At 67.7% G+C, this 55849-nt stretch carries 52 protein-coding genes and 1 tRNA gene (1 of these 53 cut by a window edge); 19 read left to right on the top strand and 34 right to left on the bottom strand.

Translation table 11 applies throughout. From position 1 onward, the window contains the following. From R5H19_RS13530 to R5H19_RS13550, 5 genes are all read right to left on the bottom strand, one after another. Positions 1–1345: DUF4129 domain-containing protein (locus R5H19_RS13530; RefSeq protein WP_318159552.1), on the bottom strand; the 1345-nt coding region annotated here is incomplete at its 3' end. Beyond that, complete coding sequence (locus R5H19_RS13535) at positions 1335–2312, bottom strand: stage II sporulation protein M (RefSeq protein ID WP_318159553.1); 978 nt, start codon at positions 2310–2312, stop codon at positions 1335–1337. The genes R5H19_RS13535 and R5H19_RS13530, both read right to left, overlap by 11 nt. Further along, positions 2309–2989, bottom strand: a complete 681-nt coding sequence (locus R5H19_RS13540; protein WP_318159554.1) for an RDD family protein — start codon at positions 2987–2989, stop codon at positions 2309–2311. The genes R5H19_RS13535 and R5H19_RS13540 overlap by 4 nt, the downstream gene beginning before the upstream one ends. Beyond that, on the bottom strand, positions 2989–3507 hold the full coding sequence (locus tag R5H19_RS13545; RefSeq protein ID WP_318159555.1) for an RDD family protein: 519 nt from the start codon (positions 3505–3507) through the stop codon (positions 2989–2991). Before R5H19_RS13545 ends, R5H19_RS13540 begins: the two co-directional genes overlap by 1 nt. Positions 3508–3594: 87 nt before the next feature. Continuing rightward, the gene (locus R5H19_RS13550) at positions 3595–4062 is read right to left on the bottom strand and encodes an SET domain-containing protein-lysine N-methyltransferase (protein ID WP_318159556.1); all 468 of its coding nucleotides are present in this window, start codon (positions 4060–4062) and stop codon (positions 3595–3597) included. A gap of 215 nt (positions 4063–4277) precedes the next feature. On the opposite strand from R5H19_RS13550, the gene R5H19_RS13555 reads away from it, so the two are divergent. Continuing rightward, entirely contained in the window at positions 4278–4754 is a 477-nt protein-coding gene (locus R5H19_RS13555) for a hypothetical protein (protein WP_318159557.1), read from the top strand. A 30-nt stretch (positions 4755–4784) separates the two neighbouring features. Then, entirely contained in the window at positions 4785–6575 is a 1791-nt protein-coding gene (locus tag R5H19_RS13560; protein ID WP_318159558.1) for an acyl-CoA dehydrogenase C-terminal domain-containing protein, read from the top strand. Positions 6576–6676: 101 nt separating this feature from the next. Here R5H19_RS13560 and R5H19_RS13565 read toward each other — a convergent pair whose 3' ends face one another. The 3 genes from R5H19_RS13565 to R5H19_RS13575 form a co-directional block, all read right to left on the bottom strand. Then, positions 6677–6916, bottom strand: coding sequence for a hypothetical protein (locus R5H19_RS13565; RefSeq protein WP_318159559.1), 240 nt, complete (start codon positions 6914–6916; stop codon positions 6677–6679). 75 nt (positions 6917–6991) lie between these two features. Further along, positions 6992–8893 (bottom strand): alpha/beta fold hydrolase, encoded by a 1902-nt coding sequence (locus tag R5H19_RS13570; RefSeq protein ID WP_318159560.1) that lies wholly within the window; start codon positions 8891–8893, stop codon positions 6992–6994. Positions 8894–8972: 79 nt separating this feature from the next. After that, positions 8973–10412 carry an RNB domain-containing ribonuclease gene (locus R5H19_RS13575; protein ID WP_318159561.1) on the bottom strand — a complete coding sequence of 480 codons (1440 nt, stop codon included), beginning with the start codon at positions 10410–10412 and terminating at the stop codon, positions 8973–8975. 160 nt (positions 10413–10572) lie between these two features. Between R5H19_RS13575 and R5H19_RS13580 the strand changes: the two genes are divergently transcribed. Then, the gene (locus R5H19_RS13580; RefSeq protein ID WP_318159562.1) at positions 10573–11049 is read left to right on the top strand and encodes a GNAT family N-acetyltransferase; all 477 of its coding nucleotides are present in this window, start codon (positions 10573–10575) and stop codon (positions 11047–11049) included. 61 nt (positions 11050–11110) lie between these two features. Here R5H19_RS13580 and R5H19_RS13585 read toward each other — a convergent pair whose 3' ends face one another. Next, complete coding sequence (locus R5H19_RS13585; protein WP_318159563.1) at positions 11111–11890, bottom strand: SapC family protein; 780 nt, start codon at positions 11888–11890, stop codon at positions 11111–11113. Between the two features lie 242 nt (positions 11891–12132). Between R5H19_RS13585 and R5H19_RS13590 the strand changes: the two genes are divergently transcribed. Next, on the top strand, positions 12133–12750 hold the full coding sequence (locus R5H19_RS13590) for an HNH endonuclease (protein ID WP_318159564.1): 618 nt from the start codon (positions 12133–12135) through the stop codon (positions 12748–12750). Between the two features lie 23 nt (positions 12751–12773). Here R5H19_RS13590 and R5H19_RS13595 read toward each other — a convergent pair whose 3' ends face one another. Further along, positions 12774–13208, bottom strand: coding sequence for a low affinity iron permease family protein (locus R5H19_RS13595; protein WP_318159565.1), 435 nt, complete (start codon positions 13206–13208; stop codon positions 12774–12776). 145 nt (positions 13209–13353) lie between these two features. On the opposite strand from R5H19_RS13595, the gene dxs reads away from it, so the two are divergent. From dxs to R5H19_RS13615, 4 genes are all read left to right on the top strand, one after another. Continuing rightward, positions 13354–15243 (top strand): 1-deoxy-D-xylulose-5-phosphate synthase, encoded by a 1890-nt coding sequence (gene dxs / locus R5H19_RS13600; RefSeq protein WP_318159566.1) that lies wholly within the window; start codon positions 13354–13356, stop codon positions 15241–15243. Positions 15244–15502: 259 nt separating this feature from the next. Beyond that, the gene (locus R5H19_RS13605; RefSeq protein WP_318159567.1) at positions 15503–16789 is read left to right on the top strand and encodes a DUF6861 domain-containing protein; all 1287 of its coding nucleotides are present in this window, start codon (positions 15503–15505) and stop codon (positions 16787–16789) included. Then, positions 16789–17118: a hypothetical protein gene (locus R5H19_RS13610; protein WP_318159568.1), complete on the top strand. Its 330-nt coding sequence runs from the start codon at positions 16789–16791 to the stop codon at positions 17116–17118. The genes R5H19_RS13605 and R5H19_RS13610 overlap by 1 nt, the downstream gene beginning before the upstream one ends. Before the next feature lie 342 nt (positions 17119–17460). Further along, entirely contained in the window at positions 17461–17769 is a 309-nt protein-coding gene (locus tag R5H19_RS13615) for a hypothetical protein (protein ID WP_318159569.1), read from the top strand. Here R5H19_RS13615 and prmC read toward each other — a convergent pair whose 3' ends face one another. Further along, the gene (gene prmC / locus R5H19_RS13620; RefSeq protein ID WP_318159570.1) at positions 17770–18594 is read right to left on the bottom strand and encodes a peptide chain release factor N(5)-glutamine methyltransferase; all 825 of its coding nucleotides are present in this window, start codon (positions 18592–18594) and stop codon (positions 17770–17772) included. It abuts the gene before it with no gap. Further along, positions 18587–22738 carry a hypothetical protein gene (locus R5H19_RS13625; protein ID WP_318159571.1) on the bottom strand — a complete coding sequence of 1384 codons (4152 nt, stop codon included), beginning with the start codon at positions 22736–22738 and terminating at the stop codon, positions 18587–18589. The genes prmC and R5H19_RS13625 overlap by 8 nt, the downstream gene beginning before the upstream one ends. A gap of 182 nt (positions 22739–22920) precedes the next feature. Between R5H19_RS13625 and R5H19_RS13630 the strand changes: the two genes are divergently transcribed. After that, positions 22921–23934, top strand: coding sequence for an NADP-dependent oxidoreductase (locus R5H19_RS13630; protein WP_318159572.1), 1014 nt, complete (start codon positions 22921–22923; stop codon positions 23932–23934). Positions 23935–24157: 223 nt separating this feature from the next. Here the strand turns inward: R5H19_RS13630 and R5H19_RS13635 are convergent, their stop codons facing one another. Next, complete coding sequence (locus tag R5H19_RS13635) at positions 24158–25597, bottom strand: IS1182 family transposase (RefSeq protein WP_318157052.1); 1440 nt, start codon at positions 25595–25597, stop codon at positions 24158–24160. Positions 25598–25738: 141 nt separating this feature from the next. Between R5H19_RS13635 and R5H19_RS13640 the strand changes: the two genes are divergently transcribed. Then, on the top strand, positions 25739–26410 hold the full coding sequence (locus R5H19_RS13640; RefSeq protein ID WP_318159573.1) for a serine protease: 672 nt from the start codon (positions 25739–25741) through the stop codon (positions 26408–26410). A gap of 400 nt (positions 26411–26810) precedes the next feature. Here the strand turns inward: R5H19_RS13640 and R5H19_RS13645 are convergent, their stop codons facing one another. Beyond that, entirely contained in the window at positions 26811–27782 is a 972-nt protein-coding gene (locus R5H19_RS13645; RefSeq protein ID WP_318159574.1) for a hypothetical protein, read from the bottom strand. Positions 27783–27967: 185 nt separating this feature from the next. Next, positions 27968–30649, bottom strand: coding sequence for a M1 family metallopeptidase (locus R5H19_RS13650; protein ID WP_318159575.1), 2682 nt, complete (start codon positions 30647–30649; stop codon positions 27968–27970). A gap of 320 nt (positions 30650–30969) precedes the next feature. On the opposite strand from R5H19_RS13650, the gene R5H19_RS13655 reads away from it, so the two are divergent. The 5 genes from R5H19_RS13655 (at position 30970) to R5H19_RS13675 (ending at position 35217) form a co-directional block, all read left to right on the top strand. Further along, entirely contained in the window at positions 30970–31941 is a 972-nt protein-coding gene (locus R5H19_RS13655) for a LysR substrate-binding domain-containing protein (protein ID WP_318159576.1), read from the top strand. 129 nt (positions 31942–32070) lie between these two features. Further along, positions 32071–32490 (top strand): rubrerythrin family protein, encoded by a 420-nt coding sequence (locus tag R5H19_RS13660; protein WP_318159577.1) that lies wholly within the window; start codon positions 32071–32073, stop codon positions 32488–32490. A 67-nt stretch (positions 32491–32557) separates the two neighbouring features. Then, complete coding sequence (locus R5H19_RS13665) at positions 32558–33898, top strand: heterodisulfide reductase-related iron-sulfur binding cluster (protein ID WP_318159578.1); 1341 nt, start codon at positions 32558–32560, stop codon at positions 33896–33898. A 135-nt stretch (positions 33899–34033) separates the two neighbouring features. Further along, complete coding sequence (locus R5H19_RS13670; protein ID WP_318159580.1) at positions 34034–34615, top strand: DUF3501 family protein; 582 nt, start codon at positions 34034–34036, stop codon at positions 34613–34615. A gap of 2 nt (positions 34616–34617) precedes the next feature. Beyond that, positions 34618–35217: a hypothetical protein gene (locus R5H19_RS13675; RefSeq protein WP_318159581.1), complete on the top strand. Its 600-nt coding sequence runs from the start codon at positions 34618–34620 to the stop codon at positions 35215–35217. A gap of 10 nt (positions 35218–35227) precedes the next feature. Here the strand turns inward: R5H19_RS13675 and R5H19_RS13680 are convergent, their stop codons facing one another. Together R5H19_RS13680 and R5H19_RS13685 are read right to left on the bottom strand one after the other, a co-directional pair. Beyond that, on the bottom strand, positions 35228–35746 hold the full coding sequence (locus R5H19_RS13680) for an adenine phosphoribosyltransferase (protein ID WP_318159582.1): 519 nt from the start codon (positions 35744–35746) through the stop codon (positions 35228–35230). Positions 35747–35796: 50 nt separating this feature from the next. Beyond that, positions 35797–36069, bottom strand: a complete 273-nt coding sequence (locus tag R5H19_RS13685) for a DUF2007 domain-containing protein (RefSeq protein WP_318159583.1) — start codon at positions 36067–36069, stop codon at positions 35797–35799. A 107-nt stretch (positions 36070–36176) separates the two neighbouring features. Between R5H19_RS13685 and R5H19_RS13690 the strand changes: the two genes are divergently transcribed. The 4 genes from R5H19_RS13690 to R5H19_RS13705 all read left to right on the top strand — a co-directional run bounded on the left by R5H19_RS13690 (position 36177) and on the right by R5H19_RS13705 (position 41272). Next, positions 36177–37934, top strand: a complete 1758-nt coding sequence (locus R5H19_RS13690; RefSeq protein WP_318159584.1) for a glutamine--tRNA ligase/YqeY domain fusion protein — start codon at positions 36177–36179, stop codon at positions 37932–37934. A gap of 13 nt (positions 37935–37947) precedes the next feature. Further along, positions 37948–38508: a nucleoside deaminase gene (locus tag R5H19_RS13695; protein WP_318159585.1), complete on the top strand. Its 561-nt coding sequence runs from the start codon at positions 37948–37950 to the stop codon at positions 38506–38508. After that, the gene (locus R5H19_RS13700) at positions 38505–39227 is read left to right on the top strand and encodes a VTT domain-containing protein (protein ID WP_318159586.1); all 723 of its coding nucleotides are present in this window, start codon (positions 38505–38507) and stop codon (positions 39225–39227) included. Before R5H19_RS13695 ends, R5H19_RS13700 begins: the two co-directional genes overlap by 4 nt. 146 nt (positions 39228–39373) lie before the next feature. Then, entirely contained in the window at positions 39374–41272 is a 1899-nt protein-coding gene (locus R5H19_RS13705; protein ID WP_318159587.1) for a hybrid sensor histidine kinase/response regulator, read from the top strand. 57 nt (positions 41273–41329) lie between these two features. Here the strand turns inward: R5H19_RS13705 and R5H19_RS13710 are convergent. The 17 genes from R5H19_RS13710 to aspS form a co-directional block, all read right to left on the bottom strand. Next, a tRNA-Lys gene (locus R5H19_RS13710) sits at positions 41330–41405 on the bottom strand. Between the two features lie 71 nt (positions 41406–41476). Further along, the gene (gene queC / locus R5H19_RS13715) at positions 41477–42163 is read right to left on the bottom strand and encodes a 7-cyano-7-deazaguanine synthase QueC (RefSeq protein WP_318159588.1); all 687 of its coding nucleotides are present in this window, start codon (positions 42161–42163) and stop codon (positions 41477–41479) included. A gap of 152 nt (positions 42164–42315) precedes the next feature. After that, on the bottom strand, positions 42316–43008 hold the full coding sequence (gene queE, locus R5H19_RS13720; protein ID WP_318159589.1) for a 7-carboxy-7-deazaguanine synthase QueE: 693 nt from the start codon (positions 43006–43008) through the stop codon (positions 42316–42318). 12 nt (positions 43009–43020) lie between these two features. After that, positions 43021–43887, bottom strand: a complete 867-nt coding sequence (ybgF, locus tag R5H19_RS13725; RefSeq protein ID WP_318159590.1) for a tol-pal system protein YbgF — start codon at positions 43885–43887, stop codon at positions 43021–43023. Further along, the gene (gene pal / locus R5H19_RS13730) at positions 43887–44393 is read right to left on the bottom strand and encodes a peptidoglycan-associated lipoprotein Pal (RefSeq protein ID WP_318159591.1); all 507 of its coding nucleotides are present in this window, start codon (positions 44391–44393) and stop codon (positions 43887–43889) included. The genes ybgF and pal overlap by 1 nt, the downstream gene beginning before the upstream one ends. Before the next feature lie 251 nt (positions 44394–44644). Beyond that, the gene (gene tolB / locus R5H19_RS13735) at positions 44645–45964 is read right to left on the bottom strand and encodes a Tol-Pal system beta propeller repeat protein TolB (protein WP_318159592.1); all 1320 of its coding nucleotides are present in this window, start codon (positions 45962–45964) and stop codon (positions 44645–44647) included. 8 nt (positions 45965–45972) lie between these two features. Then, positions 45973–46917, bottom strand: a complete 945-nt coding sequence (locus R5H19_RS13740; RefSeq protein WP_318159593.1) for a cell envelope integrity protein TolA — start codon at positions 46915–46917, stop codon at positions 45973–45975. Continuing rightward, positions 46904–47368, bottom strand: coding sequence for a protein TolR (gene tolR / locus R5H19_RS13745; RefSeq protein ID WP_318159594.1), 465 nt, complete (start codon positions 47366–47368; stop codon positions 46904–46906). Before tolR ends, R5H19_RS13740 begins: the two co-directional genes overlap by 14 nt. Positions 47369–47381: 13 nt before the next feature. After that, positions 47382–48068, bottom strand: coding sequence for a protein TolQ (tolQ, locus tag R5H19_RS13750; protein WP_318159595.1), 687 nt, complete (start codon positions 48066–48068; stop codon positions 47382–47384). An 18-nt stretch (positions 48069–48086) separates the two neighbouring features. After that, positions 48087–48524, bottom strand: coding sequence for a tol-pal system-associated acyl-CoA thioesterase (gene ybgC, locus R5H19_RS13755; RefSeq protein WP_318159596.1), 438 nt, complete (start codon positions 48522–48524; stop codon positions 48087–48089). Continuing rightward, positions 48517–49566: a Holliday junction branch migration DNA helicase RuvB gene (ruvB, locus tag R5H19_RS13760; RefSeq protein WP_318159597.1), complete on the bottom strand. Its 1050-nt coding sequence runs from the start codon at positions 49564–49566 to the stop codon at positions 48517–48519. Before ruvB ends, ybgC begins: the two co-directional genes overlap by 8 nt. 107 nt (positions 49567–49673) lie before the next feature. Continuing rightward, complete coding sequence (locus R5H19_RS13765; RefSeq protein WP_318160190.1) at positions 49674–51560, bottom strand: potassium transporter Kup; 1887 nt, start codon at positions 51558–51560, stop codon at positions 49674–49676. Between the two features lie 17 nt (positions 51561–51577). Further along, positions 51578–52174: a Holliday junction branch migration protein RuvA gene (gene ruvA / locus R5H19_RS13770; protein WP_318159598.1), complete on the bottom strand. Its 597-nt coding sequence runs from the start codon at positions 52172–52174 to the stop codon at positions 51578–51580. Between the two features lie 37 nt (positions 52175–52211). Continuing rightward, entirely contained in the window at positions 52212–52733 is a 522-nt protein-coding gene (gene ruvC, locus R5H19_RS13775; RefSeq protein WP_318159599.1) for a crossover junction endodeoxyribonuclease RuvC, read from the bottom strand. 33 nt (positions 52734–52766) lie between these two features. After that, complete coding sequence (locus R5H19_RS13780; protein ID WP_318159600.1) at positions 52767–53501, bottom strand: YebC/PmpR family DNA-binding transcriptional regulator; 735 nt, start codon at positions 53499–53501, stop codon at positions 52767–52769. 98 nt (positions 53502–53599) lie between these two features. Then, positions 53600–54232 (bottom strand): alpha/beta hydrolase, encoded by a 633-nt coding sequence (locus tag R5H19_RS13785; RefSeq protein ID WP_318159601.1) that lies wholly within the window; start codon positions 54230–54232, stop codon positions 53600–53602. Positions 54233–54272: 40 nt separating this feature from the next. Next, positions 54273–55849 carry the 3' portion of an aspartate--tRNA ligase gene (gene aspS, locus R5H19_RS13790; protein WP_318159602.1) on the bottom strand. Its footprint extends 196 nt past the window's final position, so 1577 of the gene's 1773 nt are visible here — the last part of the coding sequence; its start codon lies beyond the right edge, outside the window — the gene reads right to left on this strand; it ends in the stop codon at positions 54273–54275.

Raw genomic sequence — 55849 nt, forward strand, 5'->3', positions numbered from 1 at the left:
CCTCGGCCGCCGGCGGCAGCTGCAGCTGGCGCGCGGTCTGTTCCACGCAGCCGCGGTAGAGCAGCGCCAACGCCTCGCGCCGCTGCTGCGCCTGCCACAGCGCGCGCGCCGCGCCGGCGAGATCGGCCGGCAGCGGCGCCTCCTGCGCGATGCGCGCCGGCGTGCCCGACGGCCACGCCGGCGCCGGCTCGTCCGCCTCGCCCGACCAGCGCCCGCGCCAGCGCCAGGCGAACCAGCCCAGCGCCGCCACGGCCGCGGCCAGCAGCAGCCACAGCAGGCCCTTGAACAGCAGCGCCACCACGCGGGCAAACAGCGGGAACGACACCGACGAGCCGACCTGGCCCGACGGCAGCGTGTACTTGAGCCGCCAGCGCCGCTCGCTGCGCTCGCCGCCGAAGCGCGGGTCGCGGTAGGCCTGCGCCGCAGCCTGGGCGAAGCTCGCGTCGGCACCGTCTGCCGGTTGCCCGAATACCTCGGCCGGGGTGATCGCCACCGGTTTCGACGTCGTTGCCGCTGCCGCCTGCGCATGCGCCGCCAACGGCAACGCGCCGGCGCACAGCAGCAGCACGCCGAGCACCCGACCCAGCCCCTGCAGCCGTGCGCGCAGGCGGCGGAACGCCAGGTCGATGTCCCACGCCTCCAGCTGGGTGCGGCGATTCAGGTACAGCGCGAAACCGCAGGCCACGTACAGCGGCTCGATCGCGCTCATCGCCAGGTAGGCCACGCTGGCGCCGGCGAGGATCCATGGCGTGGCGGCGACGTGCACGTCGTCGCGGAAGAAACCGGCCAGCGATTCGGGCCGCCACTCGTGCGGGACCAGCAGCAGGGCGAACAGCCAGAAGCTCAGGAACAGCACCAGCTCGAACTGCAGGCAACCGTAGGTGAGCAGACTGGTTTCGCCGGCAAGGCGCCGGCGCAACACCTTCCAGCGCGCGGCACGTTGCCGGCGCGGCGCCCCTTCGAGCAGGTCCAGCGGCAGGCGCAGCGCACGGTTGCTGTCGATGCGCAGCCAGCTCAGCCCGGCCAGCGTACTGCGCCAGCGCCACCGGCGCTGGCCGCGCAGGGTCTCGCGCCAGCCCGGTGCGCGGTCGAACACTGCGCGCGACAGCACGTACAGCGGCAGGCGGTCGAACAGCGGCTTCAGCCACCACACCAGCACCCAGCCCAGCCACGGCAGCCCCAGCGCCACGCCCAGCGCATTGCACAGCACGAACACCGGCAGCGTGAAGGCGAACCACGCCGACCACACCGCACGCGCGTTCGCGCGCAGCATCGCCGCGCCCAGGTCCAGCGCCTCGCGCGGCGTGCGCGGCCGCAGCACCACGCCGATCCGCTCAAGCTCCATGCGTACCCGCCCTGCCGCCGCGCCACAGCCAGCCCAGTACCAGCAGCCACAGCAGCGCGCCGCTGCCGAACTTCAGCACGTCCGGCAACGCCGCGATCGACGACCAGTACGCTTCGATGAGGGCCGCCACCAGCAGCATCGCGAACGCACCCAGCGCCAGCTGCGCGCCGACCCAGCCGGCGGCGACCAGCGCCGGGCCGCGCCGCTGCCGTCCCGGCGCCAGCAGGGTCAGACCGAGCTGCAGGCCGGCGCCACCGGCGATCACCAGGGCGGTCAGCTCGAATGCCGAATGGCCCACCACGAAGCGCCAGAACGACCCGCCGTAGCCGATCGCGGTGAGATGCCCGGCGACGCCGCCGATCAGCACCCCGTTGGCGCCCAGCACGTAGACCGCGCCGACGCCGAACAGCAGGCCGGAGGCGAAGGTGCGGAACGCGATGCCGACGTTGTTCATCACGTAGTAGCCGAACATCTGCAGGTCAGTGCCGCTGCTGCGACCAAGCTGCGCGTTGGCCGGGTCGTACATCCTCTCGAACTGCGCCAGCTGGGCGCTGCTGAACAGCGTGTGGGCCAGTTCCGGGCGCAGTTGCAGCAGCCCCAGCAGGCACAGCGCCGGCAGGTAGAACAGCGCCGCCGCCAGCACCATGCAGCGCCACTGCGCGCGCACCAGACGCGGGAAACCCGCCACCAGGAACGCCGCCACCCGATGCCAGCGCGGCGCCGGCGGCCGGTACAGCACGCGGTGCCCCTGCTGCACCAGGCGCTGCAGCCGTTCGGTGACTTCGTGGCTGTAGCCGCGCCCGCGCGCCAGCGCCAGGTGCTGGCACAGGCGCCGGTACGACGACGGGAAATCCAGCGCCTGCTCCTGCCGCAGGGTGGGCTTCGGCTGGCGTTCCAGCGCGTTCAGCCACGACTGCAGGCTGTCCCACTCACGGCTGTGCAATGCCACGAAGCGTTCCTGCTTCATGCCCGCCCCAGCAGCCAGTTGGCATATGCGACCAACTGCCGTATCGCCGCGGTGTCGCGCTGCCCGGTCAGCGGCGCGAGCAGGTTGGCCAGTTCCTCCTGCCGCTGCACGGTGAGCTGGCCGGCGCGCTCGGCGAACTCCACCAGCGCCGCCTGCTCGTCGGCCGCCAGCACCAGCGGCAGCGGCTGCGCGGCCAGCGCCGGCACCTGCTGGCCGGGCGGCAGCTCCTGCGCGTGGACCACCATGGTGCCCGCCACGATGTCGCCGAGCCGGCGCGCGTGCGGGTCGATCAGCGTGCTGGCCAGGCCCACGCCGTACACGCCGGGCAGCGCGTCCACCACGCGCAGCAGGTTGCGCACCACCGACGGCAGCCAGGTCACCGGCGTGCCGTCCGCCATGACCACGCGCAGCCCCAGCGCGCGCTTGCCCAGGGTCTGCCCGCCCATCCACACCTCGCACGCCACCGAGTACGCCCACAGCAGCGCGAACATCAGCAGCATGGCCAGCCCGTTGCCACCCTTGCCGAGCAGCCCCAGCGGAATCATCGCCACGAACAGCAGGCCCAGGCGCAGGAACAGGTCGATCATCCACGCCTGCGCACGCGGCAACGCACCGGCCGCACGCAGGCACAGCGAGACGCCTTCGGGCGTCTCGATCTCGCGCACGGTGTCGAGCATCAGGCGTCGACGACGATGGTGTCGGCGATCAGGTCATGCAGGCAACGGCGATCCTTGCCGAAGATCAGCAGCGGATCGACCAGCGAAACCAGCCAGCCCAGGTACGGAATCGCGCCAAGCAGGCTCACCGGCAGCACCCGGATGAAGATGTAGCGCAGCAGGCCCATGCGGCTGCCGTCGGTGCGCACGATGGCAATGTCCAGCGCGCGCTTGCCGATGGTCTGTCCGTGCCGGTGCAGCAGCACGCAGTTGACCACGAAGATCGCCACCAACAGCGCGAAGCCCAGCAGCATCACGCCGATCATCGGCGCGGCCGGCTTGAGCCCCTTGTTGACGTCGCCCACCATGGTGGCACCCCAGAAAAACGGAGCGGCCCAGATCAGGTTGAGCAGGCCATCCAGCAGCGCCGCACCGAGGCGCTTGCCACGCCCGGCCTTGCGGTTTTCCAGATCGTACGCATCCCACGCGGCCACATCGTCGACCACGGCCGCCGGCGCGGCATATGGATTGGTCTCCATCGCTTCCTTCCCCCTGTTGCCGTCCTGTGCTGCCCTCCCCCATGTCGGGCAACGTTGGCGAGTATAGAAGCGAATTTTGACCGCTGACTACCGCTTCGGCTTGAGCAGCGTGCCGCTGCACTTCGGCGAGCCGCACAGGCACTTCCACAGCTTCTTCAGCCGCGCGGTGTGCGGCACGTCGAGCACGATGCCGTAGTCGTAGGTGAGTTCCTCGCCCGGCTTGATGGCGCGGATCGCCTCGATCAGCACGCGGTCACGGCGCGGGTCGCCGCTGGCGCTCTCCTCGACCACCGCGCGGCAGTTCGGCGCACAGCTGTGGTTGATCCAGCGCGCGCTGTTGCCGCCCTGGTTGGCGTCGATGATGTAGTCGTCGTTCAGCGTGAACAGGAAGGTGTGCCCGGTCTCGCCGCCGTCGCCGTACAGATCATCGGCCTGCGCATGGGTCAGCAGCTTGCCCTTGTATTCGATGATTTCCTCGCCTTTGGCGATCGGGGCAGTGGCGAACACGCCGTTGCCGTGGATCGGCGAGCGGCGTGCAACAAAGCGTCGTGACATGCGGTGGAGCCCTGCGGATGAAAGTGGAAGCGGGGATGATGCCCGTTTGCGGATGGCCGCGAAACCTTCGCCGGGCGCCCTGCGCGATCACGTCGGCACGGTCGAACTCCATGATGGTTTCCCCCGTGCTGTCGGCGCCCCTTCGCCACGACTGGCACCAACCCCCTCGATCGCGGTTAGAATCGGTATTCAAACGATCGTTTGGAGAAACCGCGATGCGTCTGTTGCGCTGGATCGTCCCCGTCCTGCTGCTGGGCCTGGCCGCCTGTGGTCCGGCGAAGAAGAGCGTGTACCCGCCGACCCTGAGCATCCAGCAACTGGTGGTGCTGCCGGACGGGCAGTGGCAGCTGACCGTACGCATCCAGAACAACAGCTATGCCGGGATGGACTTCAAGTCGCTGGACGGCCAGTTGCAGGTGGCCGAGCTGGTGCCGGTGCGGCTGCACGCCAGCTTCGACCTCGACATTCCCGAGCTTGCCGGCGACGTGATCCAGCTCAACGTGCTGCCCACCGCGGCGATGACCCAGGCCCTGCAGGCGATCGCCGCCAAGGGCAGCGCCGGCGCGCTGGCCTATCGCGTCAGCGGCAGCGCCAGCGCCAAGCCCGAGCAGGAAGCCAGGCCGCGCTCGTTCGACTTCAACGGCAACGACTGGATCTCGCCGGTGCCGGGCATCCCCGACACGTATCGCTAGACATCCCCGCTTTCCACCGAAGGAATCACCATGACCGCTTACAAGGCTCCCCTCGACGACCTGCGCTTCGCCCTGTTCGACGTCCTCGGCGCCGAGCAGACCCTGACCTCGCTGCAAGGCGGCGAAGGACACAGCCGCGACCTGCTCGACGCGGTACTGGAGGAAGCCGGCCGCCTCAGCGAACAGTTGCTGGCGCCGACCAACGCGCCCGCCGACGCGGAAGGCTGCCACTACGACAAGGCCACCCGGACGGTGACCACGCCGAAGGGTTTCAAGGAGGCGTTCAAGGCCTTCGCCGAAGGCGGCTGGACCGGCCTGACCAACCCCGAAACCTACGGCGGCCAGGCGCTGCCCGGCGTGCTCGGCATCGCCACCACCGAGATCTTCCAGTCCGGCAACCTGGCCTGGAGCCTGTACCCGCTGCTGTCCGAAGGCGCCACCCACGCGCTGGAGCAGCACGGCGAGGAATGGCAGCGCGAGCGCTTCATGAAGCCGATCGTCGCCGGCCGCTGGACCGGCACCATGTGCCTGACCGAGCCGCAGGCCGGCTCCGACCTCGGCCTGCTGAAGACCCGCGCCGAACCGGGCACGGCGGATGCGGACGGCCATCCGGTGTACAAGCTCACCGGCACCAAGATCTTCATCAGCGCCGGCGAGCACGACCTGGCCAAGAACATCGTGCACCTGGTGCTGGCGCGCCTGCCCGACGCCCCGGAAGGCAGCCGCGGCATCTCGATGTTCATCGTGCCCAAGTTCAAGGTCAACGCGGACGGCTCGCTGGGCGCGCGCAACACGGTGGCCGCCGGCGCGATCGAGCACAAGATGGGCATCCACGCCTGCTCCACCTGCGTGATGAACTTCGACGGCGCCGAGGGCTACCTGATCGGCAAGCCGCACAAGGGCCTGATGGCGATGTTCACCATGATGAATGCGGCGCGCCTGTCGGTTGGCGTGCAGGGCCTGGCGCTGGCCGAGCGCGCGTTGCAGAACAGCCTCAACTACGCGCGCGAGCGGCTGCAATCGCGTGCGCTGTCCGGCCCGAAATTCCCGGACAAGCCGGCCGACAACCTGCTGGTGCAGCCGGACGTGCGCCGCATGCTGCTGACCCAGCGCGCGTTCGTCGAAGGTTCGCGCGCGCTGGTGCTGTACACCGCGCTGCAGACCGACATCGAACATCGCGCGATGGACGCAGCCGCCCGGCAGAAGGCCGGCGAGCTGGTCGCGTTCCTGATCCCGATCGCCAAGGGCATGACCACCGAACTGGCGCAGGAGTGCACCAAGGAAGCGCTGCAGATCTACGGCGGCCACGGCTACATCGCCGAGAACGGCATGGAGCAGTTCGTGCGCGACGCCCGCATCATCACCCTGTACGAAGGCACCACCGGGATCCAGGCCGCCGACCTGCTCGGCCGCAAGATCCTCCAGCTGCAGGGCGTGGGCGCGAAACATTTCCTGCAGGAGATCAGCGCGTTCTGCCAGCAGCACAGTGCCGACGCCTCGCTGCGCCACCTGATTGGTCCGCTGGCCGTCGTCACGAAGGAATGGAGCGAGCTCACCGTGAGCCTGGCCCAGCGCGTGCAGGCCAACCCGGAAGAACTCGGCGCCGCGGCGACCGACTACCTGTACTACTCCGGCTACGTCACCCTCGCCTACTTCTGGGCGCGCAGCGTGGCGGCCGCCGAGGCCGGCAACCAGTCCGCCGCGTTCAGGCAGGCCAAGCGCGACACCGCCGCGTTCTACTTCGCCCGCATCCTGCCGCGCACGCTGGCGCACAAGGCGGCGATCGAGGCCGGCGTGGACAGCCTGCCCACGGTCGACTGAGTCGCCGCGGGATCCTGCGTCAAGCAAAAGCCCGGGCCAGTCCCGGGCTTCCCGTCAGGTCGCTCTGCCGCCGAATGTGTCCACCCGGGTCAGGTTCTGCTCTACAACGACAAGGCGCCGGGCGGAGTGCACTGCACGCCGCCCTGCGCGCTAAGGAACTGCCTGATCCATTCCTCGTGCGCTTCGGCCGCCTGCAGCAGCTCCTGCGCCAGGGCGGCCTGCAGCGCGGCCACGTCGGGCGCCGGCGGCGGCACCATCCTGACCACGCGCGACGGCGGCGGCTCCGTCCGGGCCGGTTCGTTCTCGAGCAGGTAGCTGATGTCGTAGGCAAGGTCGTTCATGCCCTGAACCAAGCAACAGTCTTGCCAAACCGGACACCGACCTGCACCAGGCGTCGGCCGCGGTGCGACTCCGCGCTACGGCGCCTGCCGCAGCGACGCCAAGTGCAGCCGCAGGATGCGGCGCAATTCCAGGATCGCCGCCGGGGTTTCCTGCACGCTGTGCCACGACGGGATGGCCAGCTCGGAGTCGGCGCCGTCCAGGTGCGCGCTCGCGTACGGCACCACGCCGTCGCTGCTGTCCTGCAGCGAGCCCTTCTCTTTGTAGACGCCGACGATGGTGTGGTAGTGCACGCGCGGCGAGATCGGCAGGTCGGCGGCGGCGATGATGAACGGGTCGGTGTCGCTGAGGTTGTCGATGCTGTTGGGGATGCGCAGCAACGGGGCGTTGCCGCCTTCGTCGGCGTCGCTCTTGATCAGCTCGGCAATGCCGGCCATTTCCTTCAGCACGCCGACCGGCAAGCGGATCAGATTGCCGAGCCAGCGCGCGATGCGGTGCTGCGCGTACGGCGTGCCGCGATGCGGCGCAGCCAGGAACACCGCGCGGGTCACCTGCGGCATCGGGCTGAACTGCAGGTACGGCGCCAGCCGTTGGCGCAAACGCTGGCGCTTCGCCGCCGGCAGGTTCGCGCGCACCGGCAGCACGCTCCACAGCCGCTCGCCGCTGGACGACACCAGCAGACGCGCGATCACACCGCCCATGCTGTGGCCGATCAGCACCATGTTCCGCGAGGCACGCGCCTGGCCGGACGGGTCGTAGTGTTTCAGCGTGGCGTCCAGCGCCTTGCGGATGTTCGCCAGGTTCACCGCGACCGGCAGGTTGGTCGGGTAGTAGACCTCCCACACCTGGTAGTGGCGGCGCAGTTCCTCGTCGCCCATCACTTCGTTCGCCACGTTGATCCACGCTTCCGGGCTGCTGGCCAGGCCATGCAACATCACCACGGTGAGCCGGTCGGGATCGTACGGCTGCATCAGCAGCACGCGCGGCGTGCGGATGCCGCCTTCGCGGCCCAGCAGCGAGCGGATGGACTGGCTGGCGAAACCCGAACGGGCCAGCCACACGCCGTAGGCAGCAGTGAAGTTCGCACCCAGCGGCACCACCTGGCCACCCACGGTGACGGTGTCGTCGCGGTACGGGGGGCGCACCAGCAGGCGTACCTGCCGCGTCGCCAGCACGTCGTCCAGCGTGCTGCCGTCGAACACCAGCGCGCCGGTCATCGAGACGTAGTCGGGTTCGCGCCATGGCACCGCGGCATCGGCTTTTTCTTCCGGCGCCACCGCCACGAAGTCGGACCCGAAGCCGTCGCGCCGATAGACGTTGCGCAGGCCGTTGAAGCGCAGGTTGGCGGCCGGAATCAGCTCCGCCGGCACGCGGGCATCGCCGGCCAGGCGCACGTCGCTGTGCGGGCGCAGCACGGTCCAGCCGGCCAGGCTGGCCTGCGTCCAGTGCGGATCCAGCCGCGGCAGCTCCAGGAACAGGCGGCTCATCACCCGCTGCACGGCCAGGTTGTAGAACCCCGTCACCTGCACCTGGCGGACTTCGAACGCGCGCTCGGCCGGTGAACGCGCGGTGTAAAACAAATAGGCATAGGCGTAGCGCGCGGATTGCAGGTAGGCGTCCAGCGTCGCATCGTCCATCGCCGCGCCACGCTGCGACCGCGCCGCCCTGAGCGCCCGGCCCAGCCACAGTTCGGCCAGTGCCGAGAGCCGCTGCTCGTCGGTCAACCCCGCCGAGCGGGCGACGGTGCCGGTGCAGGCGACGAATTCGCGCTGGCAGCTGTCGACCGCCAGCGCCACCACGTTGAGCGACTGCACGGTGCGGTCGCTCAGCCGGTTGCTGCCGATCACGTCGGCGCGCCGCTGGTTGACGTAGTCGCTGGTGTCGACGCGGCTCACCCCGACCATCGCGCAGGCGTTGAGGCCGAGCAGCCCGATGACGGCAATGCCGCGCGCGATCCAGATGCAGGTTCCGTTCTTCATCGGCATGCTCCCATCGGCGCCTCGTCCTGTGGCCGGGCGCTGCGGCGATGGCAGCCGTCGCGCCGATGCCATCGCCCCGTCACTGCGCCAGTTCGAAACGCGTCGCGCGCCGCACCGGGTCGGCCTCGACCAGGCGCACCCTGACGTCGGCACCGAGCGGGAGATTCGTGCTGCCGGATACGCCCGCCTCGACCGCCGGGTCGCGCACGATGACCGTACCCCTGCCCGGATCGTCACGGGCGACCTCGACGATCGCGCCGTTGAAGACCTCGCCCACGCGCGGCGCCAGCGCAACGGCTTCGGCCAGGTTCAGCACGGCGCTTTCGTACTGGCCCGCGCGATGGCCGGAAGCCTGCATCGTGGCCGGCAGGCCCGGCAACGCGGCCAGCGCCCACTCGGGCACTGGCTGGCCAGCGCACAGCGCCACGCAGATTTCGCCGGCGTAGCGATCGACCAGCCGGCGCAGCGGCGCGGTGGCATGGGCGTATTGCGCAGCCAGCGCCGAGTGCATCGACTGCGCGGGCAGCGCGCCGTCGAATGCGGCGTAGCCGGCCCCGCGCAACACCGTGGTGCAGGCGGTCAGCATCGCCACATGGAGGTCGTTCGACGGGTCCAGCGAACGGATGAAGCCGGGATAGTCCAGTCCTGGCGGCCAACCGATGCCGAGCACCCGCGCAGTGACGCGCAGGCGATCGATCGCGCGCGGATCGGGCGGCGGCAGCGTGCGCAGCAGGCCCACCCTGGCCTGCACCATCAGGCCCGCCGCAGCCATCCCGACCAGCAGCGAGATCTGCTCGTTCCAGTCCTCGACCGGCAATCGCGCGCGAAACGCCAGCTTCCAGCGGCCATCGACCACGCTGATCTCCTGCTCCGGCAACGGCAGGCTGACGCCGCCGCGGGCGAACTCGCGCTGTCGGCGCAATTCGCCGATCTCGCGCAGGATCGCCCACATCGGCTCGGCCGCGCCCGCGTCGATGCGCTGCTGCACGCCGGCGTAGTCGAGCCGGGCGCGGCTCTTCACCTTGGCCCGCCGCACGTCGACGGCCGTACTTTCGCCGGCACGGTCCAGTTCGATCGTCCACAGCAGCGCCGGCCGCAACTGGTCCGGCAACAGCGAGACCGCGCCTTCGGACAGCACCGTCGGGTGCAGCGGGATCTTCGTGTCCGCACCGTACAGCGTCTCGCCGCGCCGGTGCGCTTCCAGGTCGACCGGGTCGCCGGCGCCGACGAAGGCGGCGACGTCGGCAATCGCGTAGTGCACGCGGTAACCGCCGGCGGTGCGCTCGACGTGCAGCGCCTGGTCGAGATCCATCGAGCCGGCCGGGTCGATGGTGACCAGGGCGAGATCGCTGCGATCCAGCACCGGCCAGCGCGGGTTGGCGGCCGCCTGCGCCGCGGCGGCCTCGACTTCCGGCGGAAACGCCGACGGCAGTTTCAGGTCGTCGCGGATGTCGCGCATGCCCTGCGCCAGCACGGGGTCCCCGGCGGGCCGGATGTGGATGCGGCGGGTAGTCGACATGGGCGGTTTCCCTGCGTGGATGCCGTTTGGCAGGACGGGGCCGATGGAGCGTCCGGCAGCGGTTCCGTTGCGCAAAATATACACGGGCCGGCAGGGACTACCGTCGCCACCATGCAAGGTGTAGAAACGGCAGCGTTACTCCTGCCGCCACTCGCTCCCCATGACCGACCTGTCCCTGCTGATCCGCCTGGCCGAAGAAGAAGACGACGAATTCATCCTCGCGCAGGTGCCGCGCTTCGTGGATTTCACGTTGCCGCCGTGGCGACGGCGCCACGAATGCATCGAGGGCATCCGCAACGACTTGCGACGCCACCTGGAGGACCAGCCGGCGAACAGCTACCTGTTCGTGGCCGAGAACGCGGACGGCGAACGGGCCGGCTTCATCCACCTGCAGCGCACCGCGGACTTCTTCACCGGGCGCAGCAACTGCCACATCTCCGACATCGCGGTGGCGCCGCAGCACGAGGACCGCGGCGTCGGCAAGGCGCTGCTGGCGCATGCCGAGGCGTGGGCGCGCGACCACCAGTGCCAGCTGGTGACGCTGGCGGTGTTTCCCGGCAACGAGCGTGCCCGCGCGTTGTACGAAGCCTCCGGCTACCAGCCCGACCTGTTGCGGCTGGCCAAGCCGGTGCGCTGAGACCGACGACGAAAAAGCCGCCCGAAGGCGGCTTTCTCGTCGTCGACGGATGGCAGTGCAGTCAGTTCGTCACGCCGGCAGCGGCCTCGGCCTGCTCGCGCAGGTCCAGCCGGCGGGCCAGGCGGTCGATGTTGCTCAGCGACAGCAGGTGCGCATAGATCCAGCCGAACACGCCTTCGCGCAGGAATTCCTGGGCGGTCTTCTCGTCCAGCTCGCGCAGCTTGGCCTCGTTGATAACGAACAGGCCGTTGAGGTTGATCGACTTGCCCTGCTGGCCGTCCTTGCCTTCTTTCTGCAGCTGCACGTTGCGCGGCTCCAGCAGGTTGTGCTTGTTCAGCTGCTCCATGAACCACTTGGTGCGCGCCACGTTCTGCTGGAACTCGCCAAGGAAACCCACGGCGTTGGTCAGCAGCTCGCTGTCGGTACCGTCTTCCTTGAACAGCCGCTGGCCTTCGGTCTTGCTGAAACCTTCGTAGCGCTCGTCGAGGAACACGGTGAAGTCGTCGCCTTCCTGCCCGGCCGGCTTTTCGGCCAGCACGAACGGGTAGCGGCGCACGAAGGCGGGAATGTAGGTATCCGGCGCCCACTGGCCGTCGGCGTCGACATACAGGTTTTCGTTCTGGCGCAACCCCAGCAGGGCCACCGGGCCGGCGTCAGCGACGCTGCTGCCGGCAAACACGATCAGCAGGTCGCGTGCGGCGACGCCGAACTCCACGCCGGTCAGCGGCACGGAATGCGCGTTCATGGCGAACTTCACGTTCGGCACGACCTTCATGTGCAGGTCTTTGTGCTCGACACGATTGAGCGGTACCGGTTGCTCGTAGAAAAGAACTTCAGCCACGTTGTCTACCTCTGCCCTCGCCGTGCCGGGTCACCACCAAGCGCCCCTACCAAACCCGGCGTCGGGTCTGCGTTGACTGGCGATCATATCAGCGCCCGTCCGCCACGGCGACTGCCGCGCGCAGGGTGCTGCTGCCCCATTTGCATGCGAATTGCAACGGAATTGTTCTATGCTGGCCCCAGACAAGCATTCCCGCATTGCCTGAACGCTCTTTCGACGCCCCTGGCTGAAGGACGATTTACATGCTGATGGAAGTGCCAAGTCGGGCCGACCTCCACGCGACCCGCGTATTGTCACTGGACGCCGCCGGCCGCATCCTCGACTGGATCAGCTGGCAGGAGGCGGTTTGCCTGTACGTCCGCGACGCTGTCGCCTGGACCCTGGGCGACCCCTGCCTCACCGTGCATGGCGGCCACAACCGCCTGCTCGGCGCGCAGAGCCTGCTGCAGCTGCACCCGATCATCGCCAGCACCGGCCGCTGCCGCGAGCACGCGGTCGATCCGGCGCCGGCGCTGACCAACACCGCGCTGTTCGCCCGCGACCGCCACCTGTGCCTGTACTGCGGCGAGCACTTCACCCGCGCCGAGCTGACCCGCGACCACGTGCTGCCGATCTCCAAGCACGGCACGGACGAGTGGGAGAACGTGGTCAGCGCCTGCCTCGCCTGCAACCTGAAGAAGAGCAACCGCACCCCGCAGGAAGCCAACATGCCGCTGCTGGCGGTGCCGTACCGGCCGAGTTGGGTGGAGCACCTGATCCTGTCCAATCGCAACATCCTGGCCGACCAGATGGAGTTCCTGGTCAGCCGGCTGCCGCGCGACCGGCGCTCGATGTCGATGCCCACGCCCGTGGCCGCCTGAAAGCCTGTTCAAGATTCCCAAATTCAGCCGGCCGAGTCGCCCTTGCCCTCGTCGTCGTGCATGTCCCTGAGCTCCTGCTCGATCGTGGACAGGCTGCCGTAGGCCTGGTGCGCCAGCTTGCAGTAATGCTTGCGGATGCGGTCCAGGTCGTCCTCGTCCAGTTCCTCCAGGTTCAGCAGCGCGTTGTGCGCCTGGCTGGTGCGGATCAGTTCGTCCAGCTTGATCTGCAGCGCCGCGGTATCGCGGTTCTGGCTGCTCTGGATCAGGAACACCATCAGGAAGGTGATGATCGTGGTGGAGGTGTTGATCACCAGTTGCCAGGTGTCGCCATAGCCGAACAGCGGCCCCGTGGCCGCCCAAGCCACCACCAGGGCGACAGCCAGGATGAACGCCATCGGCTTGCCGGCCTGACGCGAGGTGCCTTCGGCAAAGCGGCGGAACAGTCTGCGCGCGGACATGACGAATTTCCTGTATCGGGAGAATCTTGCCCAGCGTCTTCGCGCGAACGTGTGCGCCATGTGGAGACCCCCTGCAGCGGCTCCGCCCCCGTCCGTTCACATGGCCGCCCTTGCCCCGCCCCGCCGCTGGACCAACAATACGCGGATGAACGACCTTTCCCACTACCCCCACCTGGCGTCGATCGAGACGCCGGCCGACCTGCGCCGCGTACCCGATGACGAACTGCCCGCCGTCGCCGACGAGCTGCGCCAATACCTGATCGAGGCAGTGGCCAGTTCCGGCGGCCACTTCGGTGCGGGCCTAGGCGTGGTGGAACTGACCGTGGCGCTGCACCACGAATTCGACACCCCGCACGACCGCCTGGTGTGGGACGTCGGCCACCAGTGCTACCCGCACAAGATCCTCACCGGCCGCCGCGACCGCATCACCACGATCAAGAAAAAAGACGGCCTGGCGCCGTTCCCGCGCCGCGAGGAGAGCGAGTACGACACCTTCGGCGTCGGCCACTCGTCCACCTCGATCTCGGCCGCGCTGGGCATGGCGATCGCCGCCCAGCACAAGGGCGACCACCGCAAGGTGGTCGCGGTGATCGGCGACGGCGCGATGACCGCGGGCATGGCGTTCGAGGCGCTCAACCACGGCGGCGACGTCGAGCCGGACATGCTGGTGGTGTTCAACGACAACGGCATGTCGATCAGCGAGAACGTCGGCGCGATGACCAAGATGATGGCGCGCGCGATGGCCAGCCGCCGCCTCAACCAGCTGCGCGAGCGGGCCAAGCGGGCGATCCCCAAGCAGTCCTTCGCCGGCCGCTGGTTCAAGCGCTGGGAGGAACACGCCAAGGGCATGTTCGTGCCCTCGACGCTGTTCGAGGAGCTGGGCTTCCATTACACCGGCCCGATCGACGGCCACAACATCCCGCAGCTGCTGCAGGCGCTGCGCACGGTGAAGAACCTGCCCGGCCCGCAGCTGCTGCACGTGATCACCACCAAGGGCAAGGGCTACGCCCCGGCCGAGCAGGCACAGATCGAGTACCACGCGGTCGGCCCGTTCGACCCCGAGGCCGGCGTGATCAAGAAGGCCGCGCCGGCCAAGCCCACCTACACCGACGTCTTCGGCGACTGGCTGTGCGACCAGGCCGCCGCCGACGAGCGCCTGCTGGGAATCACCCCGGCGATGCGCGAAGGTTCCGGTCTGGTGCGTTTCTCCAGGGAATACCCCGAGCGCTACTTCGACGTGGCGATCGCCGAGCAGCACGCGGTGACGCTGGCCGCCGGCATGGCCTGCGAAGGCGCCAAGCCGGTGGTGGCGATCTACTCCACCTTCCTGCAGCGCGCCTACGACCAGGCCATCCACGACGTGGCGCTGCAGAACCTCGACGTCACCTTCGCCATCGACCGCGCCGGCGTGGTCGGTCCGGACGGCGCCACCCATTCGGGCAGCTTCGACCTGACCTACCTGCGCTGCCTGCCGAACATGCTCATCATGGCGCCGGCCGACGAGAACGAATGCCGCATGATGCTCTCCACCGGCTTCCGCCATCCCGGTCCGGCCGCCATCCGCTACCCGCGCGGCACCGGCCCCGGCGTGGCCATCCACCACGAACTCGACACCCTGCCGATCGGCAAGGCCGAGCTGCGCCGGCGCGGCCATGGCCTGGCCCTGCTCAGCTTCGGCGCGATGCTGGCGCCCGCCGCGGCGATCGCCGCCGAGTTCGACGCCACCCTGGTCAACATGCGCTTCGTGAAACCGCTGGACGAGGCGCTGATCGTGGAACTGGCGAAGACCCACGACGGCTTCGTCACCCTGGAAGACAACGCGGTTGCCGGCGGTGCCGGCTCCGCCGTGGCCGAGTGCCTGGCCGCGCACGGCATCGTGCTGCCGATCCTGCACCTGGGCCTGCCGGACACCTACCTCGAGCACGGCAGCCGCGAGGAAGTGCTGAGCATGGCCGGCCTCGACCTGCCCGGCATCCGCAATGCCATCCGCGCGCGCTTCCCGCAGGCGGGACTGCTGAGCCAGGCCAACGCCTGAGCCGGCCATTCCGATAGCCGCCACCCGGATCCACCGCAGATCCACAGGGTCCGGGCAGCGGGAACATCGTGCGCCCTCCCATGCAGGTGCAGGCCGTGTGTACTCGTCGACAGATTTTGCCTACGCGCAGGCGGCAAGAGCGCGGAGTAATACACGCCAGCGGCTGACAGCATTTCTGTGAACAGGTACGGAATATTGGCCGGGGTCGCCGGGCTACCTTGCGACCCAGGCACATGAATCGTGCACACAGGGAGTGTCGATGGGCGGGATGCTCGACTCGTGGCAGCAACTGGAACGCTGGGCCGACCGGCACACCATCGGCATCCGTGGCAAGGCCAAGCTGATATCGGCGCGCGCCGACAGCGTGCAGCAGGCGATCAGGCTTTCCGAGGGGCTGGCGGTCTACTGGATCCTTCGCGACTTCCGCGAACTGGACCTTCAAGGTGTCGTGAACGACATCGTCGAAGTGCTGCGCCAGTGCCTCGTCGTCATGCTCACCGCCACCGGCGGCGGCGCCCTGCTCGGCGGCATTGCCGGGGGTATCGGTGGCGTCGGGGCCGGCGCGGTGCCCGGTGTCGTCGTCGGCGCCGGCGCTGGCGCCCAGGTCGGCGAGTGGATACTGATCGCCATGGGCCTGAAGGCGCTGGCCGAGTACGTCGTCAACGACATGCCCGGGATCGCCCGTGACTACTGGGCGGGCATTCATCAGGCCTGGCAGGCCGCCACCGCACCGCCGCTGCCGCAGCAGCCGATCCGCATCGACCAGCTCGCCCTCCACCACGCCGCCGAAAAGATCGCCCGCGCCCACGTCGCCGTGTTCGTCCTGCTGCTGATGGGCATCGTCGCCTACCTCGCCAAAGGCCGCGGCAGCATGCGCGAACTCGCCGAGAGCGTGCGCGGCAGCAAGGTCGGGCCGAGGTTTGCGGAGTGGATGGTGAGGAATGAGGGGAAACTGAAGGCCAGGGAACGCTTTCAACCTCTAAAAACGAAAACGCAAGCTAAAGCAGGCAACGAATATGGTCAGGAAGTGCCAACAACCAGGCCGCGCAGAATTCCGACTGAAACAACGGCACAAAAGATTTCCGGCACAGAGAAAATCCCTTCACGAGGCGAACGTATTGCCGCAGCACGACTTCGACAACAACAGATGCTAGTCGACAATGTTGGCTACAACGTCAGCCCCACTTCGTGGGACCAGTACCCAACCATTGGCCGTAACGGCACGTTTGTTTCAGATCGCAAGGCTCTCACTGATATTCTAGGCGATATGGACGGCAGGTCGGATATCACACTCACACGTGTGCAAGCCATGAAGATGGAAGGCGAACTGGGGCTTGAGCCAGGCTCTCTACAAGACGGATTCAAGATAAGACGGGTAACGGGACTCATGGATATGACACCATTGAGCCCATTGGAGGGTAATGCATACTTTCTAGGGCCGGGCAATCACCTTCCCGGAGGCGGCCCCGAATTGGTCGTACGGTCGATCCCAACTACCGACACTGCAACGATTAAAACCATTCTAAATGTAAAGGTGCGCCCCTGATGAACAAGATGCCAGAAAATGAAGTGGTCGTGCTAGCGCTTGCTGGTAACTCGATAAAAGTAATTTGCACGAAGGCTTTGGCAAAACAGGCATTAGTGGCACTGGGGTTCACCGCCCGAGATGAGCAAATGGATAGGTCTGTCAAAGATGATTCAGAACGAAGACAACTGACGCTCCAATTGATTTCTTTAGATGCACTCTTTTCGGGAGGCCCCGGCTGGAGTCCTGCCGAATTACTAGGCTATTACCGTGAACAGAACATAATCACGGAAGCATATCGAACAATTGTATGGAAAGGGCCCGGCGTCTACATCATTGAAACGCACTGACTCGAAGAAATCAGTCAATAATACAATCAAGAATTCGGAGGGCATGAAGACTCTCTCGTGAATCGCGCGGTTGATCTGCCGTTCGACTTGCGATAACGGCCCGAAAACAGGCACGCCATCACGATGGAAATGCCCCTCACCCAAGCTCTTGGATTGCCCGCGCCGTGGCGCGTGGCCAACGTCAACTTTTCACCCGGCCATGGATGCATCGTGTTCCAGATCGAGAATACGGCCGGTTGGCTTGCCCAGCGTGCGGCGCAGCCGACCAGTTGATCCACGACCGGCAACTACGTCGCTGGCGGTATCTGAACGTCTTTCACTACCAAGCGGAACTGGGCAACTATGGAACTGACTGACGATCTCAAATGGGAACAAATTCTTCGAGCCGCAAAAATCGCCATGGAGGACGGGAACTACATAGTGGAAATATCGGATGGCTGGAGCAAAGTCCAGCAGGTGGCGCATATGGGGAGGGAGCTTTCACCAACCACCAAGCAGCGCATCAAACTCGAACTACCATCGCTTCGCTACTGGAACTCACCGAAAACGCCCCACAATCCGGCAAGCGAAGGATTCATCAGTGACGACGAAAAGGCTGGCATATCATTCCCGAAACTCGAAGCGCCATTCGATTGGAGCCCGTATAAATAGCTAACCCAGCCGCCCGCCACTCACCCGATCGCGCAACTCCAGATCCCGCGCCGTGAACACCTCCGCATAGCCGGCTTCGGTGAGCAGCGCGCGGGCCGCTTCGCCTTGGTTCCAACCGTGCTCGAACAGCAGCCAGGCGTCGGGATGCAGGTGGGCACGGGCGTCGCGCACGATGCGGCGGATGGCGTCGAGGCCGTCGGGGCCGGAGGCGAGTGCCGCGGGCGGCTCGAAGCGCAGGTCGCCTTGCGCGAGGTGCGGGTCGGCGGACTCGATGTATGGGGGGTTGGAGACGATCAGGTCGAAGTGCTGGCCGGCGAGCGGCGCCAGCCAGTCGCCGTGCACGAAGGCCACGTTGCGGAGGTCCAGGCGTTGCGCATTGCGCTGGGCGACGGCGAGGGCGGCGGCGCTGGCGTCGGTGGCGACCACCCGCGCACGTGGCCGCTCGCGCGCGATTGCCAGTGCGATCGCGCCGCTGCCGGTGCCGAGGTCGGCCACGCTGCACGCAGCGACGAGCGGCAGGCGCTGCAGCGCGAGTTCCACCAGCAATTCGGTTTCCGGGCGCGGGATCAGCGTGGCCGGGCTCACTTCCAGATCCAGCGACCAGAAGCCGCGCCGACCGGTGATATAGGCCACCGGCTCGCCCGCGGCGCGGCGTTCGACCAAGGCGGCATAAGCCGTCTGGACGTCCATACCCGGCACGTCGTCGGCGTGGGTGAACAGCCAGCTGCGCGGCTGCTGCAGTACGTGCAGCAGCAGCAGCTCGGCGTCGGCGCGCTCGCCGAGCCGATCGACAGCGGCGGCCAGCATGCTGCGGACATCAGGCATGCGGCGGCTCCGTCGCCGATGGCGGCAGCTGCGGCGGCGTCACGCCCGGCTTCGGCGCGGGCTTGCGCCAGTAGCCGCCGCGCGTCCACGCGTCGAAGGCCCAGCGCAGCCAGTCGATCAGCGACCAGGCCAGCCACAGCGCCCACGCCAGCATGGCCAGCTTGTAGACCCACAGCGAGACGCTGAACACGCCGCCGCCGGGCAACGCATTGGCGCTCTGGTCGGCGAACCAGCGCAGGTTCCACGCATTGGACGCGTTGCCGGCCACGTGCATGTCCGGCAGGCCGAGCAGGCCCTTCGGCACCGCGCCGATCAGCACCACCAGCGCCAGCAGGGTGAGCAGCGCGAGGCCCAGCTGGATCAGGTTGAACTTCGTGCTGCCGAGTTGTTCCGACGGCGTGCTGCGTGCGCGCAGGCCCAGCAGGATCAGCCAGACCACCACCAGCGCGTAGGCGCTCCAGGCGAACGCGGAGAACCCAAGCCCCAGCAGCAGCCAGTGCCGGAAGCGCAGCGGCGTCGGCGCGTAACGCGCCAGCAACCACGCGGCAAACAGCAGCACGACCAGTTGCGACCAGTACAGCACCGCCGGACCGGTGGTCGGGCCCCACGTCCACAATACCCAGCGATCTTGCGGCAGCTGCAGCGCGAGGTCGACGTTCGCCACCGGCGCGTGCAGCGCGAACACTGGCGTGCGCGTGCGCGTGGCGACGCCATGCGGCTCGCGCAGGCGCAGCGTATAGCCGTGTTCGCCCGGCAGCAGCGGCAGGCTCAACTTGCCGTCGCGCACGGCCAGGTTGATCGACTCGCCGTCGCGATTCGCATCCAGCAACTCGGCACCGGCCGGCAGGCCAATCGCATGCTCGCCGCCACGCGTGCTGCGCGCGCGCAGGCTCAGCGTGGTCTCGGTGGCACGTTCACCGGCACGGCTGGTTACCTGCACGCCATCGAACGCCAGGCTGTCGCCGGCGATCGCGACCGGCTCGCTGAAGGCCAGCTGCAGCTTTTCGCCGGGCAGCGGCTGGTACAGCAGCCCCTCGTCGCTGGCGCTGGTCGGCACGCCCTTCGCGTCCACGTGCCACATCGGCGCGGCGTGGATGGCCCACACCTCGGCGCGCTCGCCCAGCGCCGGCGCCGTAAGCGTCAGCGTCGTCGCATGGTCGAGGCGGCTGCTCCAACGCACCGCGCCGCTGTTCGCGTTGAAGGTGATGCTGATGCGGCCATCCTTCACCAGCACGTCGTCGCCGAGTGGATGCTCGCCCGGCAGCAGCGGCAGCGTGACGCTGAAACCGCCGTCCTGCGGCGCGATGCGCTCGACCGTATTCTCGACGGTCCAGTCCACGCCAAGTTGCAGGCTGCGAGTCAGCCGCACGTACGGCGGAAAACTCTGCGCTGGCGGCAAGTCCCTGCCGTCGCCGGCCGTGCGCATGCGCTGCAGGGCGATGCTGTCGCCCAGCGGGCGGCCGTCGTCGACGCCAGTCAGCGACCAGCCCTGGCCGCTGAACGCGATGCGCTGCGGGCGCAGCACGAAGCGCAGGCTGGCGTTGTCGGTCGCACCGATGCGGTAGCGCAGGCTGACCCGATGCACGCCACGCTCCAGCCGCAGCAGCAGCTGGTCGCCGCGGCGGCTCAGCGGAGCATTCGCATGGCCGTCCACGCCGACCTCGAGCAGTTGCAGGGCGTCATCGCCCTGCGGCAGCGGCAGCGCGACCGCGGCGCCGATATGCGCCTCCAATGCGACATCCAGCGTGTCGCCGCTGGCCAGCAGTTGCGCCTGTGCCACGGCGGCGCAGGCTGGCGCGCACTTCGGTGCCTCGGTCAGCCGGTCGCGCAGCTGGTTCAGCAAATCCTGGCTGGGCAGGCTCTGCGCGTGCGCGCCCGCCGGCAGCAGCGTAATCGCCAGCAAGACTGCGCTCACCGCACCGCCGCCGCGCCAGTCGCGCCAGCGGCCGCGCAGCGGCGTCAGCAGCAGCGGCACCAGCGTCGCCAGCAGCAGTGCCAGCAGCCCCACCATGACTACCCGCAGCAGCCGCACCAGCCATGCCGGCGCGATCACCAGCCGCGTGCTCTGCCCCGCGGTGACCGGGCCGGACCAGCCGAGCCGGTAGTCGTTGCCCTGGTTCCAGCTCGGCATGCCGGCGCCGGCCTGGATCACGCTGCGACTGTCGATCTGGTCGCTCATTTTTGATTTCGATCCCCGCGCCACGGGATAACTCGCAAGAGACTCCGCGGCGAGGTCATTGCGACTCCTGACGGATGCCGCGTCTATTGCTGGCAACGATGAAGCAGCCACACTCGATGACACTTCTTCCACTGGCGCAGGCGACGCCGGTGGCGCGGGCCCCAGCGCCACCTGCTGCCTCATCTTCATTTGCGCATTCGCATAGGCCTCTTCCCGTGCAGCCTGCCTGGCGTAACCCGCCGAGACGATCCGGCCCTGGCTACCGCCTTCCAGTTGCGGATGCAACGCGTACTGCAACTGCGCCGCGGCGAACGGCAGCGTCCACAGCACCGCCAGCGCGAAGACCGCCACCGCACCGGCGCGCGCCGCCGCGCGCAGCCGCCCTTCCGGCAAGGCGCGCAGCAGCAGCGCCAGCGCCAGCGTCACGGCCAGCGTCCATAGCGGTGCCGTGTGCTCATGCTGCGCCAGCGCCAGATAGCCGGCCGCCAGCAGCGCCCACGGCCAGCCGAGCAGCCGACCGGCGAGCAGTGCAATCAAGGCCACCACGAACAGGTCAAGCAGGCTCCACTGGCCAACCCACGAATCGGGCGAGCGATCCACGCCGATCGCGCCAAGCAGGCGGTAGCCATGCGGCAGATGCAAGGTGGCGTCGATGCTTTCCAGCGGCAGCTGCCAGCCGGCGCTCGGTATCGCGCCACGATGCGTGGGCAGGCGCAATCCAGCATCCAGGTCGAGCCGCTGCTCGCGCAGTTCGACACCGCTGCGGCCGCTCTTGCCCTTGCTGACCAGCAACGGCTCGCCGTCCTGGCTGGCCCGCTGCAGCTGCCACGGTGCCGCCACGTCGAGGCGCTGGTGATGACGCAGCTCGCCGCTGAGGCGATCGGCCACGCTGAGGCCGCCGCCGTCGAAGTCCAGCCACAGCTGGCGTTGCAGGTGCAATTGGTCGCCCTTGCCGCCCTCGTCGCCGCGCGTGCCCTGCTCGATCGCCAGCCCCACGCTGTCGTCCAGCACGAAGGCCGGCAGCTCGCTCCACTCGCCCGGCACGCCGGCCTGCGCCGCGTCGGTGGGGCTGCCTTCCACGCGGGTGTTGCGCAGGGCGGGAGCATCGTCGTAGCTCCAGGTTTCCTGTCGCGGCCATGGCGCCGCCGGCAGCGTCAACGCCACCTTGCCCAGCGGCGCGACACCACGCGCGGCAAGCGTGACCGTCCACTGGCCCGGTCGCAGCTGCACACGCAGTTGGCCATCATTTTCCAGTCGCGCCGGCAGGTCGCCGGACAGGGCGGTGGCCACGAAACCCTCCGGCAGCACCGGGCCGAGTGACTGCTCGCGCGCACTGCCGGTGACGTTGAACTGCAGCTGCGTTTCCAGCGTGGCCGGCAGGCCGTCGGCGAGGCGGCGATAGACGCGCAACGACAGCGCATCGGCGGCGCGCTGCGCGACGGCGGCCTGGCCCAGGGTGAGCTGATCGCCATTGCGCTCGAGGCGCGTCACCGCCGCACCATCGACGCTCAACGCCACCAGCCCGATGGTCATCGGCATGCGCAAGCGCGCCGGACGCGCTGTCCACGGCAGGCTGCCGCGCAACTGGTAATCGCCCGGTGCAAGCCACAGCATCGGTACACCGTCGCGCTCCAGCACGGCGGCCGGCTGGTTGTTCGCGCTGACCTGCTGCGGCCAGTTGCGCGCGTCGCCGGGCAGCGCCACAAAGCTCGACGCATCCACGCGTACGTCCAGGCTGAAGCGGCCGCCGTCCTTGCCGGCATCGAGGGCCAACCGACCGGGCCACGCGCATTGATGGCTGCCGGCGTGCGGTGCCTGGGTGGCGAGGAACGGGCAGTCGTGCTGCGGCACGTCGTGCAGCACCCAACCCTGCCAATCGCGCAGCGGCGGCGGCACTTCCTGCGCCGGCAACGACGCCGCCAGCAGCCACCACAGACCCAGCAGTCCGAGCATTCGAGCAAGCATGCGTTTCTCCCTGATGTGCCGTGCGGCCGGCACAGTGTAAGTGGAACACGACAGGCACAAGCGGCGCCGGCCCGGTTGCAGCTCCCATCACCGATTCAACGCAGCCGGCGACACAACGGGGTTACGTGCCCACGACGACGGCGCCGTATAGTGGAACGCGCTTTCCCATCACGGTGAACCGCATGACCCAGCTCAATCGTCAGCTGCGCCTCAAGAGCCGCCCCGAAGGCCTGGTCCGGCGCGAGGATTTCGACCTGGTCGAACAGCCCGTGCCCGCGCTGAAGGACGGTGAGGTGCTGGTGCGCGTGCTGTACATCTCGATGGACCCGACCAACCGCGTATGGATGCGCGACATCCCGCAGTACCTGCCGCCGGTGGCGATCGGCGAAGTGATGCGCGCGCTCGGCCTGGGCCGCGTGGTGCAGTCGCGCTCGGCGCAGTACCGCGAGGGCGACCTGGTGCAGGGCGTCACCGGCTGGCAGGACTATCTGGTGCTGCACGAAAGCGCCAAGGGCTACGTGCGCCTGCCCGCCGACCCCGGCATCCCGCTGCCCACCCTGCTCGGCGCCTGCGGCATGAGCGGCGTCACCGCCTACTACGGCCTCACCGAGATCGCCCCGGTGCAACCCGGCGAAACCCTGGTGGTCTCCGCCGCCGCCGGCTCGGTCGGTTCCATCGCCGGCCAGATCGGCAAGATCATGGGCGCCCGCGTCGTCGGCATCGCCGGCGGCACCGACAAATGCCGCTACCTCACCGACCAACTCGGCTTCGACGCCGCCGTCGACTACAAGGCCGCCGACTTCAAGCAGCAACTCAAGGCCGCCACCCCCGACGGCGTCCACGTCAACTTCGAGAACGTCGGCGGCGAAGTCATGCGCGCGGTGCTTTCGCGCATGGTCATCGGCGGCCGCGTCGCGCTATGCGGCCTGATCTCCAGCTACAACAGCACCGAACGCCCCAGCGACGACTTCGGCGTGCTCGTGATGAAGCGCCTGAGCATGCGCGGGTTTCTGGTGCTCGACTACGCCAAGACACGCGAGGCGGTGCAGGCGCTTGGCGGGTGGATTCGCGAGGGGAAGTTGAAGGCGGAGGAGACGGTGGCGGATGGGCTGGAGAACGCGCCCGTCGTGCTCAACCGGTTGTTCGATGGGAGCCATCGGGGGAAGCTGGTGTTGCGGGTGGATGCGCAACCATAAGATGTGACAGTTCTGTAGAGTCCGCTATCGGTCCAGGCTGTGTGAAAACGCGTGCGCGCTGCAAATGATGGCGTAATGGCTGCGCCGAGCGGTTTGCTGGCCGCTTGCAATCACCTACAGACGCCGCCGCGAAGACTTCGCCTCTTGAATTTCGGAGCAACTGATCGAGACCGAAGATCGCCATCGCGCCCCTTGGCGGAGGTATTTCGGGTGCAAAGCGCCTTCAGGCGCACATCGTCTGCATCAGCGGTGCGATGCCCAAGATTTTCATCACGCGTTTGAGGTTGTAGGCGAGCACGTGCAGGCTCATCTCTGTGCTGACGTGGTTGAGCGTACGCATCAGGAAGTGCGTCGACCCCATCCAGGCCTTCAGGGTGCCGAAGGGGTGTTCGACCGTCTGCCGTCGGATGCGCATCTTGTCTGGATCCTGATCCAGACGCTGCTGCATCGCGTCGATTACGGCTTCATGCTCCCAGCGTTTGACGCGTCGTTGCGGCGAAGAGGTGCACTGCGTCTTGAGCGGGCAGGCCTTGCACGCAGAGCTCCAGTAGCAATGCAGCGTCAATCCCTTTTCGACCGTGCTGAAACGCCAGATCAGCGACTGTCCGGCCGGGCAACGGTAAGAGTCGGTCTCGGGCAGATAGACGAAGTCCCGCTTGCCGAACAGGCCCTTGGCCTGGTTGTTGGAGGTCTGCGGACGAGGGACGTAGGCGGTGATGCCGACTTCCTCGCACGCCACGATTTCTTCCCCGCTGAAGTAACCACGATCAGCGACAACCTCAATGTGTTCGGCCTGCATTGCGGTGCGCGCACGCTTTGCCATGGCCGCCAGTTGGCTGCGATCGTTACCGATGTTGGTGACCTGATGGTCGACGATCAGGTGGTGCTGCGCATCGACCGCCGTCTGTACGTTGTAGCCGACGGTGCCGGTACCCTTGCCGCTGGTCGCCATGGATCGTGCATCCGGGTCGGTCAGCGAGATCTGCTGGTCAGGGGCGGCCTCGACTTCTTTGGCTAACGCCTGCATGCGCTGCATCTCCGACTGCAACTTCTCGACCTTTTCGTGAAGTCGCGTCGTGTGCGCTTCGGCGACCGGGGCTGCACCCTGGCGATCCGCGCTGTCCAGTTCCGACAGATATCGCGCCACGCTCTCTTCGATCTGCTCGATCCGGCGCTGCACCTTGGCGCGGGTGTAGTTCCGGTCGCGATTGTTGACCGCCTTGAACTTGCTGCCATCAATGGCTACCAGCGCCTGCGAAAACAGATCCAGCCGCCTACACAACACCACGAACTCGCGGCAGACCCGGCGGATCGCCGCACCATTGTCCCTGCGGAAATCGGCGATCGTCTTGAAGTCCGGCGACAGTCGACCGGTCAACCACATCAGCTCAATGTTCCGCTGCGCCTCGCGCTCCAGACGCCGGCTCGACTGCACGCGATTGAGGTAGCCGTAGATGTAGATCTTCAACAGCGTGGCCGGGTGATAGCCCGGACGACCAGTGGCCTGTGCAATCGCTCGCTCAAACCCCAGCGCGGTCAGATCGAGGTTGTCGACGAAGACGTCCACCACCCTCACGGGGTTGTCTTCCGTCACGTAGTCGTCGAGGCGCTCGGGAAGCAAGGTGCTCTGCGAGCGATCTTCACCTTCAACAAAACGTCCCATCGGCAACTCTCGTCGGCGCGGTGGGACAAGTCTATCGACTCAGAGAGTTTTCACACAGCCTGGAGCCAAAGCGGACATGAAATAGTCGATCCGGAGCTCATCGCTTCGGCGCTGAAAACGATTTTCAAATTGGTCTGATCTATGTTTCCCATCCAGGCGAACATTCTCCACCGAGTCTTCTTCATAAAGGCGGGTAAGTACGGAACGGCCTTCACCATTGATGTCGAAGGCGCCGAATACCTCGTCACAGCGAAGCACCTGTTCGACCAGGCCGCGGACAATCATGAGATTCAGCTATTCCAAAACAACCGGTGGGTGCCGTATAAGCCGAACGCCATCGTCTTCTGTAGGAGTGAGGCGGACATTGCCGTTCTGCGCCTGTATCAGAAGTTGACGCCGCCCGACTTGCCTGTAACGCCCACTGTTGCAGGGCTGATCTTGGGTCAGGACGTATATATCTTGGGGTTCCCCCACAAAATGCACGAAGACGTCGGGCAGCAACTCGGCGGGAATCCATGCCCCCTGATCAAGCGAGGCACCGCCTCAAGTCTTGGCGTCGGTGATCCGCAGGTTCTGTTCGTGGACACGCTGTCGAATGAGGGCTTTTCAGGAGGACCTGTGGTCTTCCTATCGCCGAGTTCGCCTCAAGGTGTTCGAATCGCTGCGGTTATTTCGGGTTTCAAGACGCACCCTGAGCCAGTCATCGGAAGCGATGGCGAGCCAACCGGCGCGTACGTCGAGATGAATACAGGACTGCTTCGGGCCTATGGAATCGCGTACGCCCTGGATCTGATTAGTCGAATGCCGCGATGAGGATCGGGCACGTTTGCCTCGGCGGATATCCGCTTCTGGCCGAACGCGGACATTCGCATGCCGTTGCCGTGCTTTTGATCTGGCTCTTCTGAAAAGTACGCGCAGGATGCGCGTCGCTCTACCAGGGTCCCCTCTGAAGCGGCGGGCGGGCGGAGGATCAGCCCGCAGGGTGGTTCGCATGGATGAGAACCAGTTTGTCGTCAGGGCAGGATGCCCTGTCGACAAACCCCGGAACCCGGCCGCGGACTTTCCGGGCAGGACGCCCGGAAAGCGCGCAAGCGGGGTGGCCTTCTCTTTTGGTTACTTTTCTCTTGGCCACGCAAGAGAAAAGTGACTCGGTCGCCGCAGGCGATCGACCGCTCTGCTCTGCTTTTCGCAAACTGGCAGGTCAACACACTACTCAATCCGAAATCGCCAACACACACTCATCCGCCCCATAACTCCGGCAACAAACCGGAAAGATCGACAACCCGCCCGACACGATGGCCGGCCCGAGCAGTCCTTCCAGGAAACCGCTGAAAAAGCTGCAGCCGGAACGGCCGTCTTCGGTGCACAGCGGGCTGTCGTGGATATGCAGCTGGCCACCCTGCCGATCGACCTCGACCAGCGCACGCAGCGCCGGGACGCCGATGCGCTCGATCGCCTCGTGCAAATCCAGCCTGCCATCCAAGGCGTACTCACGTTCGAACACCCAGCCCCCAGTGCGCTGCCCCGCCAACCCGAGCGACGACTCGCGCGCGCCTTCGGCGACCGAGCGCTGCAGCGCGAGCAGCTGTGGCACGATCCGCGGATAGTCGTATTCCAGTTCCCGTAGCATCTTCTCGACGGCCGCCTCGTCCGGCTCCAACGGAACCAGCTCGACGAACGGTGCCGCCGCCACCGGCGTGGTCGGCGTCGGCACAGGTGCCCGCGGCGTGGGCAGGATGAACTCGAACTCCGGCTCCGGCGGCAGTTCCTGTCGTGGCTCTGGCGCGTCCGGAACGGCGGATGCCACAACAGGCTCGACGACCTTGGCCTGATCGTCCACTTTCGACACGGGAGGCGCCACGACGCGCGCAGGTGCTGCCGAAGGAATAGCCGGCACGGCCTGCTCCACCCGCTTGTTCGACTCCGCGAAATGCGGCTTCGGGTCGCCTTCGACAAAGGGAAAAACCTTGACGCTGATGAAGCGTTCACAGGCGTCCAGCGCCGCCTCGAGCGCCCGCCTTTTGCGTGACGGCCCGCGCACGATCATCGTCAGCAGGATGCCGTGGTGATCCTGCACCAGGCGCTGCCGCAGCAAGGTGAATCCGTTGTCGATGGCGAACCGCCCGACCTCGACCAGCAGGCCCTCCCGGTTTTCCGAGAGGCCCTGGATCTCCAGCTCGATCATCAGGCCCCCCTGTATGCGATGCCGGTGATTTGTGTTGTGCCGTCCATGCTACGACAGCCGCGCCGGCAAAATCCGGATGCGGGAGCGGAATATCCCGCTCCCGCGTGGTCGCCGCGGCGGCGCGGACGACCGGCCAACGGAAAGCCCCGCCGCAGCGGGGCTTTCCGCCTGGCCTGCGGGCCTGCTCAGCGCAGGATCGCGGCCGGGTCCTGCTTCGCCTTCAGCGCGCTGCACAGCTGGATCGATTCGCCGGTCTGCGCCAGACCGCGACCGATGCCGGCGGCGTCCTTCTCGCGGGTCTTGAAGAACGCCTGCAGGCGATCGTACTCGGCGCTGGAGCAGCCGCCGCCCGCGGCCAGCGACGGCAGGCGGCCGCCGGAGAAGCTGCCGGTGCGCTCCAGGATCTGCGCGTAGTGCGCGGTGAACCACGCCCACATCGCGTCACGCTGGGCCTGCGTGTCGCGACCGCCGCGCAGCAGCATGCCCATCTCGCCGACCTTCACCGGCTTGGTCAGCGCGAAGTTGCGCACCTGCTCGGTCAGCGCCGGGTCTTCCACGCTGGCCAGGCCGTCGAGGATGCCGTTGCGCAGGGCCGGGTCGCTGGTCTTCGGCAGTTCGGCGATCAGCGCATCGACCGCGCTCTTGCCGTGCTGCTGCACCGCCACGCCCAGCGCATCGCCGAGCAGGTCGGGATCGGCGGCGGCCAGGTCGAGGCGGCCGTCCGCCTTCGGCTTCAGCGCCGCCTCGCCCTGCTTGAGCAGGGCCGCGCGTACTTCCGGCAGCTTGAAATCGAACGCCAACGCACTGGCCAGGCTGCTGCGCATCAAGGCGTCGTCCTCGGATTCGCCGGCCTTGCGCTGGTAGCCGAGTTGTTCCAGCCGCGGCAGGTACGCGGCCTTCGCCCACGCGGCCAGGCGCGCGCGCTGGGCGTCGGTGACGGCAATGCGCTGGTACAGCCCACCGAGCATGCCCAGCGGCGCGGTGGCCACCTCGCGAATCTTCGAGCCGGTCAGCGGCTGCAGCGCGACCAGCACGTCGCCGGCATCCAGGTCGCCGTGGCGGAAACTGGCGTTGACCGCGTCGGCGTAGGCCAGCTGTTCGGCGTCGGTGAGCTTGTCGACTTGCTTGACCAGGCCGTCCAGGCCGGCCCGGTCGAGGCTGAAGCGGTAGTAGCCGCTGGCGTTCGCGTTCGGCATCACCCAGGTCGGCGTGCTGGCGCCGGGCAGCACCATCGAGCCGGTAGCCTGGTCGAGCATCTCGCAGGCGACCTTGCTGCCACCGGCCACGCCATAGCGCACGCACACCGGCACGCCCCAGACGCGCTGCGGATCGCCGCTGCTGCCGAGCGGCAGGTAACGGCTCTGACTCAGCTGCAGCACGGTCTGGCCGTTTTTCTGTTCCAGTTTCGTCACCACGTACGGCACACCGGACTGGTTGAGGAAACTCTTGAATGCCTGCTTGAACGTGTCGCCCTTGTCGGCTGCGACGGCAATGGAATCGACCAGGTCGTCGGCGGTGGCGTTGCCGTATTTGTGATCCTGGATGTAGGCGCGCATGCCCTTCTGGAAGGTCGGCTCGCCCACGTAGTTCTCGAACATGCCCAGCACGCTGGCGCCCTTCTGGTAGGTGATGCCGTCGAACGCGGTCATGATGTCGCCGTTACCGGTGATCGGCTGACGGATGCTGCGAGCGCTGACCAAGCTGTCGTTGTTCATCGCGCCCTGGCCGCCGCGCACACGGTCGAGGTCGGCGCGGTATTCCGGGTGCACCTGCATGGTCACTTTCTGCTGCATCCAGGTGGCGAACGCCTCGTTGAGCCAGATGTCGTTCCACCACTCGGTGGTCACCGTGTCGCCGGTCCACATGTGCGCCAGTTCATGCGCGTTGACGTTGAACGAGCCCTGCACGTTGCGCGCCGGCGAATCCTTGTCGATCAGCAGCAGCCAGTCGCGGAAGGTGACCAGGCCCGGGTTCTCCATCGCGCCGGCCTCGAAATCCGGCGCGGCCAGCAGGTCCAGCTTGTCGAACGGGTAGCCGAAGCCATAGTAGTTCTCCAGCGCGTGGATGATGCTCGGCGTTTCGCCCAGCACGTGCTTCATGCGCTGCCCTTCGCCCTTGGCGGCGATGCCGCGCAGCTGCAGCGGCTTGGCGCGATACGCGGTCGGCGAGATGTCCGGGCCGGCGACGATGTCCCACGGACCGATCGCGAACGCGACCAGGTAGGTCGGCAGCGGCAGCGTCTGCGCGAACGTCACGGTCTTCCAGCCCTTGCCGGCCGGCGCCTGTTTCACCTGCTGGGTGTTCGCCACCACGTGTTCGTGGTCGGGCACGGTGATGCTGAGGTCGAACGGGGTCTTGAAGCCGGGTTCGTCGAAGCCGGGGAAGGCGAAGCGCGCGCTGATCGGTTCCATCTGCGTCATCGCATACGGCTGGCCCTTCGCGGTGACCTTGTACAGGCCCTGCAGCTGCGCGTTGAGCGGCGCGGTGTACTCGAACTTCAGAGTCAGCTGCTGCGGCTTGAGCGTGCTGCCGAAATCCACCCGCACCACGCCGGCCTTCGGATCCGCGTTGACGTACTTGCCGGCGTGCACCTTGCCGGCCGCGTCGGTGATCGTCACCTTCGACACCTTCAACTCGGCGCCGTCCAGCCACAGGTGGTCGGACGCCTGGGTCAGCTTCACCTTGATGGTGGTGGTGCCGGAGAAATCCTGCTGCGCCGGGTCGACCTTGAACGCCAGCTGGTACGACTGCGGCACGGCCCAACCGGGCAGCCGACCCTGCGGCACCTGGTCGGCGGTGGCGGCGAACGCCGCGCCGCAGCAGGCGGCCAGCGCAGTGAACAGGAGAGGACGGGCGAGTCGGCGCATGAGAACTTTCTCTGGCGTGGGGAAAGCCCCACGCTAGAGCCGGCATGACTTCCGACCCAGTGCCAGAAGGCATGCCCGCCGCGCAGCAGGCACGGCCGGGGCCACCTGCGGAAGGAACCAAAAAAAAACCGGCGACGAAGCAAGCTTCGTCACCGGCCGGGGAAGCCCGCGCGCCTGCGGGGGAGAGGGAGGAGAGCTCCGACGCGCGGGGTGTCACGAGCACAACGTGGGCACAGGATAGGATCCTTGCCTTGCATTGCTCCAATTGATTGTTACCATCCCAACCATAGCGTATGGCTATTGCCAAGCCGGGACGATCCATGAACCTGCGCGATCTCCAGTACCTGGTGGCCCTGGCCGAACACCGGCATTTCGGCCGCGCCGCGGATGCCTGCTTCGTCAGCCAGCCCACCCTGTCCACCCAGATCAAGAAGCTCGAGGAGGAACTGGGCGTGCCGCTGGTCGAGCGCACCCCGCGCAAGGTGCTGCTGACCGAGGTCGGCCGCGACATCGCCATCCGCGCGCGCGACGTGCTCAACGGGGTCGAGCAGATCCGCAGCGTGGCCCGGCGCACGCTGGACCCGGAGTCCGGCACGGTGCGGCTGGGCATCTTCCCCACCCTGGGTCCGTACCTGCTGCCGCATGCGTTGCCGCTGGTGCGCCAGGCGTTCCCCAAGCTGGAACTGCTGCTGGTCGAGGAAAAGACCGAAGCGGTGCTGCGCCTGCTGCGCGAGGGCAAGCTGGACGCCGGCATCCTCGCCCTGCCGCTGCACGAGGACAGCCTGCATACCGAGTTCCTGTTCGAGGAACCCTTTCTGCTGGCGGTGTCGGAAGCGCATCCGCTGGCGCACAAGCAGGGCCAGCTGAAACTGGCCGACCTGTCCAACCAGAACCTGCTGTTGCTGGAGGACGGCCACTGCCTGCGCGACCAGGCGCTGGAGGTGTGCCATCTCGCCGGCGCCGTCGAGCGCAGCGGCTTCCGTGCCACCAGCCTGGAAACGCTGCGGCAGATGGTGGCGGCGAACGTCGGCATCACCCTGCTGCCGGTGACCGCAGTGAAGCCGCCGGTGGCGCCGCTGGAAAGCCTGCACTTGATCGAGTTCAAGGGCCAGCCGCCGAGCCGACGCGTCGCCATGGTCTGGCGCAAGAGCTCGGCGATGGCCGGATTCCTGAAGCGGCTGGCGGCGGTGTTCCGGCAGTTGCCGACCGATCTGCTGAACCCGCACACCGCGGCCACCCCCGCGCTGCCGGCGAAGCCCGTGCGCGCCGCGCGCAAGGCCGCGCCCCGATAGCCGCGGACTATCTGCCCGATCCAGACAATCAATTTCCTCAGCGGCCCATCGCGCGCTAGGCTCGGCCGGTCACGACCGTGAAGGACGCACGCGCATTTCCCTCCCAGCCCAACGCCACGAGGTGATGTCATGAGCAACCTGAAAGGCTCCAAGACCGAGCAGAACCTGAAAGACGCCTTCGCCGGCGAGTCTATGGCCAACCGCCGCTACCTGTATTTCGCCGCCAAGGCCGACGTCGAGGGCTACAACGACGTCTCCGCGGTATTCCGCTCCACTGCCGAAGGCGAGACCGGCCACGCCCACGGCCACCTGGAATACCTCGAAGCGGTGGGCGATCCGGCCACCGGCCTGCCCTTCGGCGGCACCCAGCTGAACCTGAAAAGTGCCATCGCCGGCGAGACCCACGAGTACACCGACATGTACCCGGGCATGGCCAAGGCCGCGCGCGAGGAAGGCTTCACCGAGATCGCCGACTGGTTCGAGACCCTGGCCAAGGCCGAACGTTCGCACGCGAACCGCTTCACCAAGGCGCTGGGCGACATGGCCTGAGCTCGCCCGTCATCCCGGCCAAGGCCGGGATGACGGTTGTTCGCCGTTCGCCACGCGGGAGACGCCGATGGACCCCATCCACGAAACGCGCGAAGGCAACCTCGACGCGCCCACGCGCCATCCGCTGGGCCAGCACGAACCGGCCTTCTGGGACGCCGCCGCGCTGGAAGCGGAGATGGAGCGCGTGTTCAACATCTGCCACGGCTGCCGCCGCTGCGTCAGCCTGTGCCACGCCTTCCCCACCCTGTTCGACCTGGTCGACGCCTCGGCCACGATGGAAATCGACGGCGTCGACAAGGCCGACTACCCGAAGGTCACCGAGCAGTGCTACCTGTGCGACCTGTGCTACCAGACCAAGTGTCCGTACACGCCGCCGCACCCGTGGAACGTGGATTTCCCGCACCTGATGCTGCGCGCCAAGGCGGTGGCGTTCGAGCGTGACGGCGCGCCGCTGTCTTCGAAGGTCCTGTCCAGCACGCGCGCCGTGGGCAAGCTCGCCTCGATCCCGGTGGTGGTGCAGGTGGTGAACGCCGCCAACCGCAACCCGGCCGCGCGCCAGCTGCTGGAAAAGACCCTGGGCGTCGACGCGAAGGCGCGCGTGCCCGAGTACCACGCGCCCACCGCGCGCAAGCGCCTGCGCGACCTCGACGGCAGCGGCGAAGCGGTCCCTGCCGGTCGCACGCGCGGCAAGGTCGCGCTGTTTGCCACCTGCTATTGCGACCACTCCGACCCGGTGGTGGTCGAGGACCTCGCTGCGGTGCTGCAGCACAACGCGATCCCGACCCGGCTGGTCGAACAGGAAAGCTGCTGCGGCATGCCCAAGCTGGAACTGGGCGACCTGAAGACGGTGACGAAGTACAAGGAGCGCAACATCCCGGTGCTGGCAAGGATGGCGCGCGAAGGCTGGGATTTCACTGCGGCAATCCCGTCCTGCGTGCTGATGTTCAAGCAGGAGCTGCCGCTGATGTTTCCCGACGATGCCGACGTGGCGCTGGTGCGCGACCACTTCTTCGACCCGTTCGAATACCTCGCCGAACGGCACAAGGCCGGCCTGCTCAGGACCGACTTCAAGGCTTCACTGGGCAAGGTCGCCTGGCAGGTGCCGTGCCACCAGCGCGTGCAGAAGATCGGCCCGAAGACGCGCGAGATCCTGCAACTGGTACCGGGCACCGAGATCACCACCATCGAGCGCTGTTCCGGCCACGACGGCACGTACGGCGTCAAGCACAAGACCTACGCACTCTCGCGCAAGCTGGCCAAGCCGGTGGAGAATCGCGTCGAGCAGGCCAACCCCGATCACTTCACCAGCGACTGCCCGATGGCCGGCGGCCACATCGCCCACGGCCTCGACGACAAGCCGGCGGCGGAGCATCCGTTGAGCCTGCTGCGCAAGGCCTATGGCATTTGAACGGCCGATGGGGAAATGAACCACCCGCGTAGGGCGGGCACTGCCCGCCGCTCTTCCCCGGCTCATCGGCAGATCGAAAAGCCGGCGGACAGTGCCCACCCTGCGTTGCCTCTTGCCACTCACCTCTGAGCTCCCATGCACAAACTCACCCGCGCCGACCTGCTCAGCCTCGAAAACTACGCGCAGCAACGCGCCGAATTCCGCGCCCGCGCGATGGCGCACAAGCAGCAGCGCACGGTGCATCTCGGCGAACACCTCACGCTGATCTTCGAGGACCGCCTGAGCGTGCAGTACCAGGTGCAGGAGATGCTGCGCGTCGAGCGCATCTTCGAGGCGGCCGGCATCCAGGACGAGCTGGACGCCTACAATCCGCTGATCCCCGACGGCAGCAACCTCAAGGCCACGATGCTCATCGAGTACGCCGACGTCGAGCAGCGCAAGCGCGAACTGGTGCGCCTGCGCCATATCGAGCACGCTATCGCGCTGCGCGTGCACGGCCACGCGCCAGTCACCGCCATCGCCGACGAGGACATGGAGCGCAGCAACGACGAGAAGACCGCCGCGGTGCATTTCCTGCGCTTCGAACTCGGCCCCGCGATGATCGCGGACTGGCGCGCCGGCGCCGCGGTCACGCTGACCTCGACGCTGCCTGCGATGCCGGTCGAAACGACGCTGACGCCCGAACAGCGTTGCATGCTAGCGGCGGATTTCGCCTGAGCATGCGCAAGCTCCTGGTCGCGGCGCTCCTGCTGCTGGTGCTGCTGGGCGTAATGCGGCAGCGCCAGCATCGTCCGCTGCAGCCCGAACCCGGCGTGCTTGCCGCCGAGGCGCCGGTGCAGGTCGACCTCGGCCACGGCGCGCAGCTGCAGCGCGGCGACGTCACGCTGACCACCCGCGCCCACTTCGACATCACCGCCCGCGTGCTGTCGCGCAAGGACTATTCGTCGGGCGCTGACGGCGAACTGGTTCCGCTCGATCTCTCACTCGGCTGGGGCCGCATGTCCGACAGCGCCGTGCTGGCGCAGATCGACATCCGCCAGTCCAACCGCTTCTACTACTGGCACGTCGAGTCCTTCCCGATCCCGCGTCGCGAGATCGAGACTTCCAGCGCGAACATGCACATGATCCCCGCCGACGACGACGTGAAACGCCAGCTTGAACAGATTCGTCCCGGCCAACTGATGCGCATCGAAGGCTTCCTGGTCGACGCCAGCCGTCCGGGCGGCTGGCACTGGAACACCTCGCTGACCCGCAACGACACCGGAGCGGGTGCGTGCGAGCTGGTCTATGTCGAAAGGGTCGACGCCGCGGCGCCGTGAACCACCGGGCTCAGTAACGCAGCAGGCTGTGCAGCGGCTTGTCCGCCGGCCAGCGGTTGCGCCCCTGCAGCGCCGGCAGCTCGATCACCACGCTGGCGCCGAGCAGCGCGGCGCCCAGCTTGCCGACCAGGGCCGCGGCCGCCGCCAGCGTGCCGCCGGTGGCCAGCACGTCGTCAGCCAGCAGCACGCGCTCGCCGGGCCGGAACGCATCGTGCTGCACCTGCAGCTGGTCGCTGCCGTATTCCAGCTGGTAGTCCACGCTCACCACCGGCGGCGGCAGCTTGCCGGGCTTGCGCAGCGGCACGAAGCCGGCGTGCAGTTTCTGCGCCAGCGCGGCGCCGAAGATGAAGCCGCGCGCCTCGATCCCGCACACCGCCTGCACGCCGCTGCCCTGCCACGGCTCGGCCAGTGCGTCGATGCAGCGGGCGAAGCTGCCGGCATCGGCAAGCAGCGGGGTGACGTCGCGGAACATCACGCCGGGCGTGGGGAAATCCGCTACGGCGCGGATCAGTGCGGCGAAATCCTGCATCGGTTTTCCTCGGGTTGGGTCAGCCGCCAAGGCGCGCCGAGCAGCGCCGCTCAGCAGGGCGCGGCCAGCGGATCGTCCGGCAGTTCGTCGCCGATCGCCTGCCGCGCCTCGACCAGCCGGGCCTCGACCTCGCGCACGATGCCGCCGGCCTCGGCCAGGCCCGATTCGGGCACCATCACCGCGATGTAATCCATTGCCGGCAGCTGGCCGACCCCGCCGGTGAGGTACTCGCCGGCAATGAACGCCGGAATGCCGCCCGCTTCCAGCGCATCCTTGACCAGATGGGCATCGAACAGGTTTTCGGCGCGGTAGACGGTGTGCATGCCCCGCACGCTAACCCGCCCCGGCGCGCGGGGCAAGGCTCCCGGCGGCCGCGGCGGCGACAGGGTAAACTTGCACGTTTCCGCCACTGCTTTGCGAGTCCCAGCCGATGTCGACCGATCATCCCGCCGCACCTGCCGCCCCGACGGCCACCGCGCCCCAGGATTTCATCCGGCAGATCGTGCGCGACGACCTCGCCTCGGGCAAGCACGTGGCCATCCACACCCGCTTCCCGCCGGAGCCGAACGGCTACCTGCACATCGGCCACGCCAAGGCGATCTGCCTGAGCTTCGGCATCGCCAAGGAGTTCGGCGGCTGGTGCAACCTGCGCCTGGACGACACCAATCCGGGCAAGGAAGACCCGGAGTTCGTGCAGGGCATCAAGGACGACGTGCGCTGGCTGGGCTACGAGTGGCACGAGCTGCGCCACGCCTCGGACTATTTCGACGTGTTCTACCGCGCCGCGCTCAAGCTGATCGAGGACGGCCTGGCCTACGTGGACGACCTTTCCGCCGACGAGATGCGCGAATACCGCGGCACCCTGACCGAGCCGGGCCGCAACTCGCCGTACCGCGAACGTTCGGTGGCGGAGAACCTTGACCTGTTCAAGCGCATGCGTGCCGGCGAGTTCGCCGACGGCAGCAAGACGCTGCGCGCGAAGATCGACATGGCCTCCGGCAACATCAACCTGCGCGACCCGGCGCTGTACCGCATCCGCAAGATCGCCCACCAGAACACCGGCGACGCCTGGCCGATCTACCCGATGTACGACATCGCGCACGCGCTGTCCGACGCAATGGAAGGCATCACCCATTCGCTGTGCACGCTGGAGTTCGAGGACCACCGTCCGCTGTACGACTGGTGCGTGGACAACGTCGACCTGCCGAACCACCCCGAGCTGTGGCAGTCGGTGGTCGCCGCCGGCCTGGAGGCGAAACCGGCCAAGCCGCGCCAGATCGAGTTCTCGCGACTCAATCTCAGCTACTGCATCACCAGCAAGCGCAAGCTGGCGCAGCTGGTCGGCGAGCATCATGTGGACGGCTGGGACGACCCGCGCATGAACACCCTGCGCGGCCTGCGCCGGCGCGGCTTCACCCCGGCCGGGTTGCGCCTGCTGGTCGAACGCGTGGGGGTCTCCAAGCAGAACAGCGTGATCGACTACGCCGTGCTGGAAAACTGCATCCGCGAGGATCTGGACGCCACCGCGGCACGCCGGATGGCCGTGCTCGACCCGCTGAAGCTGGTGATCACCAACCTGCCGGAAGGCCACGAGGAAACGCTGACCTTCCCGAACCATCCCAAGGACGAAAGCTTTGGCACGCGCGAAGTGCCGTTCGCGCGCGAGCTGTGGATCGAGCACGAGGATTTCGCCGAAGTACCGCCGAAGGGTTTCCACCGGCTGAAGCCGGAGGGCGAGGTGCGCCTGCGCGGCGTCGGCATCGTGAAGTGCGTCGAGGTCGTCAAGGACGCCGACGGCCACGTGGTCGAGCTGCGCTGCACGCTCGACCCGGAAACCCGCCATGGCCTGCCCGGCGCCGACCGCAAGGTGAAGGGCACCATCCACTGGGTCAGCGCGAAGCACGCGGTGGCCGCCGAGGTGCGCCTGTACGACCGCCTGTTCAGCGTACCCGCGCCGGACAGCGAGGAGGGCGGCAAGAGCTGGCTCGACCACGTCAACCCCGCGGCCAAGCGCGTGGTGCAGGGCTGGCTGGAGCCGGCCGCCGCCGGCGTCGCGCCGGAGCAGCGCTTCCAGTTCGAGCGGCTCGGCTACTTCGTCGCCGACCGTGTCGACCACCGCGCCGACGCCCCGGTGTTCAACCGCACGGTGACCCTGCGCGACGTCTGGGCCAGGCCGGCCGGCCAGTAAACGGAGCGAAGGCATGCTGCCGCTGCAAATCCATCTCACGTTGCCGCCGTGGATCGGTGACGTCGCCGACACCAACCGGCGCTACCACAGCGACGAGGAGCGCGTGGGCCTGGCGATCGAGCTGTCGCGGCACAACGTGGATCGCGGTGGCGGCGGACCGTTCGGCGCGGCCGTGTTCAACAGCCACAGCGGGCGGCTGGTCGCGGTCGGCGTCAACCGCGTGCTGCCGCAGAACTGTTCGGTGGCGCACGCCGAGATGATGACGATCATGATCGCGCAGCAACGCCTGAACCGGCACCGGATGAACGAGGACGGCGGCCATTACGTGCTGGCCAGCAGCTCGCAACCGTGCTGCCAATGCTATGGCGCCACCGTGTGGGCCGGCATCGACGAGTTGCTGATCGGCGCGCGCTCCGAGGACGTCGAGGAACTCACCGAGTTCGACGAGGGCCCGCTGCCGGCTGACTGGGTCGGTGAACTGCAGCGTCGCAACATCGCGGTACGCCGCGACATCCTGCGCGAGCAGGCGCGCGAGGTGCTGGCCGCGTACGGCGCCAGCGGCCAGCCATATTGAACCGCTGGCGCGCCGCGCTGCCGCTGATCCTGCTGGTGCTGGCCGGCATCGTGCTGTTCGCCTCCGGTTCGTTGCACCAGTTGGCTCCGCAGCGACTGGTGGCACACCAGGCCGAACTGCACGCGCAGATCGCCAGTCACCCGTGGCTGAGCCGGTTGGCCTTCATCGGGCTGCTGACGCTGACCGTAGCCACCGGCATCCCCGGCACCATCGTGGTGATCCTGGCCGGCGGCTTCGCCTTCGGCGTGGTCGACGCCACCGTGTGTTCGTCGATCGGCTTGACCCTGGGCTCGCTGGTGCTGTACCTGGCCAGCCGCTACGCGTTCGGTGTCGGCAGCCGGCAGCCGCCGGCGATCGTGGCAAAGCTGCGTCACGGCTTCGAACGCCACCCGGTGAGCTACACCCTGTTCCTGCGCTTCGTGCCGGTGGCGCCGTTCGGTTTGGTCACCATTTGCCTGGCATGGCTGCGTTGCCCGCTGTGGCTGTTCCTCGGCGCCAGCTGGCTGGGCGGCACCGTCTCGCTGGTCTTCGAAACCTCGATCGGCGCCGGCCTCGGCGACGCCATCGCCATGAGCCAGGGCAGCAGCTTCGGCATCGGCCTGTTCATGCACCGCGAAGTACTGCTGCCGCTGGGCGCGATCGCCCTGCTCGCCCTGCTGCCGCTGCTGGTCGAACGCATCACCCGACGCCATCGCCGGGACCACCGGCGGCTCGGCTGAGGCACACGCGGACCGCTGTCAATTCATCCGTTTCGCGCTAGTGTTGCGCCGTGCCCGGAGCACCCCGGGCACACTGTGGGCGCTGATCGGGCCTGGCCGAATGCGCCCACGCGCGATGGTGCGGGAGAAGCACGGGGCGGATGGGCATGGCGACCAACTCCTGGACTTCACGCCTGTGGCAGCGCACGACGCTGACGCAGCGCCTGGCCTTCGTGGCGCTGGTTCCCGCCCTGGTCACCGCCGCGCTGCTGGTGACCCTGCTGACCCAGCGCCAACTGGCCAACCTGCACCAGGTGGCGCACGACAACGCCGAGGCCATCGCCACCCAGGCGGCCTCGATCAGCCTGCAGCCACTGCGCGCGATGCAGTTGCGCGAACTGGTGCGCATCGCCGATTCGGTCGCCGAGTTGCGGCACGTGACGCGCGTGCAGATACGCACCAGCGCCGGCCAGATCCTGGCTGACCGCCGCGAACCCGATGCGGGCGGTACCCCGCGAGAAACCCTGACCGTGATGCACGACGTGGTCGATCACGATTCACCGGGAGAAGTTGTCCTCGGTTCCGTACTGGTGGACGTGAGCCTGCATGACGCAATCGCCGCGCAACGCGACAGCCTGCGCTACGCACTGGTCGTCCTTGCGCTGAGCCTGCTCGTCGCCGGCATGGTCGGCTGGCAGGCCGCGCGCCGGATCAGCGCGCCGCTGCGCCACCTGGCCGGTGCCGTGCGCCAGTTGGGCCAGGGCGACCGTCTGGTGACGGTGGAAGTGACCGACCGCACCGAGATCGGCGAGCTGCAGCACGGTTTCAACCATGCGGCGGCGGCGCTGCGCGACATACAGCGCGGGATGCAGCAGCAGATCGAGCGGGCCACGCAGGAGCTGGCCCGCAAGAATGCCGCGCTGGAAGCGGCCAGCCAGGCCAGGTCGCGCTTCCTGGCCGCGGCTTCGCACGACCTGCGCCAGCCGCTGTATGCGCTGACCCTGTTCTCCTCTGCGCTGGCGGTGGACGAATACGATCCACAAAAGCTGGACCGGATCGCCCATCTCCAGGAATGCGTGCAGTCGCTCGACCACCTGTTCGGCGAGCTGCTCGACCTGTCGCGGCTGGAAACCGGCTCGGTGCAGGTCGAGATCAGCGAGTTCCCGCTCGACCGGGTCTTCGCCGAGGTCAGCCGCAATTTCGACATGGTCGCCGAGCAACGCGGGCTGCGGCTGGCCGCCCACCCCACCCGGCTGTGGGTGCGCAGCGACCGCACCATGCTCACCCGCATCCTCAACAACCTGGTCAGCAACGCCCTGCGCTTCACCCGCCACGGCGGCGCGCTGGTGGGCGCCCGCCGTGGCGGCGACGGACAGGTGCGCATCGAGGTGTGGGACACCGGCCGCGGCATCGCACCGGAACACCTGCCCAGCGTGTTCGACGAGTTCTACCGCATCGACGACCAGCCCGACGCCGGGCTCGACGACGGCTCGCACTCGGGCCTGGGCCTGGGCCTGGCGACCGTACAGCGACTGGCGGAGTTGCTCGACACCGAGGTCCTGGTGAAATCCCGGCTCGACCGGGGCAGCGTGTTCCATTTCCTGCTGCCGACCGCCGCCGCGCAAGCGGACTTGCCCGAACCCGACGAAGACGCCTCCGCCGACCTGGCCGGCAGACGTGTACTGGTGGTGGACGACGACCCGGCCATCCTTTCCGGCATCCGCTTCCTGTTGCGCAACTGGGGTTGCGAGGTGGAGGTGGCCGAGGACCGGCAGCAGGCGCTGGAGGCCACCGAAAACTGGCCGGGGCCGCCCGACATCGTCGTCTGCGACCTGCATCTGCGCGGCGGCCAACGCGGCCTCGACGTGCTGGCCGCGCTCGACCGGCATTACCTGCGCGACGGCGGCACACCGTTCGCCCGCCTGCTGGTCACCGGCGAGACCCGCATCGACCATCTGCACGACATCATCGCAGCGAAGATCCCGCTGCTGTACAAGCCGGTTTCGCCGCAACAGCTGCGTCGCGCGATGATGTCGGCATGGACTGCCGCCCGCGACGGCGGCTGAAGCCTCGCGCAGCTGTCGTCGGGACAAAAAAAGCGCCCGGTCGGGCGCCATGGAAACTGGTGGGTCGTCCGGGACTCGAACCCGGGACCAATAGATTAAAAGTCTACTGCTCTACCAGCTGAGCTAACGACCCGTCATGGCAAAACTCAAGCGGACAATTTTACGGGCTGGGCGGCAGCGGCACAAGCAAGCGCACCCGAGCACTCACGCATAGCGCGTAGGGTCGACCAGGCCCGCTTCGCGGAAACCCTGCGCACGCAACCGGCAGGCGTCGCAATGGCCGCAGGCGCGGCCGTCGCTGTCGGCTTGGTAGCAGCTGACCGTGGCCGAAAAGTCCACGCCGAGACGCTGGCCCTCGCGCGCGATGTCGGCCTTGCTCATGCGCATCAGCGGCGCGTGGATGCGGATGCCGGCGCCTTCCACGCCGGCCTTGGTGGCGACGTTGGCCAGTTGTTCGAACGCCTCGATGAAGGCAGGCCGGCAGTCCGGATAGCCCGAGTAGTCGACCGCGTTGACGCCGCACCAGATGTCGCTGGAACCGAGCACCTCGGCCCAGCCCAGCGCGATCGACAGCATGATGGTGTTGCGCGCCGGCACGTAGGTCACCGGGATGTCGCTGTCGTCGCCGGTATCCAGCGGTACGTCGATGTCGGCGGTCAGCGCGGAGCCGCCGATGCTGCGCAGATCGATGCCGACGGTCTTGTGCTCGACCGCGCCGAGCATCTTCGCCACACGATCGGATGCTGCCAGCTCCGAACTGTGGCGCTGGCCGTAGGCCACGCTCAGCGCGTGCACCTGGTAGCCCTGCTCGCGGGCGATGGCGACGGTGACGGCCGAGTCCATGCCGCCGGAAACCAGCACGACGGCCTTGCGGGGAAGTGTTTCAGACATGGGTTTCATCCACTGGGGTACGGCCGGTCACCGGCCGGAAGGCGCAAGCGGTGGCACAGGCCGCGGCGCGTAGAACAGGAGTGCGTGGAGACGGGTGAAAGGTGAGAGTGCGCTTTCCGCTCACTTCTCGTTCCTCTCCACTCACTTCTCGCCTATTTCCCCCGCGCGTCGTTCCACAGCAGCTTGTGCAGCTGCAGTTGGAAACGCACGGGCAGCTTGTCGGCGATGATCCATTCGGCCAGCTCGCGCGGCTCGACCTTGCCCCACACCGGCGAGAACAGCACCATGCAGCGCTCGACGAGGCGGTGTTCGACCAGCCGGGCACAAGCCCAGTCGTAGTCCTCGCGGCTGGCGATCACGATCTTGATCTGGTCCTGCGGCGACAGGTGCTCGAGATTCGACCACAGGTTGCGCCCGCTCTCGCCCGAACCCGGCGCCTTCAGGTCCATCACCTTGCGCACGCGCGGATCGACCGCGGAGACGTCCAGCGCGCCGGAGGTCTCCAGCGAAACCTCGTAACCGGCGTCGCACAGCCTGCGCAGCAGAATCAGGCAGCGCTTCTGCGCCAGCGGCTCGCCGCCGGTCACGCAGACGTGCTTCGCGCCGTGCGTGGCGACCTCGGCAAGGATGTCGTCGATCGCGTGCCAGTTGCCACCGTGGAACGAATACTCGGTATCGCACCAGACGCAGCGCAACGGGCAGCCGGTGAGGCGCACGAACACGGTGCGCCAGCCGATCGCATCGGCCTCGCCCTGGATCGAATGGAAGATCTCGGTGATGCGCAGGCGCTCGGCAACGGCCGCGGCAGGCGTGCCGGACGCCTCGCGCGCGTCATTGCCGCTCATATCACTACCCGCTCAGTTGCCCGACTGCAGTTGCAGGCGCTGCAGGCGTTCCTGGGCCAGGCTGGCCACCTTGGTGCCCGGGTATTTGGTGGTGACCTGCGTCAGCGTGGCCTTCGCCGCCGCGGTCTGCTTGAGTTCCAGCTGGCTGTAGCCGACCTTGAGCAGGGCGTCGGGCGCCTTGTCGCTCTGCGGGAACTGGCTGAGCAGTTGCTGGAACGATTCCAGCGCGACCGGATAGTTGGTGGTGGCGTAGTACGACTCGCCGAGCCAGTACCAGGCGTTCGGCGCCAGTGCATGGTTCGGGTACTGCTGGATGAAGCTGCGGAACGCGCGCGAGGCCTCCACGTAATTGCCCGCGCGGATCGCCTTGAAGGCCACGTCGTAGGCAGCCTGGGCCGCGGCCGGATCGCCGGCAGCGGCGCTGCTGCTGGCCGCTGCAGCCGGCTGGCTGGCCGCCGGGTTGCTGGCGGCAACGGCAGCAGCGCCGGCGGCAGCAGCCGGGGCGCCGGCTTGCGCCTGCGGGTTGTTGCCGGCTGCAGCAGCCGTGCCCGCACCGCTGCCTTCCAGGCGCCCCAGACGGGCGTCGAGGTCGGCGTACTGGGCCTTGTTCTTGTCCTCGAGCGTCTGCAACTGGTGCTGCAGTTCCTCGACCTGCCCCTGCAACTGTTGCACCTGTGCCTGCAGCTGCTGCATCTGGTTGACCAGGCCGGTGCCGGACTGGTCCTTGTTCTGTGCCTGCTGTTCCAGCCGCGCGACGCGATCGGCGAGGCTCAACCGCGAGTCCTGCGCGAAAGCCGGGAACGCGAACAGCATGGCGGACGCGATCGCGCCCGCCATGCCGAACCTGGCTGCAAAGCTGTTAGCCAGTCGCTTCATCATTACTGCGCCGTGTAGACGATCTCGACGCGGCGGTTCTTGCTCCAGCAATCCTCGTTGTGCTCACGGCAAACCGGCTTTTCCTTGCCGTAGCTGATCACTTCGAGCTGGCTGGCCGAGCCACCGTTGGCCTGCAGCGCGTCGGAGACGGCGTTGCCGCGGCGCTCGCCGAGGCCGAGGTTGTACTCGCGCGAACCGCGCTCGTCGGCATTGCCTTCGAGACGGATGTGCGAGGTCGGGCGATCCTGCAGGTACTTGGCGTGGCAAGCCATGATCTGCTGGAACTCCGGCTTGATCTCGGTCTTGTCGAAGTCGAAGTACACGACGCGCTGACGCAGGCAGGCATCGGTATCGAGGTCGGCGGGGGTGTACTTGCCGTTGGACACGGGAGCTTCGGTCGGAGCGGCCTGCTCCGGGGCGGGCTGGGGTTTGACTTCCTGCTTCTTGGAGCAAGCGGCCGCGCCTACGCAGAGCAGGGCAACCAGGGCGACGCGAACGGTCTTATTCATGGTGACGTTCCTTACGAGTTGAGTTCCGACAAACGATGACGACTAGGGTTACGGGACAGCTGACGCCGGTTGGCCGGCTGTTATTTTGACGCTTGAAAGATCGACAGTGCGTGATTCTGCACCATCGCCCTGACTGGCTTCTGGCGCCGCAAGGCGCCACAGCCGGAAACCGAAACGCGCCACGAAGGCGCTGTCCGGGCCCAATCCCTGGGCATCACGCCGCCGCACTCGCGTGCAGCAGCATAAAAAAATCAACGTTGCCGGTACGGCCCCCAGGCGGGTTCGCGCACGTCGCCATCGGAAAGCACGAGGCGCTGGCGAACCAGTCCGTCAGCCGATACGGCATACAGCACGCCGCGACGTCCTTCGGTAGCGGCATACAGCAGCATGCTGGCATTCGGAGCAAAACTCGGGGACTCGTCGATCGGGCCCGGCGAGAGGAAACGCACCTGGTCACCCAGGCTGCGATCCATGATGGCAATACGATACACGTTCCCGTTGCCCTGCACCATGGCGATCTGCTTGCCGTCGTAGCTCACGTCGGAGTTCAGATTGCTCTGGCCCTGGAAGGTGATCCGCTGCGGGGTGCCGCCGCTGGCCGGGACCTGGTAGATCTGCGGCCGGCCGGAACGGTCGGAGGTGAAATAGATGCTCTGGCCATCCGGCGCCCAGACCGGCTCGGTGTCGATCGCCAGGCTGTTGGTCAACCGGGTTTCGCGGCGACTGGCCAGGTCCAGCACGAAGACCTCGAGGTTGCCGACATAAGACAGCGCCACCGCCAGCTTGCTGCCGTCCGGCGACCAGGCCGGCGCGCCATTGACGCCCCGCGGGTGGGCGGCCACCAGCTGACGCGAACCGGTAGTGATGTCCTGGACGTAGATCGACGAATTGCCGCTTTCGAACGAGACGTAGGCAATCTTGCGGCCGTCCGGCGACCAGGCCGGCGACAGCAGCGACTCCTTCGAGCGCGCCACCACCTGCGGGTTGTAGCCGTCCGAATCGGCCACGATCAGCGAATAGGTGGTGTGGTTGCCCAGGCCCACCGCGGTGATGTACGCCATGCGGGTCCAGAACGCGCCGCGCACGCCGGTGATCTTCTCGTAGATGATGTCCGCGATCTGGTGCGCCACGCCGCGCAGGTCGCCCACCGGGGCCGGCGGCATCTGCTGGTGCAGCAGGCTCTGCTGCTTGTTGACGTCCCACAGTTCGTACTCGACCTGCACCATGCCGTTGCCGGCGTCGGTGATGTTGCCGACCACGATGTAGTCCTGCTTGAGCAGGCGCCAGGTGGCGAACTTGATGTCCGAGCCCTTGGCCGGGAACTCCACGATGTCGCTCTTGGCCAGCGAACGGAACTTACCGGAGCGGTTGAAATCGTTGCGCATCACGTCGGCGACGTCGGTCGACAGCGGCGTGCCGCCAGCCTGCGCGAACGGCACCACCACGATCGGGGTGGCGGTCTTGACCCCGCCGACGATGTCGACATTCAGCGACTGGGCGGCGGCCGGGCCGGCGAACAACGCCACCGCGGCCAGCAGGATGACGGCGAAGCTTGGGCTGAATTTGCGCATGGATTTGATCATTGCGGCCTGAAGGTGAAGGTGAGGTTGCGCTGGAACACGCTTTCAAAACCCTTGTAGGGCAAGGTCTTGGTACGCAGCACCGCATTCTCGACCGAACGCCGGCCGGCCTCGTCGTACGGGCAGCTGGAATCGACGGTGGCGCTCATCACGTCGCCGCCGGGCGACTGCACGATATGAACCTGACACGGAACTGCCGGTATGTTATCCGGCCTTAACCAGTTCGGCGTGACCGCATTCTGAATGGCCGCTGCATATTCGTCGGCGAGGTTGCTGTTCGGGCTGTTGTTGCCGGTCTGGCGCTGCGCCGCGTTGGGCAGGTCGGGAGCGCCGTTGTCCTGGGCGTTCTTCAGGTCCTCCAGCTGCTGCTTGGCCTGCTTCGCTCGGTTGTCGAGCTTGCGGGTCTGCTGGGCGGCCGCGTCCATCTTGGCGAACAGCTCATCGATCTGCTTCTGCTTTTCCTGCTTCTGCTTGGCCGCCTGCGCATCCAGCTCGGCCTGCCGCTGGCGCTGTTTTTCTTCCTGCAGCTGCTTGGCTTCTTCGGCCTTCAGCGCGGCCTCTTCCACCACCCGCTCCTGGTCCTTGAGGTCGGGCTGCTTGGGCGGCGGCGGCAGGGTCTTCACCTCCGGCGCCTCGATCTTGGGCGGCGTCGGCGGCGGCACGGTCGGCGGTGGCGGGGTGGAATCGGGTACCGGCTTGGCCTTCACCGCCTTCGGCGGCGGGCTGCCGGTAGGACCGATCAGGGTGGCCTCGATGATCGGGCCCTGCAGCTCCAGCGGCTTCGAGCAGGTGATCGGGTTCATCCACGCCGGCAGGTGCAGCGCGTTGAACACGTTCTCGTAGCTCGAACACGGCAGCACCGCGAGGAACAGGAACCCCACGATGCCGATGTGCAGGATGGCGGAAAGTACGACCGCCTTCGGCGTCGCCTTACTTTCGTCCATCGCCCGCGCTCTTGACCTGGCCGGCCGGCTCGCCCGGCTGGCCCATCAGGCCGACCTTGGCCACGCCGGCCTGCTGCAGATCGGCCAGCACCTTGAACACGCCGCCGTAGCTGCCGCGCTCATCGCCGCCCACCAGCACGCTGACCTCGGGGTTCTCGCGCACGAACGCGCCCACCTTGAGCTTGAGCGTGTCGGCGTCGACCAGCTCCTTTTTCGCCCCGCTCAGGGTCAGGTAGAGCTGGCCGTCCTGCAGCACCGAGACCAGCACCGGGTCCTTCTTCTGCTGCAGCGACTTGGCGTTGGCCTGCGGCAGCTGCACGTCGACGCTGGAGTTCATCATCGGCGTGGTGACCATGAAGATGATCAGCAGCACCAGCATCACGTCGATGTACGGCACCACGTTGATTTCGGATTTGAGCTTGTAGCGCCGCTGGCGCCCGGAGGTTCGCATGGCTGCTCTCCGCTCAGGCGACGTCGTCGGTCTGGATCTGCCGCTGCAGTACCGAGGAGAACTCTTCCTGGAACACGTCGTAGCGCGAGGCGATGCGCTCGACCTTGGTGGCGTAGCGGTTGTACGCCCACTGCGCCGGGATCGCCGCGAACAGGCCCATCGCGGTGGCGATCAGCGCCTCGGAAATGTGCGGCGCGACCACGGCGATGGTGACGTCCTTCATGTCGCCCAGGCCCTGGAACGCGCCCATGATGCCCCACACCGTGCCGAACAAGCCGACGTACGGGCTGATCGAGCCGACGTTGGCGAGGAATTCCAGGTTGCGCTCGAGCAGGCCGATCTCGCGCGTGCCGGCCACCTGCATGGCGCGCTCGGAGCCCTCGATCGCGCTGCGCGGGTCATGGGTCTTGCGCTGGCGCTGGCGCGCGAACTCGCGGAAGCCCGACTCGAAGATGTTCTCGATGCCGCCGGTGCCGCCGTGGCGGTTGCTGACCTCGCGGAACAACTGGGCCAGGTCGCCGCCGGACCAGAAGCGCTCCTCGAATTCCTCGGCATCCTCCATCGCCGCCTTGGTCTGCGAGTACTTGCGGATGATGATCACCCAGGACAGGAACGAGAACACCAGCAGCACCAGCAGCACCAGCTTCACCGGCAGGCTCGAATCCGCGATCAGCGTGAAAACGTTCAGTCCACTGTTCATTGCTTGCAGGTGCTCCACCTATCGGCCGGGGTTGTCTTGGGATGCGGGTTGCGCGATCAGGTCGGCCGGGATCGGGGCCGGCCGCATGCGCTGGAGATCGACGCAGGCCACCCGGACGCTGGCGCGGACCAGGCAGCTGCCGTCGTTCTTCGTGATCGACTGGGCGAACAGGATACTGGCTGCGCGCCGTTCTTTGACTTCGACCGTTACCGACAGTTCATCATCCAGCAGGGCTGGCTTGAGGAAGTCGATCTGCATGTCGCGCACCATGAAGGCCAGGCCGGTGGCCTGCTTGAACGCCATCTGGTCGACGCCGAGCGCACGCATCCACTCGCTGCGGGCGCGCTCCATGAAGCGCAGGTAGCCGGCGTGATAGACCACCCCGCCGGCGTCGGTGTCTTCCCAGTAGACCCGCACCTTCCAGCTGAAAGGCGGCTTCGGGGCAAGTTCAGGCATCGTCGGTTCCGCTGTCGAACAGGTCGGCCGCCTGCGCCTGGCGCGGCGGCGGAGTCAACCCCAGGTGGCGCCAGCCCCTGGCGCTGACCATGCGTCCGCGGGCGGTGCGCACCAGGTAGCCCTGCTGGATCAGGTACGGTTCGACCACGTCCTCCAGCGTGCCGCGGTCCTCGCTCAGCGCAGCGGCCAGCGATTCCACCCCGACCGGGCCGCCGTCGAAATTCTCGATGATCAGGCCGAGCAGGCGCCGGTCCAGCTCGTCGAAGCCTTCCGGGTCGATCTTCAGCATGTCCAGCGCGGCGCGGGCCGCCACCAGCGTGATCTCGCCGCCGGCGCGTACTTCGGCGTAGTCGCGCACCCGGCGCAGCAGGCGGTTGGCGATGCGCGGCGTGCCGCGCGAGCGGCGGGCGATTTCCTGCGCCCCTTCCGGCGCGCAGGCGATGCCGAGGATGTTCGCCGCGCGACGCACGATCGCGGTGAGCTCGTCGGCGGTGTAGAACTCCAGCCGCTGCACGATGCCGAAGCGATCACGCAGCGGCGCGGTGAGCATGCCGGCGCGCGTGGTGGCGCCGATCAGGGTGAACGGCGGCAGGTCCAGCTTGATCGAGCGCGCGGCCGGGCCCTCGCCGATCATGATGTCGATCTGGAAGTCCTCCATCGCCGGGTACAGCACCTCCTCGACCACCGGCGACAGGCGGTGGATCTCGTCGACGAACAACACGTCGTTCGCCTCCAGGTTGGTCAGCAGCGCGGCGAGGTCGCCGGCGCGCTCCAGCACCGGGCCGGAGGTGGAGCGCAGGTTGACCCCCAGTTCGTTCGCGATCACGTGGCTGAGCGTGGTCTTGCCCAGTCCCGGCGGGCCGAAGATCAGCACGTGGTCCAGCGCCCCACCCCGTTTCCTGGCAGCCTCGATGTAGATCGACAGCTGCTCGCGCACCGCCTGCTGGCCGAGGTACTCGGTCAGCCGCTTCGGCCGGATGGTGGCTTCCAGCGCCTCGTCGTCGAGCTGGGCGGCGGCGGTGATGATGCGGGCTTCGGTCATGCCGGCATTATGGCAGGCCACGCGGTACATGTAGGAGCGCACCCTGTGCGCGATGGCTGTTCGTCACGTAACGGAAAGCATCGCGCACAGGGTGCGCTCCTACGGGATCAGATCTCCACTTGCGCGCCCAGCTCGATCAGCCGGTTGCCGGGAATCTGGAAGAACGCGGTGGCCGGCATCGCGTTGCGCGACAGGAAGGCGAACAGCTTGTCGCGCCACAGCGCCATGCCGGGACGGCGCGCATCGGCCACGATGGTTTCGCGCGACAGGAAGAAGGTGGTTTCCATCATGTCGAAGCCGAGGCCTTCGCGCGTGCATTGGGTGAGCGCCAGCGGGATGTTCGGGTCCTCGGCGAAACCGAAGCGCAACTCCAGCCCGAAGAAGTTGCCGGCCATCGGGGTGATCGTGATGCGCTCGTCGGCCTCGGCCACCGGCGTTTCCAGCGTCTCCACTGTCAACAGCACGTTGCGCTCGTGCAGCACCTTGTTGTGCTTGAGGTTGTGCAGCAACGCGTGCGGCACGGCGTGCTGGTTCGCGGTGAGGAAGATCGCCGTGCCCGGCACGCGCAGCGGCGGGTGCTCGGCGATGTTCTCGATGAACGGCGCCAGCGCCAGTCCGCCCTGCTTGATCTCGCGCACCACCAGCTCGCGGCCGCGGCGCCAGGTGGTCATCACGGTGAACAGCACCACGCCCAGCACCAGCGGGAACCAGCCGCCGTGGGCGACCTTGAGCAGATTGGCGCCGAAGAACGACAGGTCGATGATCAGGAATAGCACGCCGACCAGCAGCACCGTCGGCCAGCTCCAGTGCCAGCGCTTGCGCGCCACCACCAGCGCCAGCAAGGTGGTCATGGTCATGGTGCCGGTCACCGCGATGCCGTAGGCGGCGCCCAGGTTGTCGGAGCTGCGGAAACCGAGCACCGCCAGGATCACCAGCACCATCAGCATGCGGTTGACCCACGGCACGAAAATCTGCCCGGACATCTCGCGCGAGGTGTGCACCACCGCCAGTCGCGGCGAATAGCCCAGCGACATCGCCTCGCGGGTCATCGAGAACGCGCCGGAGATCACCGCCTGCGACGCGATCACAGCCGCCGCGGCCGACAGCAGGATCATCGGGTACAACAACGGCGCGGGCACCATCAGGTAGAACGGGCTGGAGATCGCCAGCGGATCGCCCAGCAGCAGCGCGCCCTGGCCGAAATAATTGAGCAGCAGCGCCGGCAGCACGAAGCCGAACCAGGCCAGCCGGATCGGTTTCTTGCCGAAGTGGCCCATGTCGGCGTACAGCGCCTCGGCACCGGTCAGCGCCAGCACCACGCCGCCGAGCGCAATGAACGAGGTGTCGCCGTGACTGACGAAGAAGCGCGCCGCATGCAGCGGATTGATCGCGTACAGCACCTGCGGATTGGCGATGATCTGGCGCGCGCCGAGCACCGCCAGCACCACGAACCACAGCGTCATCACCGGCGCGAACGCCTTGCCGACCTTGTGCGTGCCATGCCGTTGCACCGCGAACATGCCCAGCAGGATCGCCAGCGCGACCCACACCACGTACTTGCCCAGGCCGGGCGCGGCGACCTGCAGACCCTCCACCGCGCCGAGCACCGAGATCGCCGGGGTGATTACGCCATCGCCGTAGAACAGCGCCGCGCCGAAGATGCCGAAGCCGGCCAGCACCCAGCGCGCACGCGCCGAGCCGCTCATCGAGCGCTGCGCCAGCGCCATCAGCGCCATGATGCCGCCCTCGCCCTTGTTGTCCGCACGCATCACGAAGGTCACGTACTTCAGCGACACCACCATGATCAGTGCCCAGAACACCAGCGACAGCACGCCCAGCACCGCCGGCTCGGTCGGCGTCATGCCGTGCGTGCCGAGGGTTTCCTTCATGGTGTACAGCGGGCTGGTGCCGATGTCGCCGAACACCACGCCGATCGCACCCAGCGCCAGCGCCCGCAACCGGCGCCGGTTCTCGCCCGGCGATCCGCCCTGCATGGCCTGCTGTCCCACGATCAGCTCCCGAGCGCCGCGCGCAGGGCCTTGCGGATGATCGCCTCGGCGTCATCGCCCTCGGCGGCAACCTTCTGCACCAGCCGGCTCACCTCGACCGGCTTGTAGCCCAGCTGCTGCAGCGCCACCGTCGCTTCACCGGCGGCGTCCAGCGCCGTGCCGGCCGCCTGCAGCGTGGCGCCGGGCACGCCGGAGACGCCGTCGAGCCGGTCGCGCAGCTCCACCACGATGCGCTCGGCGGTCTTCTTGCCGATGCCGGGGATCTTGGTCAGCGCGACCACGTCGCCGGCCTGCACCAGCCGCGCGAAATGGTCGGTGGACACGCCGGACAGCACCGCCAGCGCGATCTTCGCGCCGATCCCGCTGACCTTCAGCAGGTTGCGGAACAGCACGCGTTCGGCTTCGCGCAGGAAACCGTACAGCGTGATGCTGTCTTCCTTCACGGCGTGATGGGTGAGCAGAACCACTTCCTTGCCGAGGCCCGGCAGGTCGTAGATCGTCGACATCGGCGCCTCGACCTCGTAGCCGACGCCGCCCACCTCGACCAGCAGGGACGGCGGCTGCTTGCTTATCAGGATGCCGCGCAGACGTCCGATCACCGGCGCCGCCTCCAGTCCATATCCGTCGACGACGCCTTCATCGGCGTCGCCTCCAGGCCGTACGCGGAATGCCGACGCGGGCCAGGCTGGCGCGGGTGTGTGCATGCGTCACCGCCACTGCCAGCGCATCGGCGGCATCGGCCTGCAGCGGCCCCTTGAGGCCGAGCAGCACGCCGATCATGTGCTGTACCTGGGTCTTGTCGCCGCGACCGCTGCCGACCACGGACTGCTTCACTTCGGTTGCCGCGTATTCGTGCACCACGATCCCCTGGCTGACCACCGCGCAAATGGCGGCGCCGCGCGCCTGTCCAAGCTTCAACGCCGAATCCGGATTGCGCGCCATGAACACGCGCTCGATCCCGCACTCGGCGGGCTGATGCGTGGCGATGATGTCACACAGTTCGTCAAAGATGCGTTTCAGGCGCAGCGGGAACGTGGCCTCGCCGGCCACCGCCAGCGCACCATGAAAGACGTGGCTGAGCCTGCCGGCCTCGTCCACGTCAATGATGCCCACGCCGGTACGCTGGCTGCCGGGATCGATGCCGATGATGCGGGTCATCACGATGCGATGCGAAGGCGCGTGGCCCCCGGCTTAATCGGCCGTCCCGGAGGGCAGCAAGGCGTTGTGCGACACCTCGCTCACGTCGTCCAGCGCATCGAGCTTCTCGAGCAGGTCGAGCAGTTGCTCCAGCGCCTCCTCCGGCACCTCGACACGGTTGTTCGGGCGCATCACCACGCCGGCATGCTGGGCGCTCAGCCCGGCCGCGATCAGCCCCTGCTGCACCGCCTCGAAGCTCTCCGGCGAACACAGCACGATGCTCTCGCCATGCTCGTTGAGCACGTCGTCGGCGCCAGCTTCCAGCGCTGCTTCCAGCACCTTTTCCTCGGCCGCGGCGTCGCCGCCGGTGGCGAACACCAGCTCGCCGCAGCGGGTGAACTGGAACGCCACCGAGCCGGAGGTGCCGAGGTTGCCGCCGTGCTTGGTCAGCGCGTAGCGCACGTCGGCCACGGTGCGGGTGGGGTTGTCGGTGAAGCAGTCGATGATCAGCGCGATGCCGGCCGGGCCGTAGCCCTCGTAGCGCAACTCCTGCATGTCGGCGCCGCCGTCGGCACCCGAGCCGCGCTTGATCGCGCGTTCGATGGTGTCCTTGGTCATGTTCGCCGCCAGCGCCTTGTCCACCGCGGCGCGCAGACGCGGATTGCCGGCCGGGTCGGCCACGCCGGAGCGGGTGGCGACGGTGATTTCGCGGATCAGCTTGGTGAACACCTTGGCGCGCTTGGCGTCCTCGGCATTCTTGCGACCTTCGATGGACGGGCCTCTACCCATGGCGATTCCTGCACGAGGCGATTGGACAAGCGGCCAATTTTACCTGAATTCGTTCCGTGTGCCGGCCACGCCGCCCCGCCGAACCGCGGCAAGACGCCTCAGACGGCGGGCGGAAAGCGGCCGTGGCGCAGAAACTCCGCCACCCGCCGCGCCACCTCCGGCGAAAACAGCAGGCCGGTGTGACTGACCTCCACCACGCAATGGTCAGCCAGGCCCGGCAGGCAGGTTTCCTCCACCGCCACGGTACCGTCGTGCTCGCCCGCGAAGTGGCCGAGCATGGCGCCCAGGCCCAGCGGCAGGCGCCCGGCGATCACGCCGACCTCGCGCGGCCCGTCCCAGCGCTCGAAACCCTGTTCCAGCAGCTCGCGATTGTGCCCCAGCAGCACCTCGCCACCGCGCCCCCAGGCGGCAAAGCCCCGTGCGGCGGCGCTGCCCCTCAATGGCGAACCCAGGCAGACGATGCGGCCGGGCGGCAGGCTGTCGTCGCGGCAGGCGCGCAAGGCCAGCAGGCCGCCGAGACTGTGACCGACCAGATGCACCGCGTCGGCCTCTTCCGCCAGCGCGGCCATGCGCGCCTGCAAGCGGTCCAGGATGCGCTGCTGGGTGGCCGCCACGCTCAGGTAATCGAAGCGGTGCACGCGGAACCCCGCTTCCATCAGCCGGCGATGCAGCATGGACAGCGCGAAGCCACGCATCCACAGGCCGTGCAGCAGGATCACGTGATCGCTCATGGCGCATGGACGCCGCGATGCGCGCGCAACGGCCGGCGGCTCAGCCGGCAGCCTCGCCGTCGGTCGCCACGCGCACGTGCAGCTCCTTCAGCTGCGCCGTGGCGATCGGCGACGGCGCGTCGGTCATCAGGTCCTGCGCGCTGGTGGTCTTGGGGAAGGCGATCACGTCGCGGATCGACTCGGTGCCGGCCAGCAGCGCCGCGATGCGGTCGATGCCGAAGGCCAGGCCGCCGTGCGGCGGCGCGCCGAATTTCAGCGCCTTCAGCAGGAAGCCGAACTTCGCCTCGGCCTCTTCCGGGCCGATGCCGAGCAGCTCGAACACCGTGCTCTGCATTTCCGGGCGATGGATGCGGATCGAACCGCCGCCGATCTCGTTGCCGTTCAGCACCATGTCGTAGCCGCGGCTCACCGCGTTGTGCGGATCGGCGCGCAGCTGCGCGGCGTCGTCGACCTTGGGCGCGGTGAACGGGTGATGCAGGGCGACGAAACGCTGCGCCTCAGCGTCGAACTCGAACATCGGGAAGTCGGTCACCCACAGCGGCCTCCAGTTGTTCTCCACCAGGCCGCGGTCCTTGCCGAGCTTCAGCCGCAGCGCGCCCATGAAGTCGCTGACGGTCTTCCACGCGCCGGCGCCGAAGAACACGATGTCGCCGCCCTGCGCGCCGGTGGCTTTCAGCACGCCGGCCAGCGCTGCGTCGTCGAGGAACTTGGCCACCGGCGAGTTGATGCCGTCGCGGCCCTTGGCCAGGTCCTCGACCTTGAGCCAGGCCAGCCCCTTCGCGCCGTAGCGCGCGGCATACTCGGCCAAGCCGTCGATGTCCTTGCGCGACAACGTGCCGCCGCCGGGTACGCGCAGCGCGGCGACGCGGCCGGCCGGGTCGTTGGCCGGCTCGGCGAACACCTTGAACTCGACGTGCTTCACCGCGTCGGCCACATCGACCAGCTCCAGCGCGATGCGCAGGTCGGGCTTGTCCGAGCCGAAGCGGCGCATGGCCTCGGCCCAGGTCATGCGTGGGAACGGGTTCGCAAGCTCGACACCCTGCACTTCGCGGAAAACGTGGCGGATCAGTTCCTCCACGAAGTCCTGCACGTCCTTTTCCTCGACGAAGGCGAACTCGAGGTCGAGCTGGGTGAACTCCGGCTGGCGGTCGGCGCGCAGGTCCTCGTCGCGGAAGCAGCGCGCGATCTGGTAGTAGCGGTCGAAGCAGGCCACCATCAGGATCTGCTTGAACAGCTGCGGCGACTGCGGCAGCGCGTAGAACTGGCCCGGGTGCACGCGGCTGGGCACCAGGTAGTCGCGTGCGCCTTCGGGGGTGGCCTTGGTCAGGATCGGCGTCTCGATGTCCTGGAAGCCGCGCGCATCGAGGTAGCGGCGCAGCACCTGTACCAGCTTGATCCGCTTGCGCATCATCGCCTGCATCTCGGGGCGGCGCAGGTCGAGGTAGCGGTAGGCCATCCGCAGGTCCTCGTTGGGGTTCTCGTGCAGCGCGAACGGCAGGTCCTTCGCCGCGTTGAGCACCTCGACGGTGTCGGCCAGCAACTCGACCGTGCCGGTCTTCAGCTTGTCGTTGACCGAAACCCGCGGACGGATCGTGCCGGTGACGCGCAGGCAGTACT

Source organism: Rhodanobacter sp. KK11, assembly GCF_033345435.1.
GTDB lineage: Bacteria > Pseudomonadota > Gammaproteobacteria > Xanthomonadales > Rhodanobacteraceae > Rhodanobacter.

Excerpts from the sequence above, each read along its gene's own strand:
- R5H19_RS13580 (WP_318159562.1), top strand. The coding sequence starts at position 10,573 with ATGACCGACCTGTCCCTGCTGATCCGCCTGGCCGAAGAAGAAGACGAC.
- R5H19_RS13665 (WP_318159578.1), top strand. The coding sequence starts at position 32,558 with ATGGACCCCATCCACGAAACGCGCGAAGGCAACCTCGACGCGCCCACG.
- ybgF (WP_318159590.1), bottom strand. The coding sequence starts at position 43,887 with ATGATGAAGCGACTGGCTAACAGCTTTGCAGCCAGGTTCGGCATGGCG.
- ybgC (WP_318159596.1), bottom strand. The coding sequence starts at position 48,524 with ATGCCTGAACTTGCCCCGAAGCCGCCTTTCAGCTGGAAGGTGCGGGTC.
- R5H19_RS13660 (WP_318159577.1), top strand. The coding sequence starts at position 32,071 with ATGAGCAACCTGAAAGGCTCCAAGACCGAGCAGAACCTGAAAGACGCC.
- R5H19_RS13675 (WP_318159581.1), top strand. The coding sequence starts at position 34,618 with ATGCGCAAGCTCCTGGTCGCGGCGCTCCTGCTGCTGGTGCTGCTGGGC.
- ruvB (WP_318159597.1), bottom strand. The coding sequence starts at position 49,566 with ATGACCGAAGCCCGCATCATCACCGCCGCCGCCCAGCTCGACGACGAG.
- R5H19_RS13695 (WP_318159585.1), top strand. The coding sequence starts at position 37,948 with ATGCTGCCGCTGCAAATCCATCTCACGTTGCCGCCGTGGATCGGTGAC.
- R5H19_RS13685 (WP_318159583.1), bottom strand. The coding sequence starts at position 36,069 with ATGCACACCGTCTACCGCGCCGAAAACCTGTTCGATGCCCATCTGGTC.
- R5H19_RS13780 (WP_318159600.1), bottom strand. The coding sequence starts at position 53,501 with ATGGGTAGAGGCCCGTCCATCGAAGGTCGCAAGAATGCCGAGGACGCC.
- prmC (WP_318159570.1), bottom strand. The coding sequence starts at position 18,594 with ATGCCTGATGTCCGCAGCATGCTGGCCGCCGCTGTCGATCGGCTCGGC.
- R5H19_RS13560 (WP_318159558.1), top strand. The coding sequence starts at position 4,785 with ATGACCGCTTACAAGGCTCCCCTCGACGACCTGCGCTTCGCCCTGTTC.
- R5H19_RS13595 (WP_318159565.1), bottom strand. The coding sequence starts at position 13,208 with ATGTCCGCGCGCAGACTGTTCCGCCGCTTTGCCGAAGGCACCTCGCGT.
- R5H19_RS13545 (WP_318159555.1), bottom strand. The coding sequence starts at position 3,507 with ATGGAGACCAATCCATATGCCGCGCCGGCGGCCGTGGTCGACGATGTG.
- R5H19_RS13655 (WP_318159576.1), top strand. The coding sequence starts at position 30,970 with ATGAACCTGCGCGATCTCCAGTACCTGGTGGCCCTGGCCGAACACCGG.
- queE (WP_318159589.1), bottom strand. The coding sequence starts at position 43,008 with ATGAGCGGCAATGACGCGCGCGAGGCGTCCGGCACGCCTGCCGCGGCC.
- R5H19_RS13785 (WP_318159601.1), bottom strand. The coding sequence starts at position 54,232 with ATGAGCGATCACGTGATCCTGCTGCACGGCCTGTGGATGCGTGGCTTC.
- R5H19_RS13615 (WP_318159569.1), top strand. The coding sequence starts at position 17,461 with ATGGAACTGACTGACGATCTCAAATGGGAACAAATTCTTCGAGCCGCA.
- R5H19_RS13555 (WP_318159557.1), top strand. The coding sequence starts at position 4,278 with ATGCGTCTGTTGCGCTGGATCGTCCCCGTCCTGCTGCTGGGCCTGGCC.
- R5H19_RS13570 (WP_318159560.1), bottom strand. The coding sequence starts at position 8,893 with ATGAAGAACGGAACCTGCATCTGGATCGCGCGCGGCATTGCCGTCATC.
- R5H19_RS13635 (WP_318157052.1), bottom strand. The coding sequence starts at position 25,597 with ATGGGACGTTTTGTTGAAGGTGAAGATCGCTCGCAGAGCACCTTGCTT.
- R5H19_RS13535 (WP_318159553.1), bottom strand. The coding sequence starts at position 2,312 with ATGAAGCAGGAACGCTTCGTGGCATTGCACAGCCGTGAGTGGGACAGC.
- R5H19_RS13670 (WP_318159580.1), top strand. The coding sequence starts at position 34,034 with ATGCACAAACTCACCCGCGCCGACCTGCTCAGCCTCGAAAACTACGCG.
- R5H19_RS13765 (WP_318160190.1), bottom strand. The coding sequence starts at position 51,560 with ATGCAGGGCGGATCGCCGGGCGAGAACCGGCGCCGGTTGCGGGCGCTG.
- R5H19_RS13680 (WP_318159582.1), bottom strand. The coding sequence starts at position 35,746 with ATGCAGGATTTCGCCGCACTGATCCGCGCCGTAGCGGATTTCCCCACG.
- R5H19_RS13650 (WP_318159575.1), bottom strand. The coding sequence starts at position 30,649 with ATGCGCCGACTCGCCCGTCCTCTCCTGTTCACTGCGCTGGCCGCCTGC.
- pal (WP_318159591.1), bottom strand. The coding sequence starts at position 44,393 with ATGAATAAGACCGTTCGCGTCGCCCTGGTTGCCCTGCTCTGCGTAGGC.
- tolR (WP_318159594.1), bottom strand. The coding sequence starts at position 47,368 with ATGCGAACCTCCGGGCGCCAGCGGCGCTACAAGCTCAAATCCGAAATC.
- queC (WP_318159588.1), bottom strand. The coding sequence starts at position 42,163 with ATGTCTGAAACACTTCCCCGCAAGGCCGTCGTGCTGGTTTCCGGCGGC.
- R5H19_RS13705 (WP_318159587.1), top strand. The coding sequence starts at position 39,374 with ATGGCGACCAACTCCTGGACTTCACGCCTGTGGCAGCGCACGACGCTG.
- R5H19_RS13565 (WP_318159559.1), bottom strand. The coding sequence starts at position 6,916 with ATGAACGACCTTGCCTACGACATCAGCTACCTGCTCGAGAACGAACCG.
- tolB (WP_318159592.1), bottom strand. The coding sequence starts at position 45,964 with ATGCGCAAATTCAGCCCAAGCTTCGCCGTCATCCTGCTGGCCGCGGTG.
- R5H19_RS13645 (WP_318159574.1), bottom strand. The coding sequence starts at position 27,782 with ATGATCGAGCTGGAGATCCAGGGCCTCTCGGAAAACCGGGAGGGCCTG.
- R5H19_RS13690 (WP_318159584.1), top strand. The coding sequence starts at position 36,177 with ATGTCGACCGATCATCCCGCCGCACCTGCCGCCCCGACGGCCACCGCG.
- R5H19_RS13590 (WP_318159564.1), top strand. The coding sequence starts at position 12,133 with ATGCTGATGGAAGTGCCAAGTCGGGCCGACCTCCACGCGACCCGCGTA.
- R5H19_RS13740 (WP_318159593.1), bottom strand. The coding sequence starts at position 46,917 with ATGGACGAAAGTAAGGCGACGCCGAAGGCGGTCGTACTTTCCGCCATC.
- dxs (WP_318159566.1), top strand. The coding sequence starts at position 13,354 with ATGAACGACCTTTCCCACTACCCCCACCTGGCGTCGATCGAGACGCCG.
- R5H19_RS13630 (WP_318159572.1), top strand. The coding sequence starts at position 22,921 with ATGACCCAGCTCAATCGTCAGCTGCGCCTCAAGAGCCGCCCCGAAGGC.
- R5H19_RS13550 (WP_318159556.1), bottom strand. The coding sequence starts at position 4,062 with ATGTCACGACGCTTTGTTGCACGCCGCTCGCCGATCCACGGCAACGGC.
- R5H19_RS13625 (WP_318159571.1), bottom strand. The coding sequence starts at position 22,738 with ATGCTTGCTCGAATGCTCGGACTGCTGGGTCTGTGGTGGCTGCTGGCG.
- R5H19_RS13575 (WP_318159561.1), bottom strand. The coding sequence starts at position 10,412 with ATGTCGACTACCCGCCGCATCCACATCCGGCCCGCCGGGGACCCCGTG.
- R5H19_RS13605 (WP_318159567.1), top strand. The coding sequence starts at position 15,503 with ATGGGCGGGATGCTCGACTCGTGGCAGCAACTGGAACGCTGGGCCGAC.
- ruvC (WP_318159599.1), bottom strand. The coding sequence starts at position 52,733 with ATGACCCGCATCATCGGCATCGATCCCGGCAGCCAGCGTACCGGCGTG.
- tolQ (WP_318159595.1), bottom strand. The coding sequence starts at position 48,068 with ATGAACAGTGGACTGAACGTTTTCACGCTGATCGCGGATTCGAGCCTG.
- R5H19_RS13540 (WP_318159554.1), bottom strand. The coding sequence starts at position 2,989 with ATGCTCGACACCGTGCGCGAGATCGAGACGCCCGAAGGCGTCTCGCTG.
- R5H19_RS13640 (WP_318159573.1), top strand. The coding sequence starts at position 25,739 with ATGTTTCCCATCCAGGCGAACATTCTCCACCGAGTCTTCTTCATAAAG.
- R5H19_RS13610 (WP_318159568.1), top strand. The coding sequence starts at position 16,789 with ATGAACAAGATGCCAGAAAATGAAGTGGTCGTGCTAGCGCTTGCTGGT.